Annotated in this window: 57 protein-coding genes (1 of these 57 only partly in view); 14 read left to right on the forward strand and 43 right to left on the reverse strand. The window is 69.9% G+C overall.

Annotated features, from left to right (window positions below):
• The 18 genes from Q0Q23_RS07015 to Q0Q23_RS07100 all read right to left on the reverse strand — a co-directional run.
• On the reverse strand, positions 1-470 hold a 470-nt coding region (locus Q0Q23_RS07015; RefSeq protein WP_295121407.1), incomplete at its 3' end, for a DivIVA domain-containing protein.
• Positions 471-651: 181 nt separating this feature from the next.
• The gene (locus Q0Q23_RS07020) at positions 652-948 is read right to left on the reverse strand and encodes a YggT family protein (protein ID WP_179605620.1); all 297 of its coding nucleotides are present in this window, start codon (positions 946-948) and stop codon (positions 652-654) included.
• Positions 949-1,023: 75 nt separating this feature from the next.
• On the reverse strand, positions 1,024-1,539 hold the full coding sequence (sepF, locus tag Q0Q23_RS07025) for a cell division protein SepF (RefSeq protein WP_295121410.1): 516 nt from the start codon (positions 1,537-1,539) through the stop codon (positions 1,024-1,026).
• 69 nt (positions 1,540-1,608) lie between these two features.
• Positions 1,609-2,310: a YggS family pyridoxal phosphate-dependent enzyme gene (locus Q0Q23_RS07030; protein WP_295121412.1), complete on the reverse strand. Its 702-nt coding sequence runs from the start codon at positions 2,308-2,310 to the stop codon at positions 1,609-1,611.
• Entirely contained in the window at positions 2,276-3,451 is a 1,176-nt protein-coding gene (gene ftsZ / locus Q0Q23_RS07035; protein WP_295121414.1) for a cell division protein FtsZ, read from the reverse strand. Before ftsZ ends, Q0Q23_RS07030 begins: the two co-directional genes overlap by 35 nt.
• Positions 3,452-3,593: 142 nt before the next feature.
• The gene (locus tag Q0Q23_RS07040; RefSeq protein ID WP_295121416.1) at positions 3,594-4,652 is read right to left on the reverse strand and encodes an FtsQ-type POTRA domain-containing protein; all 1,059 of its coding nucleotides are present in this window, start codon (positions 4,650-4,652) and stop codon (positions 3,594-3,596) included.
• A 6-nt stretch (positions 4,653-4,658) separates the two neighbouring features.
• Positions 4,659-6,071, reverse strand: coding sequence for a UDP-N-acetylmuramate--L-alanine ligase (gene murC / locus Q0Q23_RS07045; protein WP_295121418.1), 1,413 nt, complete (start codon positions 6,069-6,071; stop codon positions 4,659-4,661).
• An 85-nt stretch (positions 6,072-6,156) separates the two neighbouring features.
• Positions 6,157-7,227 (reverse strand): glycosyltransferase, encoded by a 1,071-nt coding sequence (locus Q0Q23_RS07050; protein ID WP_295121420.1) that lies wholly within the window; start codon positions 7,225-7,227, stop codon positions 6,157-6,159.
• Complete coding sequence (gene ftsW / locus Q0Q23_RS07055) at positions 7,224-8,474, reverse strand: putative lipid II flippase FtsW (protein WP_295121422.1); 1,251 nt, start codon at positions 8,472-8,474, stop codon at positions 7,224-7,226. The genes Q0Q23_RS07050 and ftsW overlap by 4 nt, the downstream gene beginning before the upstream one ends.
• Positions 8,437-9,981, reverse strand: a complete 1,545-nt coding sequence (gene murD, locus Q0Q23_RS07060; RefSeq protein WP_295121424.1) for a UDP-N-acetylmuramoyl-L-alanine--D-glutamate ligase — start codon at positions 9,979-9,981, stop codon at positions 8,437-8,439. The genes ftsW and murD overlap by 38 nt, the downstream gene beginning before the upstream one ends.
• On the reverse strand, positions 9,978-11,090 hold the full coding sequence (gene mraY / locus Q0Q23_RS07065; RefSeq protein ID WP_295121426.1) for a phospho-N-acetylmuramoyl-pentapeptide-transferase: 1,113 nt from the start codon (positions 11,088-11,090) through the stop codon (positions 9,978-9,980). The genes murD and mraY overlap by 4 nt, the downstream gene beginning before the upstream one ends.
• Positions 11,087-12,556 carry a UDP-N-acetylmuramoyl-tripeptide--D-alanyl-D-alanine ligase gene (murF, locus tag Q0Q23_RS07070; RefSeq protein WP_295121566.1) on the reverse strand — a complete coding sequence of 490 codons (1,470 nt, stop codon included), beginning with the start codon at positions 12,554-12,556 and terminating at the stop codon, positions 11,087-11,089. The genes mraY and murF overlap by 4 nt, the downstream gene beginning before the upstream one ends.
• Positions 12,556-14,100: a Mur ligase family protein gene (locus Q0Q23_RS07075; RefSeq protein WP_295121428.1), complete on the reverse strand. Its 1,545-nt coding sequence runs from the start codon at positions 14,098-14,100 to the stop codon at positions 12,556-12,558. Before Q0Q23_RS07075 ends, murF begins: the two co-directional genes overlap by 1 nt.
• 45 nt (positions 14,101-14,145) lie before the next feature.
• Positions 14,146-15,888, reverse strand: a complete 1,743-nt coding sequence (locus Q0Q23_RS07080; RefSeq protein WP_295121430.1) for a penicillin-binding protein 2 — start codon at positions 15,886-15,888, stop codon at positions 14,146-14,148.
• A 28-nt stretch (positions 15,889-15,916) separates the two neighbouring features.
• Positions 15,917-16,606, reverse strand: coding sequence for a hypothetical protein (locus tag Q0Q23_RS07085; protein WP_295121432.1), 690 nt, complete (start codon positions 16,604-16,606; stop codon positions 15,917-15,919).
• On the reverse strand, positions 16,603-17,553 hold the full coding sequence (rsmH, locus tag Q0Q23_RS07090; RefSeq protein WP_295121434.1) for a 16S rRNA (cytosine(1402)-N(4))-methyltransferase RsmH: 951 nt from the start codon (positions 17,551-17,553) through the stop codon (positions 16,603-16,605). Before rsmH ends, Q0Q23_RS07085 begins: the two co-directional genes overlap by 4 nt.
• Before the next feature lie 107 nt (positions 17,554-17,660).
• Positions 17,661-18,092: a division/cell wall cluster transcriptional repressor MraZ gene (gene mraZ / locus Q0Q23_RS07095; RefSeq protein ID WP_055916780.1), complete on the reverse strand. Its 432-nt coding sequence runs from the start codon at positions 18,090-18,092 to the stop codon at positions 17,661-17,663.
• A gap of 251 nt (positions 18,093-18,343) precedes the next feature.
• Positions 18,344-18,727, reverse strand: coding sequence for a DUF3040 domain-containing protein (locus Q0Q23_RS07100; protein ID WP_295121436.1), 384 nt, complete (start codon positions 18,725-18,727; stop codon positions 18,344-18,346).
• A 78-nt stretch (positions 18,728-18,805) separates the two neighbouring features.
• Between Q0Q23_RS07100 and Q0Q23_RS07105 the strand changes: the two genes are divergently transcribed.
• Complete coding sequence (locus tag Q0Q23_RS07105; protein ID WP_295121438.1) at positions 18,806-19,924, forward strand: polyprenyl synthetase family protein; 1,119 nt, start codon at positions 18,806-18,808, stop codon at positions 19,922-19,924.
• A 58-nt stretch (positions 19,925-19,982) separates the two neighbouring features.
• On the opposite strand, the gene Q0Q23_RS07110 is transcribed toward Q0Q23_RS07105, so the two are convergent.
• The gene (locus Q0Q23_RS07110) at positions 19,983-20,324 is read right to left on the reverse strand and encodes an Rv2175c family DNA-binding protein (RefSeq protein ID WP_295121440.1); all 342 of its coding nucleotides are present in this window, start codon (positions 20,322-20,324) and stop codon (positions 19,983-19,985) included.
• Between the two features lie 152 nt (positions 20,325-20,476).
• On the opposite strand from Q0Q23_RS07110, the gene Q0Q23_RS07115 reads away from it, so the two are divergent.
• Together Q0Q23_RS07115 and pknB are read left to right on the forward strand one after the other, a co-directional pair.
• Complete coding sequence (locus Q0Q23_RS07115; protein ID WP_295121443.1) at positions 20,477-21,658, forward strand: LysM peptidoglycan-binding domain-containing protein; 1,182 nt, start codon at positions 20,477-20,479, stop codon at positions 21,656-21,658.
• Between the two features lie 85 nt (positions 21,659-21,743).
• Positions 21,744-23,648, forward strand: coding sequence for a Stk1 family PASTA domain-containing Ser/Thr kinase (gene pknB / locus Q0Q23_RS07120; RefSeq protein WP_295121445.1), 1,905 nt, complete (start codon positions 21,744-21,746; stop codon positions 23,646-23,648).
• A gap of 136 nt (positions 23,649-23,784) precedes the next feature.
• On the opposite strand, the gene Q0Q23_RS07125 is transcribed toward pknB, so the two are convergent.
• The 3 genes from Q0Q23_RS07125 to Q0Q23_RS07135 all read right to left on the reverse strand — a co-directional run bounded on the left by Q0Q23_RS07125 (position 23,785) and on the right by Q0Q23_RS07135 (position 26,960).
• A complete protein-coding gene (locus Q0Q23_RS07125) occupies positions 23,785-25,113 on the reverse strand; it encodes a class II 3-deoxy-7-phosphoheptulonate synthase (RefSeq protein WP_295121571.1) in 1,329 nt (442 codons plus the stop codon).
• A gap of 136 nt (positions 25,114-25,249) precedes the next feature.
• A complete protein-coding gene (locus Q0Q23_RS07130) occupies positions 25,250-25,936 on the reverse strand; it encodes a 1-acyl-sn-glycerol-3-phosphate acyltransferase (RefSeq protein WP_295121447.1) in 687 nt (228 codons plus the stop codon).
• Between the two features lie 76 nt (positions 25,937-26,012).
• A complete protein-coding gene (locus Q0Q23_RS07135; RefSeq protein ID WP_295121449.1) occupies positions 26,013-26,960 on the reverse strand; it encodes an ROK family glucokinase in 948 nt (315 codons plus the stop codon).
• A gap of 164 nt (positions 26,961-27,124) precedes the next feature.
• Between Q0Q23_RS07135 and Q0Q23_RS07140 the strand changes: the two genes are divergently transcribed.
• Positions 27,125-28,945 (forward strand): long-chain fatty acid--CoA ligase, encoded by a 1,821-nt coding sequence (locus Q0Q23_RS07140; protein WP_295121451.1) that lies wholly within the window; start codon positions 27,125-27,127, stop codon positions 28,943-28,945.
• Here the strand turns inward: Q0Q23_RS07140 and Q0Q23_RS07145 are convergent.
• The 5 genes from Q0Q23_RS07145 to Q0Q23_RS07165 all read right to left on the reverse strand — a co-directional run bounded on the left by Q0Q23_RS07145 (position 28,942) and on the right by Q0Q23_RS07165 (position 36,141).
• Positions 28,942-29,406 carry a hypothetical protein gene (locus Q0Q23_RS07145; RefSeq protein WP_295121453.1) on the reverse strand — a complete coding sequence of 155 codons (465 nt, stop codon included), beginning with the start codon at positions 29,404-29,406 and terminating at the stop codon, positions 28,942-28,944. The genes Q0Q23_RS07140 and Q0Q23_RS07145 overlap by 4 nt on opposite strands.
• Positions 29,407-29,941: 535 nt before the next feature.
• Positions 29,942-30,790 (reverse strand): NAD(P)-dependent oxidoreductase, encoded by an 849-nt coding sequence (locus Q0Q23_RS07150; protein WP_295121455.1) that lies wholly within the window; start codon positions 30,788-30,790, stop codon positions 29,942-29,944.
• 21 nt (positions 30,791-30,811) lie between these two features.
• A complete protein-coding gene (def, locus tag Q0Q23_RS07155) occupies positions 30,812-31,303 on the reverse strand; it encodes a peptide deformylase (protein ID WP_295121457.1) in 492 nt (163 codons plus the stop codon).
• A gap of 49 nt (positions 31,304-31,352) precedes the next feature.
• Positions 31,353-32,678, reverse strand: coding sequence for a MinD/ParA family protein (locus Q0Q23_RS07160; protein WP_295121459.1), 1,326 nt, complete (start codon positions 32,676-32,678; stop codon positions 31,353-31,355).
• A gap of 58 nt (positions 32,679-32,736) precedes the next feature.
• The gene (locus Q0Q23_RS07165; protein WP_295121461.1) at positions 32,737-36,141 is read right to left on the reverse strand and encodes a pyruvate carboxylase; all 3,405 of its coding nucleotides are present in this window, start codon (positions 36,139-36,141) and stop codon (positions 32,737-32,739) included.
• A gap of 79 nt (positions 36,142-36,220) precedes the next feature.
• Here Q0Q23_RS07165 and Q0Q23_RS07170 point away from each other — a divergent pair, with 79 nt between their 5' ends.
• Entirely contained in the window at positions 36,221-37,030 is an 810-nt protein-coding gene (locus Q0Q23_RS07170; RefSeq protein WP_295121463.1) for a ParA family protein, read from the forward strand.
• 133 nt (positions 37,031-37,163) lie between these two features.
• Here Q0Q23_RS07170 and Q0Q23_RS07175 read toward each other — a convergent pair whose 3' ends face one another.
• The 4 genes from Q0Q23_RS07175 to Q0Q23_RS07190 all read right to left on the reverse strand — a co-directional run bounded on the left by Q0Q23_RS07175 (position 37,164) and on the right by Q0Q23_RS07190 (position 39,693).
• Complete coding sequence (locus Q0Q23_RS07175; protein WP_295121465.1) at positions 37,164-37,715, reverse strand: MerR family transcriptional regulator; 552 nt, start codon at positions 37,713-37,715, stop codon at positions 37,164-37,166.
• 121 nt (positions 37,716-37,836) lie between these two features.
• Positions 37,837-38,538, reverse strand: a complete 702-nt coding sequence (locus Q0Q23_RS07180; RefSeq protein WP_295121468.1) for a MerR family transcriptional regulator — start codon at positions 38,536-38,538, stop codon at positions 37,837-37,839.
• An 11-nt stretch (positions 38,539-38,549) separates the two neighbouring features.
• The gene (locus Q0Q23_RS07185) at positions 38,550-38,999 is read right to left on the reverse strand and encodes an FHA domain-containing protein (RefSeq protein WP_295121573.1); all 450 of its coding nucleotides are present in this window, start codon (positions 38,997-38,999) and stop codon (positions 38,550-38,552) included.
• 64 nt (positions 39,000-39,063) lie between these two features.
• Positions 39,064-39,693, reverse strand: coding sequence for a CDP-alcohol phosphatidyltransferase family protein (locus Q0Q23_RS07190; RefSeq protein ID WP_295121470.1), 630 nt, complete (start codon positions 39,691-39,693; stop codon positions 39,064-39,066).
• Between the two features lie 91 nt (positions 39,694-39,784).
• Here Q0Q23_RS07190 and Q0Q23_RS07195 point away from each other — a divergent pair, with 91 nt between their 5' ends.
• Positions 39,785-40,618 (forward strand): DUF1295 domain-containing protein, encoded by an 834-nt coding sequence (locus tag Q0Q23_RS07195; protein ID WP_363316242.1) that lies wholly within the window; start codon positions 39,785-39,787, stop codon positions 40,616-40,618.
• Here the strand turns inward: Q0Q23_RS07195 and Q0Q23_RS07200 are convergent.
• Positions 40,602-41,099 (reverse strand): hypothetical protein, encoded by a 498-nt coding sequence (locus Q0Q23_RS07200; protein ID WP_295121474.1) that lies wholly within the window; start codon positions 41,097-41,099, stop codon positions 40,602-40,604. The genes Q0Q23_RS07195 and Q0Q23_RS07200 overlap by 17 nt on opposite strands.
• 72 nt (positions 41,100-41,171) lie before the next feature.
• Here Q0Q23_RS07200 and Q0Q23_RS07205 point away from each other — a divergent pair, with 72 nt between their 5' ends.
• Genes Q0Q23_RS07205 through Q0Q23_RS07215 form a run of 3 tightly spaced genes read left to right on the forward strand, consistent with a single transcriptional unit; the run spans position 41,172 to position 42,828 of the window.
• Positions 41,172-41,660, forward strand: a complete 489-nt coding sequence (locus tag Q0Q23_RS07205) for a hypothetical protein (protein ID WP_295121476.1) — start codon at positions 41,172-41,174, stop codon at positions 41,658-41,660.
• Positions 41,657-42,019: an RNA-binding S4 domain-containing protein gene (locus tag Q0Q23_RS07210; protein ID WP_295121478.1), complete on the forward strand. Its 363-nt coding sequence runs from the start codon at positions 41,657-41,659 to the stop codon at positions 42,017-42,019. The genes Q0Q23_RS07205 and Q0Q23_RS07210 overlap by 4 nt, the downstream gene beginning before the upstream one ends.
• The gene (locus Q0Q23_RS07215; RefSeq protein WP_295121480.1) at positions 42,019-42,828 is read left to right on the forward strand and encodes a DUF72 domain-containing protein; all 810 of its coding nucleotides are present in this window, start codon (positions 42,019-42,021) and stop codon (positions 42,826-42,828) included. Before Q0Q23_RS07210 ends, Q0Q23_RS07215 begins: the two co-directional genes overlap by 1 nt.
• A gap of 21 nt (positions 42,829-42,849) precedes the next feature.
• Here the strand turns inward: Q0Q23_RS07215 and Q0Q23_RS07220 are convergent, their stop codons facing one another.
• On the reverse strand, positions 42,850-43,239 hold the full coding sequence (locus tag Q0Q23_RS07220) for a VOC family protein (protein WP_295121482.1): 390 nt from the start codon (positions 43,237-43,239) through the stop codon (positions 42,850-42,852).
• Between the two features lie 33 nt (positions 43,240-43,272).
• The gene (locus tag Q0Q23_RS07225; RefSeq protein ID WP_295121484.1) at positions 43,273-44,217 is read right to left on the reverse strand and encodes a DnaJ domain-containing protein; all 945 of its coding nucleotides are present in this window, start codon (positions 44,215-44,217) and stop codon (positions 43,273-43,275) included.
• A gap of 135 nt (positions 44,218-44,352) precedes the next feature.
• On the opposite strand from Q0Q23_RS07225, the gene Q0Q23_RS07230 reads away from it, so the two are divergent.
• Positions 44,353-44,748, forward strand: coding sequence for a glyoxalase superfamily protein (locus tag Q0Q23_RS07230; protein ID WP_295121486.1), 396 nt, complete (start codon positions 44,353-44,355; stop codon positions 44,746-44,748).
• A 25-nt stretch (positions 44,749-44,773) separates the two neighbouring features.
• On the opposite strand, the gene Q0Q23_RS07235 is transcribed toward Q0Q23_RS07230, so the two are convergent.
• The 6 genes from Q0Q23_RS07235 to Q0Q23_RS07260 are packed head-to-tail and all read right to left on the reverse strand — an operon-like array spanning position 44,774 to position 49,940.
• The gene (locus tag Q0Q23_RS07235) at positions 44,774-45,652 is read right to left on the reverse strand and encodes a prenyltransferase (protein WP_295121489.1); all 879 of its coding nucleotides are present in this window, start codon (positions 45,650-45,652) and stop codon (positions 44,774-44,776) included.
• Entirely contained in the window at positions 45,649-45,966 is a 318-nt protein-coding gene (locus Q0Q23_RS07240; protein WP_295121491.1) for a lycopene cyclase domain-containing protein, read from the reverse strand. Before Q0Q23_RS07240 ends, Q0Q23_RS07235 begins: the two co-directional genes overlap by 4 nt.
• Positions 45,963-46,331, reverse strand: coding sequence for a lycopene cyclase domain-containing protein (locus Q0Q23_RS07245; protein WP_295121493.1), 369 nt, complete (start codon positions 46,329-46,331; stop codon positions 45,963-45,965). Before Q0Q23_RS07245 ends, Q0Q23_RS07240 begins: the two co-directional genes overlap by 4 nt.
• The gene (gene crtI, locus Q0Q23_RS07250; RefSeq protein WP_295121495.1) at positions 46,328-47,935 is read right to left on the reverse strand and encodes a phytoene desaturase family protein; all 1,608 of its coding nucleotides are present in this window, start codon (positions 47,933-47,935) and stop codon (positions 46,328-46,330) included. Before crtI ends, Q0Q23_RS07245 begins: the two co-directional genes overlap by 4 nt.
• A complete protein-coding gene (locus Q0Q23_RS07255) occupies positions 47,932-48,834 on the reverse strand; it encodes a squalene/phytoene synthase family protein (protein WP_295121497.1) in 903 nt (300 codons plus the stop codon). The genes crtI and Q0Q23_RS07255 overlap by 4 nt, the downstream gene beginning before the upstream one ends.
• Positions 48,831-49,940, reverse strand: a complete 1,110-nt coding sequence (locus Q0Q23_RS07260) for a polyprenyl synthetase family protein (protein ID WP_295121498.1) — start codon at positions 49,938-49,940, stop codon at positions 48,831-48,833. The genes Q0Q23_RS07255 and Q0Q23_RS07260 overlap by 4 nt, the downstream gene beginning before the upstream one ends.
• Before the next feature lie 73 nt (positions 49,941-50,013).
• On the opposite strand from Q0Q23_RS07260, the gene Q0Q23_RS07265 reads away from it, so the two are divergent.
• Positions 50,014-50,571 (forward strand): MarR family winged helix-turn-helix transcriptional regulator, encoded by a 558-nt coding sequence (locus Q0Q23_RS07265; RefSeq protein ID WP_295121500.1) that lies wholly within the window; start codon positions 50,014-50,016, stop codon positions 50,569-50,571.
• Here the strand turns inward: Q0Q23_RS07265 and Q0Q23_RS07270 are convergent.
• The gene (locus Q0Q23_RS07270; RefSeq protein WP_295121574.1) at positions 50,552-52,042 is read right to left on the reverse strand and encodes an SDR family oxidoreductase; all 1,491 of its coding nucleotides are present in this window, start codon (positions 52,040-52,042) and stop codon (positions 50,552-50,554) included. The genes Q0Q23_RS07265 and Q0Q23_RS07270 overlap by 20 nt on opposite strands.
• Positions 52,043-52,113: 71 nt before the next feature.
• Here Q0Q23_RS07270 and Q0Q23_RS07275 point away from each other — a divergent pair, with 71 nt between their 5' ends.
• Both Q0Q23_RS07275 and Q0Q23_RS07280 read left to right on the forward strand, forming a co-directional pair.
• Positions 52,114-52,455: an ATP-dependent DNA ligase gene (locus Q0Q23_RS07275; protein WP_295121502.1), complete on the forward strand. Its 342-nt coding sequence runs from the start codon at positions 52,114-52,116 to the stop codon at positions 52,453-52,455.
• Positions 52,456-52,566: 111 nt separating this feature from the next.
• A complete protein-coding gene (locus tag Q0Q23_RS07280; protein WP_295121504.1) occupies positions 52,567-52,752 on the forward strand; it encodes a hypothetical protein in 186 nt (61 codons plus the stop codon).
• Positions 52,753-52,782: 30 nt separating this feature from the next.
• On the opposite strand, the gene Q0Q23_RS07285 is transcribed toward Q0Q23_RS07280, so the two are convergent.
• Positions 52,783-53,694, reverse strand: a complete 912-nt coding sequence (locus Q0Q23_RS07285) for a sigma-70 family RNA polymerase sigma factor (RefSeq protein ID WP_295121506.1) — start codon at positions 53,692-53,694, stop codon at positions 52,783-52,785.
• 231 nt (positions 53,695-53,925) lie between these two features.
• On the opposite strand from Q0Q23_RS07285, the gene Q0Q23_RS07290 reads away from it, so the two are divergent.
• On the forward strand, positions 53,926-55,377 hold the full coding sequence (locus Q0Q23_RS07290; protein WP_295121576.1) for an MFS transporter: 1,452 nt from the start codon (positions 53,926-53,928) through the stop codon (positions 55,375-55,377).
• Here Q0Q23_RS07290 and Q0Q23_RS07295 read toward each other — a convergent pair.
• Positions 55,363-55,767, reverse strand: the 3' portion of a protein-coding gene (locus Q0Q23_RS07295; RefSeq protein WP_295121508.1) for a DNA topoisomerase IB. Its footprint extends 564 nt past the window's final position; the window shows 405 of its 969 coding nt (coding positions 565-969); its start codon lies beyond the right edge, outside the window — the gene reads right to left on this strand; the stop codon is at positions 55,363-55,365. The two genes, Q0Q23_RS07290 and Q0Q23_RS07295, sit on opposite strands and share 15 nt — an antisense overlap.

Here is a 55,767-nt window from a genome sequence, read left to right on the forward strand (position 1 = left end):
CCCTCGCGCACGTGCTCCTCGTGGAGACGGCGCGCGAGCTGGAGGAGGTTGTTGGTCGCGTTCGGGTCGTTCGCGTCGGTCGCTCCGGCGACGAACCCGGCAGCGGCTCCGCCCGCAGCGGCCGCGGGCGCCGCGGCAGCCTGCTGGCGCGCAGCCTCCGCCTCGCGCTGTGCGGCGGCGAGGCGCTGCTTGAGGTCCTCGTTCTCCTGCTGGAGGCGCTGCGCTTCGCCGTTGTCGGCGGCCGGGGCCGCCGAGGCCGCGGGGGCGGCGCCGCCGCTGCGCTGCAGTTCTGCGATGCGCGAGTCGGCCGCGACGAGGCGCTGCTTGAGCTCCTCGTTCTCCTGATTCAGCCGACGCAGTTCGACGACGACCTCGTCGAGGAAGTCGTCGACCTCGTCCTGGTCGTAGCCCTCACGGAACTTCGTCGGTTGGAACCGCTTGTTGACTACATCTTCCGGAGTCAGCGCCATGGCAAGCCACCTTAGATCATGAAAAAGACGAACATTGAGTGCGTTCAGCCAACGCTAGCAAAGTGCACTGCGAGAGCGCACTCCGCCGCACCCGTGATGCATTGGCCCCGACCACACTACAACGGGTGCACGTCCGGTCCCGACACCGACGCTCGGCCGCGATCACGGCGAATCTTCGGGTTCAGGTGAAACTCAGGGTCACGTACAAGCCGATGATCACGACGAGCATGGTGAGGCTCCAGCCGAAGTCGATGGCCACCGGGCCCATCGAGAGCGGCGGGATGATCCGCCGGAAGAAGCGGATCGGCGGGTCGGTGACCACATACGTGGACTCGGCCAGCACCAGCCCGAAGCCGCGGGGCCGCCATTGCCGCGCGAACGTACGCACCAGGTCGAGGACGAATCGTGCCCAGAGCACGAAGAAGTAGATCAGGAGGACGTAGTAAAGGACGTTCGCGATGATCGAGACGACAAGCACGTCTCCAGTATGAACGACCGAGAATGCACGAAAGCGCACCGTCCGGACGGACAGTGCGCTTTCGGGCGGAGGCGGTCAGGCCTGCGCGAAGAAGGAGGCGTCGACGTCGGCGTCCTGGCCGCCGTGCTCACCCGAGACCACGACGTGGGAGGGGGACAGCAGAAACACCTTGGGAGTCACCCGCTCGATCTTGCCGTACAGCCCCTGGGAGAGGCCGCTCGCGAAGTCGATCAGGCGGCGGGCGTCGCTCTCGCTCATCTGCGAGAGGTTGATGATCACCGGGATGCCTTCGCGGAAGGATTCGGCGATCGCCTGCGCATCGCGGTACTGACGGGGGTGGACTGTGAGGATCTCGTTCATTTCCTGTACCGAAACATTCCGTGCGGTGGACGATTTGCGCAGCGGCGTGACCGGAGCGCGTCCGGCCACGGGGGCGACCGGAGCGGGGTGCGGAACGGGCTGGACCGGCGCGGGCGAGGGAGCCTCGCGACGCGGCTGGTGCTGCGCCTGCTCCTGAGGCTGCTCGTCGAACTCGAGCTCCTCGTCGGCGAGGCCCAGGTAGACCATCGTCTTCTTCAGCGGGTTGGCCATGCGCTTCCTCCGTGTAGACCGGTGCGCCGACGCCTCGCACGCACGTTATGAACCTTCTCCCTTTCGAGATTAACGAAGGGTCGGCCGATTCCCGGTAATGGCGGTGCCGATCCGAAGGTGTGTCGCGCCCGCGGCGATGGCCTCGCGGTAGTCCTGGGACATCCCTGCCGAAATGGCGCTCGCCCCGGGGGCGATGCGCTGGACGCGCTCGCTCGCCCGGCGCACGCGCTCGAACGCGCGGGCGGGCTCCTCGTCGAGCGGCGCGACCGCCATGACGCCGAGCAGCCGCAGCCCCGGCGTCTCGAGGACCCGCTCGACCAGCGGCTCGAGGTCGCGGTCGGCGACCCCGCCCCGTGCCGGGTCGTCCGTGAGGTTGAGCTGCACGAAGGCGTCGATCTCCGCCTCGTCGGAGGCGAGCGCATCGACGAGCGAAGACCGATCGAGCGAGTGGATCACCCGCGCGTAGCGACGAACCTGCCGCGCCTTCTTGCTCTGCAGCTGGCCGACGAAGTGCCAGCGCAGGTTGAGGTCGGCGAGCTCCGCCGCCTTCTCCTGGGCTTCCTGGTGACGGTTCTCCCCCACATCCTCGACGCCGAGCGCGGCCAGCTCGCGCACGAGGGACGCGGGATGGAACTTCGTCACGACGATCGTCGTCAGCTCCTCCGGCGCGCGCCCGGCGGCCCTGGCGGCATCGGCGATGCCGCCACGGACCGCGGCCAGGCGCTCGGCGAGCGGGCTACTTGAGGAAGTCGGGGATGTCGAGGTCGTCATTCTCGTCGTCGAACGCCGGGTCCTTCTGGGCCGTCTCGGTGACCGGGGTCTCACCGGTCGCGTGCCACTGCGTGGCGGGCGCGTCGACCTCGCCTGCCTCCACCGTCGCCGAGGAAGCCGCTGCCGCCTCGTCCGACCCGGTCTCGACGAACGTCGAGCGACGCGTGTCGGCCACCGCCTGCACCGACTTCGGCTCCCCGCCGTCGAAGCCCGCCGCGATGACCGTGACGCGCACCTCGTCGCCGAGGGTGTCGTCGATGACCGCACCGAAGATGATGTTGGCTTCCGGGTGCACGGCCTCCTGAACCAGACGGGCGGCGTCGTTGATCTCGAAGATGCCGAGGTTCGAGCCGCCCTGGATGGAGAGCAGCACCCCGTGGGCGCCGTCGATGGAGGCCTCGAGCAGAGGCGAGGCCACCGCCAGCTCCGCGGCCTTGATGGCACGGTCGGCGCCGCGAGACGAGCCGATGCCCATGAGCGCGGAGCCGGCGCCCTGCATCACGGACTTGACGTCGGCGAAGTCGAGGTTGATCAGGCCGGGGGTCGTGATGAGGTCGGTGATGCCCTGCACACCGGCGAGGAGCACCTGGTCGGCGGTGGAGAACGCCTCCAGCATGCTGATGCCGCGGTCGCTGATCTCCAGCAGCCGGTCGTTCGGGACCACGATGAGGGTGTCGACCTCTTCTTTGAGGCGCTGGACGCCGGACTCGGCCTGCTGCTGGCGGCGCTTGCCCTCGAACGAGAACGGCTTGGTGACCACACCGATGGTCAGGGCGCCGATCGATTTGGCGATGCGTGCCACGACCGGCGCGCCGCCCGTGCCGGTGCCGCCGCCCTCCCCCGCGGTGACGAAGACCATGTCGGCGCCGGCGAGCGCTTCTTCGATCTCCTCGGCGTGGTCTTCCGCCGCGCGGCGGCCGACCTCGGGGTCTGCTCCCGCGCCGAGTCCGCGCGTGATCTCACGGCCCACGTCGAGCTTCACGTCGGCGTCGCTCATGAGCAGCGCCTGCGCGTCCGTGTTGATGGCGATGAACTCGACGCCGCGCAGGCCGAGCTCGATCATGCGGTTGACGGCGTTGACGCCGCCGCCGCCGATGCCGACGACCTTGATCACGGCGAGGTAGTTCTGGTTTGCTGTCACTTCCGGCCTCCACGGGAACCTTCAACCTCTAGTCGAGGCTTAAAGTTATGCTGAGTATGCAATTCTCGATTCGACGGTAGAGGCGCATGGCTCCCAGCCGCCGCAGCTTCCAGGCGTGTCGGCAAAGTGGCCTCCAACCCGGTCATCCCGTCGTCACGCTGTGGGGCGACGAGACGTCGTAACGGTGTGCGTCCGGAGCGCCCTTGAGCAGAGCCGCGAGGTCGGCGGCCTTCAGCGCCGAGTCCTCCGCGCTCCCCCAGACGACCGTCGCCGTGCGGCCGCGCAGCGTGAACGACACGTCGTCCTTGGTCTTCGCCGAGATGGTGTCGATCTGTGCGCGCACGTCGGAGGGCAGCGACGCCAACACGGCGGCCGCCGCGGCGAACCCGGAGTCCGCGTTCGCGTCCGCCGCCGCACCGGTGGCCGAGATGAGCGGGAAGTCGGCCGGCCGCGCGGCGCTCGAGGAGATCGGCACCTTGGCCTCGTCGACCAGCACGAACGCCGAACCCTGCTGCACGACCCCGATCGGCTGGCGCTCGACGATGCGCACCACCAGCGTGTCGGGCGGATGACTCTCGAGCGTGTAACTGCGGATCAGCGGGAAGCCCGCGAGGTCGCTGGAGATCTCGGCCTGATCGAGCAGGACGAGCGGCGTGCCCACCTGGTCTCCGAGCTTCTTCGCGATCGTGGCGGCATCGAGGCGGGAGGCTCCCACGACCTCCACGTGGCGCAGGGCGAGCAGCGGCGAGAGCCCGACCGCCACGACCCCGAGCACCAGGGCGACGACCACGCCGGCGGCACTCAGCCAGATCATCCTGCGGTGCCGCGAACGCTTCGTGAACCGGCGCACCTCGCCGCGTTCGACGCGCTTGCGCTCGGCGCGGGCCGCTCGCAGCGCGCGCGAGATCTCGCGGTTGCTCGGCACACGGCCGACCGCCGGGTCGGCCGACGCTCGCGGCCGCGTCCACGGCCTGCGTGTCGCGATGCGCTCCGGCGTGTCGACTCCACCGGGCGCCTCGGCCGTCGTCGTCCCCGACGCAGCGGGCCCCTGGCCTCCCACGATCGGGATGGGCTCGGTGACCGTTCCGACGGCTGCCGGGCGTTCTCCGACAGCACCGCGCTCGGGCGTTGCCGGCGCCGGTTCGTCCGGCGCACCGGCCCGAGGCGCGGCGGACCGGTCGAAACCCTGGGGACGCTTCACCTGCCGTTACTCCCGAACGCGGCGGAGCGACTCGAGCAGCTGTGGCACGATGCGGTACACATCGCCGCAGCCGAGCGTGATGACGAAATCTCCTTCGCGAGCGATCGTCGCCGTGTGGTCCGCGGCCGCCTGCCAGTCGGCGATGAAGGCGACGTGCTCGGGATGCTCGAAGCGGTCGGCGACGAGGGCGCCGGTCACTCCGGGCTCCGGGTCCTCGCGCGCGCCGTACACATCCAGCACGACGGTCTCGTCGGCGTAGGTCTCGAGCGTCTCGGCGAACTCCCGCGCGAAGAGCCGGGTGCGGCTGTAGAGGTGCGGCTGGTGCACGGCGATGATGCGGCCCTCGCCCACGACCGTCCGCGCGGCGGCAAGGGCCGCGGCGACCTCGGTCGGGTGGTGCGCATAGTCGTCGTAGACGCTCACGCCGCCCACGGTGCCGTGCAGCTCGAACCGGCGCTCGGTGCCCCCGAACTCCGCGATGGCCGACAGGGTCGCCTCGGGGTCGAAGCCCAGACCGGTGAGGACCGCGAACGCGCCGGCCGCGTTGATGGCGTTGTGGCGGCCGGGCACGCGCAGCCGGGCGGTGTACTCCCGGCCGCGGAAGCTGAGGGCGAACGCGACGGGGCCGTCCGTGACGATCGAGTGGACGCGCACGTCCGCGCCGTCGGCCTCGCCGAACGTGACGACGCGCTTGTCGGGTGCGACCTCCTGCAGCCGGCGGTGGACGTGTGTCGCGCCGGCGTCGTCCGACGACACGACGACGAACTCGTCCGCCTCTCGGGCGAATGTCACGAAAGCGTCTTCGAACGCCTCCAGCGAGCCGTAGTGATCGAGGTGGTCCGGGTCGACGTTGGTGATCAGGGCGACGGCCGTGTCGTAGAGCAGGAAGGAGCCGTCGGATTCGTCGGCCTCCACGACGAACAGCTCGCCGCTGCCCGCCTGCGAGCTCTTGCCCAGGGAGGCGATGACGCCGCCGTTGACGAAGCTCGGGTCTTCGCCGAGACCGAGCAGACCGGTGATGATCATGCCCGTCGACGTGGTCTTGCCGTGGGCGCCGGCGACCGCGACGAGCCGCTTGCGGTTGATCAGCCACGCGAGAGCCTGCGACCGGTGCAGCACCGGGATGCCCTTCTCGAGCGCCAGCCGATACTCCGGGTTGTCCTGCCAGAGCGCACCGGTCACCACCAAGGTGTCGGCGTCGCCCACGTTCGCGGCGTCGTGGCCGATCGCGATCGTGGCGCCCAGGGCGCGCAGCGCATCGACGTTCGCCGAATGCCGGACGTCCGATCCGGTCACCCGGTGGCCCGACTCGAGGAACAGCCGCGCGATGCCGCTCATGCCCGACCCGCCGATCCCCACGAAATGCAGGCTGCCCAGGTCGTCGGGAATGGTGGCGTCGAGGTCGGGTTTGATCGTCACAGGTGCTGCTTTCGGTCCGCGATTCGGGTTGAACAGAGTACAGGCTACGCGGCCAACCTCGGTATTCGGCCCAGGGCACTCCGGATCAGCCCAGGGCACTCCGGATCAGCGCGACCATCCGGTCCGAGCCGTCGCGGACGCCGGTGCTCGCTGCGCGGCGCCCCATCTCCTCGACCGCGGGACGCTCGGCCAGCAGCGGAAGCAGGCGGGCGTCGACCCACGACGGGAGGAACACGGCGTCGTCGACCAGGATGCCGCCTCCCGCCTCGACCACGCCCGCCGCGTTGAAGCGCTGCTCGCCGTTTCCGATCGGGAACGGCACGTACACCGCGGGGATGCCGAGAGCGGCGAACTCGCACACGGTCGCGGCGCCCGCCCGGGCGACCGCGAAGTCGGTGAGGGCGAAGGCGAGGTCCATGCGGTCGCAGTAGTCCAGGAGCCGATAGTGCTCGATGCCGGGGTCGGTCAGCTCCCCTCGACCGCCCTGGATGTGCAGCACCTGCCAGCCGGCCGCGGTCACCTCCTCCGCGCGATCGGCGATCGTCTGATTGAGGCGCCGGGCGCCGAGCGATCCACCCGTGACGAGGAGCGTGGGCCGGTCTGCCGCGAAGCCGAACTCCGCGAGGGCCTCCGGGCGCGCGGCGGCGCGATCGAGCTCCTCGATCTCCGGGCGCAACGGCATCCCCACGAAGCGCGCGTGCGGAAGCCGGGTCCCCTCGAACGCCACCCCGACCCACGGCGTCGAGCGCGCACCGAGGCGGTTCGCGAGTCCCGGCCGCGCGTTCGCCTCGTGCAGGGCGTACGGCACCTTCGCGCTCCGCGCCGCCGAGTACGCGGGTGCCGCGGCGTATCCGCCGAAACCGACGACGATGTCGATGCCGCGGTCGCGGATGAGGTGCGTCACCGAGCGCACCGCGTGCCGGTACTGGCCGGGGAAGCGCAGGGCGGCGCCGTTCGGGCGGCGCGGGAACGGCAGCTTCGCGATCGTCGCGAGCTCGTAGCCGCGCGCCGGCACCAATCGGGCCTCCAGGCCCTCCTTCGTGCCCAGCACGACGACCTCCGCCCCGGGGTCGTCGCGGCGCAACCGGTCGGCGACCGCGAGCAGCGGGTTGACGTGGCCGGCGGTCCCCCCGCCGGCCAGCAGATAGCGGCTCACGCCGTGGCGCCCGTGCCGGCAGCGGAACCTTTGACACGACGGGCGTCTCGGGCGTTCTGGCGGGCGAATGACAACACGATGCCGATTGCGATCATGGAACTGATCATCGCAGTACCTCCCGCAGAGATCAGTGGGAGCGGAACTCCGAGCACCGGGATGACGCCCAGCACGACGGAGATGTTGACGAACGCCTGGAAGATCAGCCACACCATGATCGCGGCCGTCGTGACCCGCGGGAACGTGTCGGTGGACGAGTGGATGATCCGCAGGAAGACGATCGCGAGCAGGACGAACAGCAGGAGGACCACGATCGCGCCGATCAGGCCGAGCTCCTCCCCGATGATCGCGAAGATGAAGTCGGTGTCGGCGGCGGGCAGCCACGACCACTTCGAGTGGGAGTTTCCGAGCCCCACCCCGAAGACGCCTCCGGAGGCCAGCGCGTAGAAGCCGTTGTCGATCTGCCAGTTGACATCGGGGTTGGCGGCGCTGGTGCCGCCGAACAGCGCGGCGATGCGTCCCATTCTGCTCGCGCTCGACATGGCCACGAACACGGCGACCACCGCAACTCCGGCCAGCCCGGCGACGAGGTAGCGCAGCCGGACGCCCGCGAAGAACAGTCCGCCGAGCACGAACGCCGCCATCACGACGGTCGTGCCGAGGTCGCCGCCGAGCACCACCAGGCCGATGGCGCCGCCCGCGATCGGCAGGACCGGCAGGGCGACGTGACGCCAATCGTCGAGCAGGTCCTGCTTGCGGGCCAGCACGACCCCGAGCCAGACCACGAGCGCCAGCTTGATGGCCTCCGACGGCTGACCGACGAAGCCGCCGATCCGGATCCAGTTGCGGTTGCCGCCGATCTCCACGCCGAGCGGTGTCAGCAGCACCAGCAGCTGCAGGAAGCACGCCGCCCCGAGGATGAACCAGATCGATCGCTTCCAGAACCGCAGCGGGATGCGCGAGACCAGGAACATCAGCGGGAGGCCGACCAGCGTGTACGCGCCCTGCGACCAGAACCGGGAGAAGAAGTTGTCGGTGTCGTTGTGCGACTCGACGGACGACGAGGAGAGCACCATCACGAGCCCGAACACCACCATGAACAGGGTGATGCCGAGCAGGAGATAGTAGTCGGCCGACTCGCTGTTCATGGCGCGGCCCAGCGATATCCGCGCCGCAAGGGGGCCGCGGAGCTCGCGCTCGGAGTCGGACCCGTCAGGCGCCGGACGGAGTCGAGGCGGAGTCGTCGTCATCCGCCTCACCTCCAAAAAACTCGTTGACGGCCGCCTGGAAGAGGCGCCCGCGTTCTGCATAGTCGGCGAACTGGTCCATCGACGCCGCCGCCGGTGCGAGCAGCACGGTGTCGCCCTCGCGGGCGAGACCGCCGGCCAGCCGCACCGCCGTCGGCATGACCCCTTCAGTCTCGTCGGCGTCCACCTCCAGCACCGGGAGCCCGGGGGCGTGTCGCTCGAATGCCGCGAGCAGCTCGGCCCGGTCGACCCCGATCAGCACGGCACCGCGCAGCCGCCCGGCGTGGGCGGCGACGAGCTGTCCGACGTCGACGCCCTTGAGGAGGCCGCCGACGACCCACACGACGGACGTGTACGCACGCAACGAGGCGTCCGCCGCGTGCGGGTTGGTCGCCTTGGAGTCGTCGACCCAGCTGACGCCCGCCTCCACCCGCACCAGCTCGATCCGGTGGGCATCGAGTCGGAATGCGGTGAGCACGTCCCGGATGACCTGCGGCTCCACGCCGTACGACCGGGCGAGCGCGCTGGCGGCGAGGATGTTCGCGACGACGTGCGGCGCGGCGAGGCCCGCCTCCGCCAGCTCGTCGAGCGTGGTCAGCTCGATGGCGCTGTTGCGCCGGTCTTCGAGGAAGGCGCGGTCGCACAGGATGCCGTCGACGATGCCGAAATCGCTCGGCCCGGGCACGTCGAGACCGAACCCGATCGCGCGGGCCCCCTCGACCACGTCGGCTTCCTCGACCATGCGCAGCGTGGTGCTGTCTGCGCGGTTGTACACGCATGCGACCTGGGTGTTCTCGTAGACCTTGGCCTTGGCCGCGATGTAGGCCTCGAGCGAGCCGTGCCAGTCGAGGTGGTCGTCCGCGATGTTGAGGCACGCAGCGGAGTACGGCGAGAGCTCGCCTCCGCGATTGCGGTTCACCCAGTGCAGCTGGTAGCTCGAGAGCTCGACGACCAGGACGTCGAAGCCCTGAGGATCGCGGATGGCGTCGAGCACGGGCACGCCGATGTTGCCGCACGGGGCGACGCGCGAGCCGCCGGCGAGCAGCATCGTGGCCGTCAGCTGCACGGTGGTGGTCTTGCCGTTCGTGCCGGTCACGCAGATCCAGTCGGCCGGGCTGCCGTCGGGGCCGGTGACCTTGTCGCGCAGGCGCCACGCGAGCTCGATATCGCCCCAGACCGTGACACCCTGCGATGCCGCCCAGAGGAGCAGCGGGTGGTCCCAGTGGAAGCCCGGGGAGACCACGACGAGCTCCGGCTCGAACTCGACCAGCCTCTCGGGCGGAGCGCTCAGGTCGGCCTGCTCGAGCAGTTCCGCGCCGATGACCTCCAAGAGCATGGCGCGCTCCTGGTCCGCTCGCGCGGCGACGACGAGCACGTCGGCACCGAGCTCGGCCAGTGTGTCCGCGACCGAGAAGCCGGTCACGCCGAGGCCGAACACGGCGACGCGCAGGCCTCGCCAGTCGTGGTGCCAGCTGGTGAGAGCCGCCAGGCGCTCGTCGGACGACGTCACGTCGCCAGCCATTCGAGGTAGAAGGAGCCGACACCCGCGGCCACGAGCAGGCCGCCGATGATCCAGAAGCGCACGACGACCGTGATCTCGGCCCACCCCTTCAGCTCGAAGTGATGGTGGATCGGACTCATCAGGAAGATGCGTCTGCCGTGGGTGATCTTGAAGTACGCACGCTGCACGATGACCGACCCGGCCTCGATCACGAACAGGCCGCCGATGAGCACGAGCAGGAGCTCGGTGCGGCTGAGGATCGCCAGGGCCGCCACCGCGCCGCCGAGGGCGAGCGAGCCGGTGTCGCCGAGGAAGATCTGCGCGGGCGAGGTGTTCCACCAGAGGAAGCCCACCACGGCGCCGACGATCGCCGTCGCGACGATCGCGAGGTCGAACGGATCGCGCACGTCGTAGCACTTGGCGATGTTCTCGGGGTTCAGCGTCGGGCTGGCGCACGACTGGATGGACTGCCAGAACCCGATGATGATGTAGGCGCCGATCGCCAGGATGCTCGCGCCGGAGGCGAGCCCGTCGAGGCCGTCGGTGACGTTCACGCCGTTGGAGGTGGCCGCCACGATGAAGTTGATCCAGATCAGGTACAGCCCGTAGCCGACGAGGACGCCGATCACACCGAACTTGGTGATCGACCCGAAGTCGATGGGCAGGTCGCGGATGAACGAGACGCTCATCGTCGCCGGCGTGTACCCGCGTCCGTCGGGGAAGCGGATGGCGAGGAACGCCCAGACCGTCGCGACCACGACCTGACCGGCGACCTTGGCCCATCCGGTGAGCCCGAGGCTGCGCTCGCGGCGGGTCTTGAGGAAGTCGTCCACGAACCCGACGACACCGAGACCGACCATGAGGAAGAGCACGAGCAGCGCCGAGACGCTCGTCTCGTCGCCGGTGAGCAGAAGCGCCGTGAAGTAGCCGAACAGGGTCCCCAGGATGACGACGATGCCGCCCATGGTGGCGGTCCCCCGCTTGGCGTGGTGGCTCTGCGGGCCGTCGTCACGGATGAACTGGCCCCACTGGAGGCGCTTGAAGAGCCGGATGAACAGCGGCGTGAGGAACAGCGTGAACGCCATCGACAGCGCACCGGAGGTCAGAAGGGCTCTCACGAGAAGAATTCTCCCAGTCGATCGCCGAGGAACCGCAGCCCCGCGGAGTTGGACGACTTGACGAGCACGGTGTCGCCGGCGCGCAGCGTCGAGGACAGGTGGCCGAACGCCTCGTCCTGGGTCTCGAAGAACAGCGACTCGCCGTCCCACGACCCCTCGTTGATGGCGGTGATGTGCATGCGCCGGGCGGCAGGGCCGACGATCACGAGCTGGTCGATCCCGAGACGGACGGCGAGCAGGCCGATCCGGTCGTGCTCCTCGCCCGAGAACTCGCCCAGCTCGCTCATCTCGCCCAGGACGGCGACGGTCCGCTCCCCCGGCTCGGCGATCTGCGCCAGCGTCTTGATGGCCGCGGCCATCGAGTCGGGGCTGGCGTTGTACGCGTCGTTGATGATGGTGACGCCGCGTGCGCCGCCCAGGACCTCCATGCGCCACCGCTCGGCGCGCTGCACCGTCTGCAGGGCTCCCACGATGGTGTCGATGTCGACGCCCAGCGTGTGCGCCGCGGCCGCAGCGGCCAACGCGTTCATCACGTGGTGCTCGCCGAGGACCTGGAACTGCACAGTCCGGCTCTCGCCCGCGCGCCCAGCGCCACCGGCGTCGCCCATGCCGTCGAGCGCGGGAAGGTGCAGCGTGAACGCCGTGCCGCGCGCAGTGGACCGCACGTCGGTGGCGCGCACCGCCGCCCGGTCGTCGAGGCCGAACCACAACACCCGCGCCGCGGTCTTGTCGGCCATCGACGCGACCCGTGGGTCGTCGAGGTTCAACACCGCGACATCGGACTCGAGCAGATCGCTGACCATTTCGGTCTTGGCCGCGAGCGTCTTCTCGATACCGCCGAACTCGCCGGCGTGCGCGAGGCCCACCTTGAGGACGATCCCGATGTCGGGACGGGCCATGCGCACCAGGCGCGCGATCTCGCCGATGCCGCTCGCGCCCATCTCGGCGACCAGGTACTGGGTCTCCTCGGTCACCTCGAGCATGGTCACCGGCGCGCCCACCTCGTTGTTGAACGAGGCGCGCGGCGCGATGGTCGGGCCGAGCTGTTCGAGGATGGCGCGCAGCAGGTTCTTGGTCGTCGTCTTGCCGTTGGAACCGGTGACGCCGACGATCTTGAGGGTGCCGAGTGCCCGGACGCGCGCGATCACCTCGGTCGCCAGATCGCCGAGGGCGACGACGGTGTCGGGAACCAGGAGCTGGGCCACCGGCAGGTCGAGCGCGTGATCGACGACCAGGAGGGCCGCGCCCGCCTCGACCGCCTGCGGGGCGAAGAGGTGGCCGTCTGTCACCTCCCCGGGCTTTGCGAAGAAGATCGCGCCGGGCACGACCTCCCGCGAATCGGTGGTGGAGAGGCCGTCCACGACGGTCTCGGGCGTGGCGGCCGTGCCGTCCGGGAGCACGGCTCCGTCGAGCAGCAGCGTGCCGCGGGTCGCGTCGGCGATCTCGGCCAGCGTGAGCGCGATCATCAGAGCCACCCGGCCTCTCGGAGGGCCAGGCGCGCGTCGTCACGTGCCGAGTACGGCAGGCGCCGGCCGGCGACCTCTTGGTAGTCCTCGTGCCCGGGGCCGGCGTACAGCACGACGTCGCCCTCGCCGGCGAGCGAGAGCGCCGCGCGGAAGGCGGCGCGCGGATCGGCCACCTCAGAGAGCTCGGCGTCCGGCACGGCGGCGCGCGCGCCGTCGAGGAGGGCGGCGCGGATGGCCGCGGGGTCCTCCGAGCGCGGGTGGAAGTCGGTGATGACCACCGCGTCGGCGCCGCGTGCGGCGATCGCGCCCATCTCGGCGCGCTTCGTGGTGTCACGGTCGCCGTCCGCCCCGAAGACCATGACGATGCGGCCCTCGGTCACGCGCCGGAGCGCGTCGAGCAACGACCGGAAGGCGTCGGGCGTGTGCCCGTAGTCGATGAAGACGACGGGCCCGTGGTCGCCGGAGATCCGCTCGGTGCGGCCGGGCACGTAGGCGTCGATCCCGCCGTCGCGGTCGAGGGCCGCGCCGATGGCGTCGAGGTCGTAACCGGACTCCACGAGCATCACGATCGCGAGCGCCGCGTTGGCGGCGTTGTAGGCGCCGAGGAGCGGAACCTTGGTCTCGAGCCGGCGGCCGTCCGGGCCGGCGAGCTCGAAGACGGTCTCGGCGAGGGTCTCCTGCACGACCGTGAGCGTCCAGTCGGCGTCGACGCCCGGCACGCTCGCGAGCGTCGTGACCGGGATGCGCGACTGCTCGACGAGGGCGCGGCCCCAGTCGGAGTCGACCGTGACGACACCGCGACGCGCGCGGTCGGGCTGGAACAGCTCCAGCTTGGCCGCGAAGTAGTCGTCCATCGCCGCGTAGTCGTCCAGGTGGTCATGGCTGAGGTTGGTGAAGCCGACGACGTCGAACTCGATGCCGTCGACGCGATGGCGGGTCAGAGCCTGCGCGGACACCTCCAAGGCGACGGCGCGCACACCCTCCTCGCGCATACGGGCGAGCAACGCGTGCAACTCGCTGGCCTCCGGAGTGGTCAGCTTGCTCGTGATCGCCTGCTCGCCGATGCGGCGCTCCGCGGTCGACGACAGCCCGGCGACGACGCCGAGCTGGCCGAGGATCGCATACAGCAGGTACACGACGGTGGTCTTGCCGTTGGTGCCGGTGACGCCGAACAGCGTCGCCGCGTTCTCGTCGGTGCGGTAGATCCAGGCGGCGACGGCACCGAGGGCCGCCCGCGGGTCGGACGTGACGATCACGGGCAGTCCCGAACCGGCGGCGAGTCGCGCGCCGGCCTCGTCGGTGAGGACCGCGACGGCCCCGGCCTCGGCCGCGGCGGCTGCGAAGCTCGCGCCGTGCGCGTTCTTGCCGGGCACGCCGACGTAGAGATCGCCCGGCTCGACCGCCGAGCTCGCCAGGGCGGCGCCGGTGACCTCGACCGCATCGAGGTCACCTCGCACGTCCAGCCCGAACTCCGCGACCAGCTGGGCGAGCGGGCGGGCGACGGGATGCTCGGGGCGCAGAGAGGAGGGCGCCGGTCCTGTCACGGGGCTCACTTTCAGTAGACGGGTAGTGCTCAGTAGGCCGCGTTCTTAGAAATACGGCGGGTAGTCGGCCGGGCTCGACGTCGAGGGCTTCACCCGGTAGCTCTTCAGCACCTGACTCATGATCGTGTGGAACAGCGGAGCGGCGGCTGCCGACGAAGTAATGGTAGTCGGGAACCCGAGGTTGACCGAAACGACGTACTGCGGATCGTCCACCGGGGCGACGCCCATGACCGACACGTAGTACGACGGGAGGTACCCGCCCTTGCCGTCCGGCTGCTGGGCCGTACCGGTCTTCGCCGCGACGTTGTAGCCCGGGATCTGCAGCTGCTTCCAGAGCTCGCCCTTGGTGGTCACCGACTCCAGCATCTGGAGGGTCGTGTCGGCCGCAGCAGCCGAGACGACCTTCACGGGCGCAGGCTTCGGGACGTCGGTGAGCGTGCCGTCCGCCTGCTTGCAGCCCTCGACCATCGTGAGCGGGATGCGGGTGCCGCCGTTCGCGAGCGTCTGATAGGCGCTGATCATCTGCAACTGGGTCGCCGCGACGCCCTGCCCGAACATGGTCGCGTACTTGGTCTGGTCGTCCCACGTGCTCACCGGGTTCAGAATGCCCGACGAATCGTTCGGGTACGGGAGGCCGGTCTTCTCGCCGATTCCGAACTTCTTCATGTAGTCGTAGCGCGTCTGATCGCTGAGCGCTCTCCCGAGCTGTGACATCCCCGTGTTCGACGACTCCATCAGCACCCCCGTGAGGGTCAGCCGCTCGGGCGCGTGATAGCCCGCGTCGTGGAGGTCGGCGCCGTTGCCCGACTTCCATTCGTACGGCGCGATCACCTGGCTCGCCGGCGTCGCCTTGCCCTGGTCGAGCAGCATCGCGGCCGTGAGCGCTTTGAACGTCGACCCGGGCTCGCGCGGGTCGGTCAGGGGCTGCAGGCGCCAGAACGACGGATCGGTCGCGTCGATGTTGTTCGGGTCCAGCGCGGGCCACTGCGCGATGGCCTTGATCTTGCCGGTCTTCGCCTCTGCCACGGTGACGTAGCCGAACTTCGACCCGGTGGCGGCGACCTGCTGAGCGAGTGTCTGCTCGGCGAACCATTGCAGGTCGCTGTCGATGGTGAGCTCGAGCGTGCCTCCGTCTTTGGCCTTGCGCTGCACCACGGTGCTGCCCGGGATGGCGACGCCGTCGGCGCCGCGCTGGTAGGTCTCGAGGCCGTTCTGACCGGCGAGACAGCCGTTCTCGCTCTTCTCCAGGCCGCCGTTGCCGGCCTGCGACACGTAGCCGATCAGGTTGCCGGCCACGGCCCCGTTCGGATAGCTCCGGGCCTGCGTCTTGCTGAAGGTGAGCCACGGGTACGGGAGCTTGTCGAGCTTGTCGAACACCGTCACGTCCATGCCCGACTTGATCAGCACGTACTGCGACTTGGGATTCTCCTTGAGCGCCGCGTCGAACAGCGCGACGACCGCATCGCCGCCCTGTCCGGTGATGGCGCCGATCTTCGCCGCGGCCTCCACCATCTTGTCGCGACCGCCGGCGATCGCGTCGGACGGGGACGCCTGCGCCGTGTAGGTGTAGATGGTGGTGGCCAGCACCGTGCCGCTCGCGTCGACGATGTCGCCGCGGTTGCCGTAGAGGACCGTCGAGTCCTCTTTGGCGTTCACCGACGCCCGCTGCAGGTCGTCGGCGCGCACCACCTGGATGTCGACGAGCTTGCCGCCGAGGATGGCGACGAACCCGGCCACGGCGAGAACGGTCAGCGCCGTGCGTCGCCGCAGCATCTTCCTGTTGAGCATGGAGAGCCCGTCCCGTCCGCTGTCCGACTCAGTGCGTCACCGGTGTCGGCAACGCTCCCTGCAACGGTACGGACGGCTTCGCGGGAGTCGTGGATGCCGCTCCCGCGCTTGCGGAACTCCCAGCTTGGGCGGTCGCCCCCTGCCCGCCGGCCGTCCCGGGCCCGGCGACCAGCGGGACGCCGGCGAGCTGCGCGTTCGGGACGAGGTTGCCCTGACCTCCGGTCACGGTGCCGGCGGCGCCGTTCGCCGCGACCGGCGCGCCGAGGACCGCGCCGTCGGAGAGCCGGAGGTAGGCCGGGTTGCTGTTGCTGACCATGCCGAGGGCGTTCGCATTGGCGGCGAGGTTCTGCGGGGAGGTCAGCCGGTTGAGGTCTTCCGACGCGGCCTGGTAACTGCGCTGGAGTTCGGTCTGCCTGCTCTGCAGGGAGCTCAGCTGATAGGCCCCCTGCGAGACCCCGATGCTCAGGAGCAGCTGGGCCACCACGATGACCAGCAGCGCCGACACCGCGGTGATCGCGTACAGCGTGCGGGGCCGGGCCCGGCGCTGGCTGCGGGTGGCGACGACCTCGAGGTGCGTACGACGCTCGCGTTCGGGCCGCTGCGGCCTGTCGAGCGCCGGCTCCTCCAGCCGGGGCGCAGTCGCGGCCGTGGAGGCCGGGACGTGCCAGGCCAGGGTCGGACGTCGACGGACCCCCGCTCCCATCGGGTTGCTGCTCACGAGCCCCTCCTCACTCGTTCGGCCGCGCGCAAGCGCACGGGTGTCGCCCTCGGATTGCGGGCCTTCTCGTCGTCGTCGGCCAGTTCCGCTCCGCGGATCAGCAGCTTCAGCTCCGGCCGGTGCTCCGGCAGTTCGACGGGCAACCCCGCCGGCGCGCTCGAACGCGACCGGCGCTGGAGCTCGCGCTTGACGATGCGGTCCTCCAGCGACTGGTACGACTCCACGACGATGCGGCCGCCCACCTCCAGCGCGTCGATCGCCGCCGGGATCGCACGCTCCAGCACGGCGAGCTCCTGATTCACTTCGATGCGCAGCGCCTGGAACACGCGCTTGGCCGGGTGCCCCTGCCGTTGCACTGCGGCCGGCGTCGCCTTCTGGAGGATCTCCACCAGCCGTCCCGAGCGCACGATCGGGGCGACCTCCCGCTCCTCGACGATGCGACGCGCATAGCGGGCGGCCAGCTTCTCTTCGCCGTAGTCGCGGAAGATACGGCGCAGGTCGGCCTCGGAGTACGTCGCGAGCACCACCTCGGCGGTCAGTTCGCTCGTGCCGTCCATGCGCATGTCGAGCGGCGCGTCCTTCGAGTACGAGAAGCCCCGCTCCACCCGGTCGAGCTGCAGGGACGACACGCCGAGATCGAACAGGACACCGTCGACACGGTCGATTCCGAGCCCGTCCAGTGCCTCGCGGATCCCGTCGTACACGGTGTGGACCAGATGGACCCGGTCGCCGAACCGCTCCAGCCGGGCGCCGGCGATCGCCAGCGCGTCAGGGTCGCGGTCGAGGCCGACGAGCACAGCGTCCGGGTAGCGCTCCAGGACGCCGGCCGAGTGGCCTCCCATCCCGAGGGTGGCGTCGACGAAGACCGCCCCCGGCCTGGTCAGCGCGGGCCCGAGGAGCTCGATGCAGCGCTCCAGCAGAACGGGGGTGTGGATGTCGTCCGTCATGTCCGCACCCGGGAGGATCGTGCCCCTGGAGCCGGATCCCCATCCATTCCGACCTGCCACCGGGGAAGTGGTGTCAGGGCGTATGGCTGGGAGTCCGATGCCAGGCGCTAGAACAGTCCCGGGATCACCTCCTCCTCCGTGTTCGCGAATGCCGCCTCCTGCTCGGCGAGGTAGGTCTCCCACGCCTCCGCGTCCCAGATCTCGGCGCGGCTGCCCGCCCCGATCACGACGAGGTCTCGGTCGAGTCCGGCGTACGACCGCAACGGGGTGGGGATGGTGACCCGGTTCTGCTTGTCCGGAACCTCTGCGCTCGCCCCCGAGAGGAACACGCGCAGGTAGTCCCTGGCCTGCTTGCTGGTCACCGGCGCCTGCCGGATCTTCTCGTGGAGGGACTCGAACTCCCGCTGCGAGAAGACGTAGACGCAGTGCTCCTGACCGCGGGTCAGCACCAGGCCCGAGGCGAGCTCATCCCGGAATTTGGCCGGCAGGATGATGCGCCCCTTCTCGTCCAGTTTCGGGGCATAGGTGCCGAGGAACATCGGTCCCACCCCCCACTCTCCCGGCCACGGTTGCGGTGTGCCTCCACTTTACTCCACTCTCATCCACAATTTCAGCGCAATTCGCCGAATTGCCCCGTTTAGGGGTGATAGATACCTGAGAAGACGCGGGATACACCGGTGGAGGAAAATGGAGGACCTGCGCGGTCACGGGGAGCGCCTAACGCACAAAAAAGGGCCGATCCGAAGATCGGCCCTGAAGAAGGGGTGCGCCGGGGAGCGCGGTGGAGGGGCTAGCCCTGCCCGTCCTGCCGCTTGTCCCAGCGGTCGTTCATGCGGTCCATGAAACCGGGCTGGCCGCGCGACGGTTTGCCGGACGTGCCGGAGGCCGCGGCGGCGTCCGGATCGATCGCCACCCGCTTGCCCGGGGCGATCGCCAGCAACACGCCGGCGAACATCACCACGAAGCCCAGGATGCCGATGATCGGCAACTGCACGAAGACCCCCGTCACCAGGACGGCGATGCCGACGACGGCGACGAGAACGCCGAGGACGATCGAGCGATACGCGGGTCGCGCCCGCTTGCCCCCGACCTTGGCGACGAAGTCTGCGTCGTTCTGATAGAGACTGCGTTCCATCTCTTCGAGGAGGCGCTGCTCATGTTCTGAAAGCGGCATCCGGATCCCCCTCTTTCTTGCGGGTTCTAGGCGTTGTGTGGCCGATTGTAGCCGCACCACTCTGACTAGGCTATACGTGTGTCCGAAAGCATCCGATTCGTCGACCTCATCCAGTCAAGAATCGATGGATTCTTCGATGCGCGTGCATCCATTCTCGTCTCCATCGCCGATGAACTCGCCCCGATCGCGGCTTTTTCGAGGGATTTTCTCAGCGGCGGCAAGCGCTTCCGCGCCCTCTTCTGCTTCTGGGGCTGGCAGGCGGTGCGCAGCATGGGCGACGAGGCCGACAACGGCCCGGTGACGGCGGGCGGTCCCCTGGACGCGGTCGTGTCCGTCGCGTCGGCGCTCGAGCTCTTCCACGCCGCCGCCCTGGTGCACGACGACCTCATCGACAACTCGGACACCCGCCGCGGCAAACCATCGGCTCACCGCCGCTTCGAGCACCTCCACGAAGAGGAGGGGTGGCAGGGCTCCGGCGCCTCGTTCGGCACGGGGGCGGCGACGCTGCTGGGCGACTACCTCCTCATACTGAGCGACGAGCTGTTCGACGAGGGGCTCACCCAGACGGTGAGCGCGTCGGCCCGGCGCTCGGCGCGCGCCGAGTTCAACCGGATGCGCCTGGATGTCACCGCGGGCCAGTACCTCGACATCTTCGAGGAGATCGGGTGGGCGGGGCGCCCCGACGCCGATCAGCTCGCCCGCGCCGAGCGCGTCATCGTGTACAAGTCGGCCAAATACTCCATCGAGTCGCCTCTGCTGATCGGCGCCAGCCTCGCGGGCGCGACCGTCGGGCAGCTGGACGCGCTCCGCCGGTTCGGCCTACCGCTCGGCATCGCGTACCAGCTCCGCGACGATCTCCTCGGCGTCTTCGGCGACGCCGAGGTCACCGGCAAGCCCAGCGGCGACGACCTGCGCGAGGGAAAGCGAACGGTCCTGATCGCCCTGACCCGGGAGGCCGTGCCGGCCGGTGCGCGCGCTACGCTCGACGAACTGCTCGGGGACCCGGACCTGACACCCCAGCAGATCGAGACGCTCCAGATGACGATCCGCCAGTCCGGGGCCGTCGAGAAGGTGGAGCGAATGATCGCCGACAACGTCGCGCTCGCGATCGAAGCCCTCGACGGCGCACCGCTGGGCGCGGGGGCACGAGCCCAGCTCCGCGACCTCGCGGTGACGGTCACCCGGCGCTCGTACTGACGGGCGGCAGCGGTCCGGCCAGAAAGGGCGCGACGGGAGCGGATGTGACGCGAACCGGTCAGGCCAGCGCCTGAGCGACCCTCCGCACCTCGGCCTTGCGACCGGCGCGCAGCGCCTCGATCGGCGTGGCGCCGAGGCTCTCGTCTTCGGCGAGGAGCCAATCGACCGCCTCCTCGTCGTCGAATCCGTTGTCCGCCAGCACGATGAGCGTGCCCCGCAGCTCGCTGAGGGGCTCACCGTCGCGCAAGAAGACGGCCGGGACTTTGAGGACGCCGTCGACGCGCTTCGCCGCGAGATGACGGTCCTCGATGAGCCGGCGCACCCGGCTGACGCCGAGTCCCAGCTGCTCCACAAGGTCGGGGATGGTGAGCCACTCGGTGGCCTGGACCTGCTCGTTCACAAGGACAAGCGTGCCACGACCGCGCGTCGAGCACGAGCGCGACCGAATGTTACGGTCATGTTAACTGTTGTCACACCCGCCTCATTGGTTGACTCCTTACTCAAGGTGTGCCAGCGTGGGAAACGGCTTTGTCACTCACGAAAGGCTCGACCATGTCTGCGATCGAGAGCACGAAGCGCCGGCGCGGCCCGCGCGGCCGCACGCACGGCATGCTGGGCACGGTCCCGATCGCCCTGGCCGGCTCGATCGCCGTCACCCTCAACCTGCTCACCCCCGCTCACGCCACGGGCCCCCTCGAGAGCGAACGCGCTCCCGAGAAGAGCGACGCCACCGGCCCCAACGGCATGACCAGGGGGTCCGGCACGACCAGCGGGGCCGGCACGACCAGCGGGGCCGACACGATCCGCGCTGCGTTCGGGGAGGCCCCGGACACGACGTCCTCGTCGGCGACCGCGACCGCGGCGGTTCCGGCGACCTACCGCGTGCAGACCGGGGACACCGTGTCCACGATCGCCGCCCGCTTCGGCCTCTCGACCGCAGGGGTGCTCGCACGGAACGGCCTCAGCTGGAAGAGCCTGATCTTCCCCGGCCAGGTGCTCGCCCTCGGCGGCGCGGCGGCATCGGCGCCGGTCGCGGCCCCGCAGCCCGCTCCCGCTCCCGCTCCGTCCCCCGGTCCGGCCGGGACGTCGTACACGGTCGTCCGCGGCGACACCATCAGCGGGATCGCCGCCCGGTTCGGTCTGCGCACGGCGGCGGTGCTCAGCGCGAACGGGCTCAGCGGTGCGAGCGTCATCTACCCCGGCCAGCGCATCGCCATCCCGGGCGTCGCCAGCGCTGCGGCCACCACCCCGAGACCGGTCGCGGCGCCCGCCCCGGTCGTCAGTGCTCCCGCCCCGGCCCCGCAGATCCAGCCGGGACAGGTGGTGGCCCTCACCGAGGAGATGCGCGCGAATGCCTCCCTCATCGTCCGGATCGGGCGGCAGGAGGGCGTACCCGCCCAGGGCATCGTGGTGGCCCTGGCCGCGGCTGCCCAGGAGTCCGGGCTGCGGAACGTCCGCTACGGCGACCGCGACTCGCTCGGGCTCTTCCAGCAGCGGCCGAGCACCGGCTGGGGCACGCCCGACCAGGTGCTGGATCCGACCCGCGCGACGCTCGCGTTCTATGGCGGCGCGAACAACCCGAACACGGGCAGGACCCGGGGACTCCTCGACATCCCGAACTGGTCGGCGATGAGCGTCACCCAGGCCGCCCAGGCCGTCCAGCTCTCGGCCTTCCCCGACGCGTACGCCAAGTGGGAGACCTCCGCACGCGCATGGCTCGCGCAACTCGGGTGAGCCGAAGATCACAGCCGGGTCACGGCCCCGCAGAACACCGGTGTTTTGCAGGGTTCACGCACCCGCCGTTCCCTAGACTCGATCCGTGACCACGAGCCAGACCGACCCGATGATCGGCCGTCTCATCGACGGCCGCTATCAGGTGCGCTCGCGAATCGCCCGCGGCGGCATGGCGACCGTCTACCTCGCGACCGATCTGCGCCTCGAGCGCCGGGTCGCGATCAAGGTCATGCACGGTCACCTCGCCGACGACAACACCTTCAAGAGCCGCTTCGTGCAAGAGGCCCGCTCGGCGGCCCGGCTGGCTCACCCGAACGTCGTCAACGTCTTCGACCAGGGCCAGGACTCCGACATGGCGTACCTCGTCATGGAGTACCTCCCGGGCATCACCCTGCGCGACCTGCTCAAGGATTACGGCAAGCTCACCCCCGAGCAGACGATCGACATCATGGAGGCCGTGCTCAGCGGGCTGGCGGCTGCGCACAAGGCCGGCATCGTCCACCGCGACCTCAAGCCCGAGAACGTGCTGCTCGCCGACGACGGCCGTATCAAGATCGGCGACTTCGGTCTCGCACGCGCGGCCAGCGCGAACACCGCGACGGGTCAGGCCCTCCTCGGCACGATCGCCTACCTCTCCCCCGAGCTCGTCACCCGCGGCGTCGCCGACGCCCGCAGCGACATCTACGCGCTCGGCATCATGATGTACGAGATGCTGACCGGGGCGCAGCCGTTCCACGGCGAGCAGCCCATGCAGATCGCATACCAGCACGCCAATGACCCGGTTCCCGCGCCCAGCAGCGTGAACCCGGCCGTTCCGCCGGAACTGGACGAGCTCGTCCTGTGGGCCACAGAGAAGGACCCCGACCGCCGACCCACCGATGCACGCGAGATGCTCGACCGCCTGATCGAGGCGGAGAAGTCGATCCGTGGCGACGCGGTGCTCCAACCGACCATGGTGCTCCCGCCCGCTTTCGCCGCGGACGAGGGCGACACCCAGATCATCAACCCGGCCATCCGCCAGCAGGTCGCCTCGAGCACGCCCACGGCCACCGACACCCTGACCAGGGCAGCCCGTCGTCGGCGCAGCAAAGGCTGGTGGCTGTTCGCCCTCGTGCTGGTGCTTGCTGCGGTCGCGGGCGGCACGGGCTGGTACTTCGGCTCGGGTCCGGGTTCGCTCGTCACCGTACCGAATGTGGTCTCGCAGACGCCGGCGGCGGCGACAACAGCGCTCACGAACCTCGGCTTCAAGACGGCACAGGCTCAGGAGTACAGCGTCAGCGTCCCCGCCGGCCAGGTGTCGAGCACCGATCCGAAAGCGGGAGCCGCAGCGGGCCGCGGAAGCACCGTCACCCTGCGGATCTCGCAGGGCCCGAAGCCCGTCACCATCCCGGCGCTCGCCGGTCAGAGCCTGGACGCCGCCAAGTCGGCGATCACGGGCGTGGGCGCGAAAGTCGGGACGACCGTCCAGCAGTTCGACGGCAAGGTGCCCGCCAACACTGTGATCTCGGCCACCCGCGCCTCCGACGGCTCCGACATCTCCGCGGGCGGCGGCTACTTCGAGGCCGCAGCAGTCAACCTCGTGGTCTCGGTCGGTCCTGTTCCCGACGTCGCGGGCCTGTCCGTGAGCGCTGCGCAGGCCGCGCTGCAGAAGGTCGGCCTCGACGCGACGGCGGGACCGCAGAGCTACAGCGACACCGTCGACAAGGGCGACGTGATCTCGGCGCAGCCTCAGCACGACGGGGCGGTGAAGCCCGGCGACACGCTGGCGCTCGAGGTCTCCAAGGGCCCGGAGCCGGTGCCGGTGCCGGACGTCGTCGGCCAGACCTGGGACAAGGCCAAGAAGGCTCTGACCGACGCGGGCTTCCAGCTCAAGTACAGCGCAGCCGCCGACCTCCTCCCCGGAGCCTTCGTGGTCTCCAAGGTCTCGCCCGCCGCCGGCATACAGGCGCCCAAGGGCTCCACCGTCACGGTCAACTTCGCCGGCTTCTGACGCCTCACCCTGCTCCCAGACTGCCGACTGCTCTCAGACTGCCGACTGCTCTCAGACTGCCGAAGGGCACGTCGTGTTCGCTTCTCGCGCGGAAAAGCGACAACGACGTGCCCTTCGGAGGGTCGTCTCGCACGGGTCAGCCCTGGCTGAGCTCCTCAGCCACGAGGAACGCCAGTTCGAGCGACTGCATGTGGTTCAGGCGCGGGTCGCACAGCGACTCGTAGCGTGTCGCCAGCGTCTCCTCGTCGATGTGCTCCGAGCCGCCGAGGCACTCGGTGACGTCGTCGCCGGTGAGCTCCACGTGGATGCCGCCCGGGTGCGTGCCCGCCGCACGGTGCGCCTCGAAGAAGCCCTTGACCTCGTCCACGACGTCGTCGAAACGGCGCGTCTTGTAGCCATTCGGCGTCGTCAGCCCGTTGCCGTGCATCGGGTCGGTCACCCACAGCGGGTTGGCGTCCGAGCGCTTGACGGCCTCCAGCAGCGGAGGCAGGGCGTCGCGGATCGTGCCCGCGCCCATGCGCGTGATGAACGTGAGCCGGCCGGGCTCGCGCTCGGGGTCGAGCGCGTCGATCAGGCGGCGCATGTCGTCGGGCGTCGTCGACGGGCCGAGCTTGACGCCGATCGGGTTGCGGACGCGCGACAGGAAGTCGACGTGAGCGCCGTCGAGGTCGCGGGTGCGCTCCCCGATCCAGACGAAGTGCGCGGAGGTGTTGTACGGCGTCCCCGTGCGCGAGTCGATGCGGGTCATCGGACGCTCGTAGTCCATGAGCAGCGCCTCGTGGCTGGAGTAGAACTCCACGCGGGTGAGTTCGTCGAAGTCCGCTCCCGCGGCCTCCATGAACTTGATGGCCCGATCGATCTCGCGCGCGAGACCCTCATAGCGCTGGTTGGCCGGGTTGGCCGCGAAGCCCCTGTTCCAGCTGTGCACCTCGCGCAGGTCGGCGAAGCCACCCTGGGTGAACGCGCGGATCAGGTTCAGGGTGGAGGCCGCGGTGTGGTAACCCTGGACGAGCCGGCGCGGGTCCGCGGTGCGCGACTCCGGGGTGAAGTCGTAGCCGTTGACGATGTCGCCTCGGTAGGCCGGCAGCGTCACGCCGCCGCGCGTCTCGGTGTCGCTCGAGCGCGGCTTGGCGAACTGGCCCGCCATGCGGCCCATCTTGATGACCGGCACCGACGCGCCGTACGTGAGCACGACCGCCATCTGCAGCACCGTCTTGACGCGGTTGCGGATCTGGTCTGCGGTCGCGCCGGCGAAAGTCTCGGCGCAGTCGCCGCCCTGGAGCAGGAAGGCGTTGCCCTGTGCGGCTCGGGCGAGCCGGGACCGCAGCTGGTCGACCTCACCGGCGAACACCAGCGGAGGCAGCGCGGCGATCTCGGCCGACGCTGCGGCAGCCGCCTCCGGGTCGGGCCACGTGGGCTGCTGCTTGATCGGAAGCGTGCGCCAATACTCCAGGCCCTCGATCACGGAGTCGTCAGCTTTCACGACGGGATCTGTGGTCTGCAGCACTGTTCTGTTCCGCTCGGTCGGGTGGAAATGGGGATAACCGAGCCTATCGCGCCCGACGGGGGTCGTGCGCAGCGCGAACGGATTGTGACGCCGGTCAGGCGAGCGCCGCGCGCTTCTCCTTCACCGTGCTGGCGTACACGTCCACGTACTCCTGCGCACCGAGCGCGTGCAGTGCGTACATGATCTCGTCGGTGACCGAGCGCAGGATGAAGCGGTCGCCCTCCATGCCTTCGAAGCGCGAGAAGTCGAGCGGCTCACCGATGATGATGCCGATGCGGCCGATGCGGGGCAGGCGCTTGCCGATCGGCATGATCTCCGCCGTGTCCACCATGGCGACGGGGACGACAGGCACCCCCGCCTCCAGGATCATCCGGGCGACGCCGGTGCGCCCACGGTACAGCTTGCCGTCCGGGCTGCGAGTGCCCTCCGGGTAGATCCCGAGGATCTCGCCGCGCGCCAGCACGGCCAGGCCGGTGTTGAGGGACGCCTCGGACGCCTTGCCGCCCGATCGGTCGATCGGCAGCTGCCCCGTGGCGTTCATGAACGCCTTGGTCGCCCAGCCCTTCAGTCCGCGCCGCGTGAAGTAGTCGCTCTTGGCGAGGAACGAGACGTGCCGGTCGACGACGAGCGGCAAGAAGATCGAGTCGATGAACGAGAGGTGGTTGCTCGCCAGGATCACGGCGCCGTCCGCCGGCACGTTCTCGATCCCCACGACCCAGGGGCGGAAGATTCCGCGCAGGATCGGACCCGCGATCAGGTTCTTCATCAGCCAGTAGAACATCGAACGAAAGCCTACTGCCCCGCGCGTCGCGACGGGAGGTGCGGCGCGACGGCGCACCGACCGTCGGCGCGCTCCCTCAGAGCGAGGCGTGCAGGCGGGCGAGGTCCGCCGCGCCGACCACGCCCGCGTCGTTCACGAGCTCGGCGATCTTGAACTCGGGCTCGGGGTGGAAGCCCCGCGCGGGCAGGTTCTCGAGGTAGGCCAGCCGGATCGGCTCCAGCAGCAGCTCGCCCGCCTGCGCCACACCGCCGCCGAAGACGAAGAGCTGCGGGTCCAGGATCGCACCGAGGCTCGCGCAGGCCTGGCCGAGCCAGTCGCCGAGCTGCCGGAGGGCGGCGAGCGCCCCCGGGTCGCCCGCCATGATGAGCGCGGAGATGTCCGAACCGGTCAGCGAGCCGTTGCGGCTGCGCACGTCGGCGAGCACCTGGCCGATTCCTCCCGCGTCGGCCAGCTCGTTCGCCATGCGCTGCAGCGCGCGCCCGGAGCCGTACTGCTCGATACAGCCGTGCGCACCGCAGCCGCAGGGCAGGCCGCCCGGAACGACGCGCATGTGGCCGATCTCGGCCCCGGCGCCGAAACCTCCACGGAACAGCCGGTCGTTGCTCACGATGGCGCCGCCGACCCCGGTGCCGATGGTCAGGATGACCATGTCGCTCACCAGGCGCCCGGCCCCGTAGCGGAACTCGGCCCAACCGGCTGCGTTCGCGTCGTTCTCGATGATGACCGGGAGGTCGATCCGCTTCTCGAGCTTCTCGCGGAACGGCTCGTGCCTCCAGTTGATGTTGGGGGCGTAGTAGACGATCGACTGCGCGGCGTCGATGAACCCGGCCGCGGCCACACCGGCCCCCGCGATCTCCTCCGGACCGTCGGAGAGGCGTTCGATCATCGCGACGACGGCGTTCTCGATCTCCGCCGGACGGCTGGCGTCAGTGGGCACGCGGTCTTCGCGCACGATGGTGCCGAACTCGTCGACGACCGCCCCGGCGATCTTGGTCCCGCCGATGTCGATTCCGATGGCGTGCACGGGCGAGCCCCTTCCGGGTAGGCGCTTCTCAGGCGGTGGGTGGGAGGCGCGGGACGAGCCGGTCGGAGGAGACTCTCTGCCGCACCATCTAGAGTGTAATCAACCACTGCGAGCCGAAGCCATTCGGCCCGATGACCCGCCCGCCCGGTATCGAGGGAGCTACCGTGAACCAGTTCGAAATCCCCGCACTCGTCCCCGCCGACCCGGAGGCCAACGCGACGGACCTGCTCGTGCAGCGGGTCGCAGCCTCTCCGGACGCCGCGCTGTTCAGCCGGCCGGACGGCGACGGCTGGAGGGACGTGACGGCCGCTGAGTTCCTCCGCCAGGTCATCGCTCTGGCGAAGGGCCTCGTCGCCGCGGGCATCCAGCCCGGCGACAAGATCGGCCTGATGTGCAAGACCCGGTACGAATGGACGCTGATCGATTTCGCGACCTGGTTCGCGGGCGCGGTGCTCGTGCCGATCTACGAGACCTCCTCCCCCGCTCAGGTGCAGTGGAACATGTCCGACTCCGGCGCGATCGCCGTGATCCTCGAAGATGCGGAGATGTTCTCGCGGTTCGACGAGGTGCACCCCGACCTCCCCCTCATCCAGAACGTGTGGCAGCTCCACCTCGGCGATCTCGAGAAGCTCGCCAACGCGGGCGCCGACGTGCCCGACGACGAGATCGAACGGCGCAGGAACCTCGCGCGCGGCGAGGACATCGGCACCCTGATCTACACCTCCGGCTCCACGGGACGCCCCAAGGGCTGCGTGATCACCCACTCCAACTTCGTGGAGCTGTCGCGGAACGCGACCGAGGCCCTCGACGAAGTCCTGCAGGGCGCCTCCACGCTGCTGTTCATCACGACGGCGCACGTGTTCGCGCGTTTCATCGCCGTGCTGTGCGTCAACGCCGGGGTGAAGGTGGGCCACCAAGCCGACACCAAGCAGCTGCTCCCCGCGCTCGCGAGCTTCAAGCCGACCTTCCTGCTCGCGGTGCCGCGCGTGTTCGAGAAGGTCTACAACTCCGCCGAGCAGAAGGCCGAGGCCGGCGGCCGCGGCAAGATCTTCCGAGCAGCGGCCGACGTCGCCGTCGAGCACTCGAAGGCCGTTGAGGCCGGATCGGTGCCCTTCGGCCTCAAGCTCAAGTTCGCCCTGTACGACCGGCTGGTGTTCTCCAAGCTGCGCGCGGCCATGGGCGGCCGCGTGAAGTACGCGGTCTCGGGCTCCGCCCCGCTCGGCTCGCACCTCGGCCACTTCTTCCACAGCCTCGGCATCAAGATCCTGGAGGGCTACGGCCTCACCGAGACCACGGCGCCCGCGACGGTCAACCGACCGGACATGTTCAAGATCGGCACCGTCGGTCCGGTCCTCCCCGGCGTCGCCGTGCGCCTCGTCGAGGACGGCGAGATCGAGGTCAAGGGCGTCAACGTCTTCAAGGAGTACTGGAAGAATCCCGAGGCGACGGCCGCCGCCTTCGACGACGGCTGGTTCCGCACCGGCGACCTGGGCAGCCTGGACGACGACGGCTACCTGACGATCACGGGGCGCAAGAAGGAGATCATCGTCACCGCCGGCGGCAAGAACGTCTCGCCCGCTGTGCTGGAGGACCCGATCCGCGCGAACCCGCTCGTCGGGCAGGTGATCGTGGTCGGTGACCAGAAGCCGTTCATCGCCGCGCTGGTCACACTCGACACCGAGATGCTGCCGACCTGGCTCGCGAACAACGGCGAGGACAAGGACATGACCCTCGCGGAGGCCTCCGTCAACCCGGCGGTGAACGCCGAGATCCAGCGCGCGATCGACGCCGCCAACCAGGGCGTGTCGCGCGCGGAGAGCATCCGCAAGTTCGTCATCCTGGCCACCGAGCTCACCGAGGCGAGCGGACACCTCACGCCCAAGCTCAGCATCAAGCGCAACGTCATCCTCTCCGACTTCGCCGACGTCATCGACGGCGTCTACAGCGGCAACCCCAGCACCCAGGGCATCTCCCTCGCCCACTAACCCCGACATTCGTCACGAATGTCGACTTTCGTGCCACGAATGTCGACATTCGTGACGAATCTTCGAAGGCGCTCGTAGAAGGCCGCGCGATCCTGGAAGAGGTCGCGAGCGGTGACCCGTACGACGTGCCATCCCTCGGCTTCCAGGAGGTCTCGACGCTCGATGTCGGTGTGCCACTGACGTTGGTCGACACGGTGCCCGTCGCCCTCGTACTCGAACGCCAGGCGCCGGTGCGGGATGCTCAGGTCCGGGTGCAGCACCAGCCTCCCCTGTCGCACCGTCACCGGATGATTGACGTCGAGACCGGTGAAGCCGTACTCCTCCAACAGCAACCGGAGCAGGGACTCGGGACGCGAATCAGCGCCCTGACGTATCCGCGGAAGTGCCCACACCCGCTTACGGGATCCCTTCGTGCGGTGCAACGCGCCGGCCGCGCCCATGAGGTCCTGGAGGCCCGCCACGGCCTCTCGCCTGCGAGAGCCGACGAGGTGATCACCCGCAGCGACCAGGTCTTCACGGTCGAGAACCCCCGACAACTGACACCACACGTTCGCCGGCGAACAGACGGGTAGGCCATCGATGACTCGACCGTCGATGCTCCCGAGGCTGTGCCCGCGCACGCCGCGACCGCGGGGCGGTGTGCGCGGGAATTCTACGGAGACGTGCAAGGGTCCTTCCGCCAGCCGCGCGGGGAGCGGTATGCCGAGAAGCGCGGCACCGGTCTGGTGGCTGAAGTACGCGCCATCGGACATGAGCGGAAGGTAGGCCAAGCACAAGTCCCGCAAACCTTGCGGCACAGTCGGCAGGTGCACGGAGTGAAACGGACTGTGAGATGGAATTCGCATCCCCTCATCGTGGCGAGGTGCACACTCGCAGCGTCGCGTGCCGCCGCATCTGTGGACAACGCGCCCCAGCCCCGCACTGTGCGGACGCGCGATTCGTCACGAATGTCGACATTCGTGGCACGAAAGTCGACATTCGTGACGAATGTCGCGGTTAGAGTTCGTCGCGCCAGGAGTGGGTGGGGGCGTAGCCCAGGATGCGGCGGGCCTTGTCGATCGAGAGGAGGGTGTCGTTGTTGTCGAGGTCGTCGCGCTTCAGCGGGACGCCGGGGAAGACCTCGGCGATCAACTCGGCGTTGGGACGACTCATCACGGTGTCGGCCGCGGCGATGATGAACCGGTCGAAGCCGGTGGTGTCCCACTCCAGTGCCCGCATGATCGCCTGGGCGCCGTCGCGGGCGTCGATGTAGCCCCACAGGTTCCACTTGCGCGCGCGTGCATCCGCGTCGTACGACGGGAAGGCCGCATAGTCCGACGGCTCCATCACGTTCGAGAACCGCAGCGCGACGATCTTCAGCGCCGGGTCCCAGCGCACCAGTTCGATCGCCATCTGCTCCTCGAGGTGCTTGACCAGGGAGTACGTCGACTCCGGACGCGCCGGGTAGTCCTCGTCGACCGGGATGTACGGCGGCGGCACGTCGAACGGGAGGCCGAGCACGGTCTCGCTCGACGCGTACACGACGTTGCGGATGCCGGCGCGACGCGCGGCCTGGAACACGTTGTAGGTGACCCGGATGTTGTTGTGGAACGTCGCGACGTCACTCAGGATGCCGGGCGCCGGGATCGCCGCCAGGTGCACGATCGCGTCGAAGCCGTCGTGGAGGTCGTTGACGCCGAGGATGGCGTCCAGCGTCTGGCCGAAATCGGTGAGGTCGACCCGGACGAAGCCGGCGCCGCGCTCTCCCGTCGCATCCAGATTGACGACGGTGTGGCCCGCCGCACGTAGTTCACGCACGACGGTGCGTCCGAGCTTTCCCGATCCTCCGGTGACTGCGATGTCCATGGGATCGAGTCTAGACGGACGCTAGAACCAGTCGCTCTCGCGCACCTGACGCATCGCTTCGCGCCGGGTCTCCTTGTCGAGGCGGTCGAGGTACAACCGGCCGTCGAGGTGGTCGGTCTCGTGCTGGAGCGCCTGGGCCATGACCCCGGTGCCCGACAGCTCGATCTCGTTGCCCTCGAGGTCGATGCCGCGCACCCGCGCGAACGGGTAGCGGGCGGTCTTGAACCACAGGCCGGGCACCGACAGGCAGCCTTCGTCGACGAGTTCGGGCTCGCCCGACACCTCCACCAGCTCGGGGTTGATGATGTAGCCGATCTCGCCGTCCACGTTGTAGCTGAACGCCCGCAGGCCGACCCCGATCTGCGGGGCGGCGACGCCGGCGCGGCCGGGCGGCACGACGCTGTCGATCAGGTCCTCGACGAGGCCCCTGACGCCGTCGTCGATCTCGCGGACCGGTTCGGACGGAGTCTTGAGGACGGGGTCGCCGAACAGGCGGATCTGGCGTTCGGTCACGGGGATCTCCTCGGGCGCGCGCAGGGCGCGATCACTGCGGACGGGTGGTTCAGGCGCGCTCGGCCGGCAGGCCCTCGACCACGAGTGCGGCGAGGGCGCGAGCCGAGAGCTTGGTCAGCGGCTTGAGGTCCTTCCAGGACACCACCGAGCCGGCGGCCAGCTGCGGGTCGTACGGGATGCGGACGATCTCGCGCACCCGCGAACGGAAGTGCGACTCGATCTCCTCGAGCTTGACCAGGTTCGTGGCGTGGGTGGCGGTATTGAGGGCGACCACCGCATTCCGTACGAGGTCCGTGTAGCCGTTGGCCTCGAGCCAGGTGAGCGTCTCGGAGGCGAGACGCGCCTCGTCGACGCTGCCGCCGGACACGATCACCAGCGAGTCGGCCCGCTGGAGCGTCGCGCGCATCACCGAGTGGACGATGCCCGTTCCGCAGTCGGTCAGCACGATGGAGTAGAACCGGGCCGACAGATCCGCGACGACGTTGTAATCGTTCTCGTCGAAAGCCTCCGACAGCAGCGGATCGGTGTCGGATGCCAGGATGTCGAGCCGGGTCTCGTCGCGTGAGACGAGCGCTGAGAAGTCGGTGAAGCCGCCGATGCTCGCCGCCTTGTGGACGACGTCGCGCACGGTCGCCCTGGTCTGCTTGGGGACGCGCTCCGAGAGCGTACCGCGGTCGGGGTTGGCATCGATCGCGATGATGCGGTCTTCGCGCGCATCGGCCAGCGCCATCCCGAGCAGGGTGGTGACGGTCGTCTTGCCGACCCCGCCTTTGCGCGTCAGCACGGGGACGAATCGCGTGCCGCCCTCGAACTGCTTCTGGATGCGGTGGTCGAGCTCCTTGCGCGCACGCACCTTCGCGGAGTCGCCGAGGTTCACCGTGCGGAACGTGACGTTGTACACGAACCGCTGCCACGGGCCCTCCGGCCCCGGCCGCGTCTTGCGGTTGACCTCCAGCAAGCGGTCGGCGGTCAGCATGGCGGCCGGCTCGGGCTGCGGCGAGTGCTCGCCGCGCAGCCGGTCCCGACGCGACTGGCCGAACGCCTCGGCGTGCCCTTCGGCGCCGGGCGGCGGAACAGAACCGCTCGCGGCCGGGTCCGACTCCGTCGACGTCGGAGAAGCCGCGAGCCGCGATGCGACGATGGCGACGGACGTGGTCGTCGGGTCGGTCGGCGACTCCACGAAGCCCGGATTCACGGGGACGTCGTCGATCGCGACCGCGGCCTCGTCCTCCGGGATCTCTTGGGGCGGGGACGGCGGCAGGTCGACGGCGATGCTCAGCGTCGTGTCGACCTCGAGCGGCGACGGTCGGAAGCTGGGCTTCTCGTTCGCCGCCTCGAGGTCGCCGCGTTGCGGCTCCTCCGGCTTGTCGGCCACGGTGGTCACTCCTTCTGCCGCTCGACGCGAGACGACTGCGACAGTTTATCGGGCGGGGTCAGGCCGGTGTGATGACGACCAGGAGGTCGCCCGCGTCCACCTGCTGGGTCTTCGGGATCGCGAGGCGCTCGATGGTTCCGGCGACGGGGGCGGTGATGGCCGCCTCCATCTTCATCGCCTCGATCGACGCGACCGACTGCCCGGCCGCCACGACATCGCCCGGCACGACGTGGAGGGTGACCACGCCCGAGAACGGAGCGGCGACCTGGCCCGGCTTGGCCGTATCGGCCTTCTCGGCCGCCTTGGCCTCCACGACGATGCTGCGGTCGCGCACGAACACCGGGCGCAGCTGACCGTTCAGCGTGGTCATGACGGTGCGCATGCCCTTCTCGTCCGCCTCGCCGATGGCTTCCAGGCCGATGTAGAGCCGTACGCCCTTGCTGAACTCGATGACGTGCTCCTCGCCGGCGCCGAGGCCGTAGAGGTAGTCGACCGAGTCGACGACCGAGAGGTCGCCGAACAGCTCGCGCATCTGCTCGTAGATGCGGGTCGGAGCGGGGAACAGCAGGCGGTTGAGCGCCGCCCGGCGTGCGGTGCTGGAGCCCTCCAGCGCTTCGGCGTCGGCAGGCGAAATGTCTTCGACACCGACCTTGACGGTCTTGCCCGCCAGCACCTTCGTCCGGAACGGCTCCGGCCAGCCGCCGGGCAGCTCGCCCAGCTCGCCCGCCATGAACCCGACCACGGAGTCGGGGATGTCGTAGTTCTGCGGGTTCTCGGCGAAGTCGTCCGGGTCGGCGTGCACGGCCGCGAGATGGAGCGCGAGGTCGCCGACGACCTTGGACGACGGTGTGACCTTGGGGATGCGGCCCAGGATCCGGTTGGCGGCGGCGTACATGTCCTCCACCAGCTCGAAGTCCTCCGCGAGTCCCAGCGCCTTGGCCTGCTGCCGCAGGTTGGACAGCTGGCCGCCCGGGATCTCGTGCTTGTACACGCGGCCCGTGGGGCCGGGCAGGCCCGACTCGAACGGCCGATAGACCTGGCGCACAGCCTCCCAGTAGGGCTCGAGGTCTTCGACGGCCGACAGGGAGATGCCGGTGTCGCGCTCGGTGTGCGCGAGTGCGGCGACGAGCGCGGAGGCACTCGGCTGGCTGGTCGTGCCCGCCATCGGCGCGCTGGCCACGTCGACCGCGTCGGCACCGGCGCGCGAGGCCGCGAGCAGGGTCGCGAGCTGGCCGCCCGGGGTGTCGTGGGTGTGCACGTGCACCGGGAGGTCGAAGCGCTCGCGGAACGCCGCGACCAGCTTCTCCGCGGCGGCGGGACGCAGCAGTCCGGCCATGTCTTTGATCGCGAGGATGTGAGCGCCCGATTCCACGATCTGCTCAGCCAGGCGGAGGTAGTAGTCGAGCGTGTAGAGGTCTTCCGCCGGGTCGAGCAGGTCGGCGGTGTAGCAGACGGCGACCTCCGCCACGCCGGTACCGGTCGCGAGCACCGACTCGATCGCGGGTCGCATCTGCGAGACGTCGTTGAGGGCGTCGAAGATGCGGAAGATGTCGACGCCGGTGCTGGCCGCCTCGCGCACGAAGGCGTCGGTCACCTGCGTCGGATAGGGCGTGTAGCCCACCGTGTTGCGGCCGCGCAGAAGCATCTGGATGTTGATGTTGGGAAGCGCCTCGCGCAGGGCGGCGAGCCGCTCCCACGGGTCCTCGCCGAGGAAGCGCAGCGCGACGTCGTAGGTCGCACCTCCCCACGCCTCGACCGAGAGCAGCTCGGGGGTCAGCCGTGCGACGTACGGGGCGACCGCGAGCAGGTCCTTGGTGCGGACACGCGTCGCCAGCAGCGACTGGTGCGCGTCACGGAAGGTGGTCTCGGTGACCGCGAGCGCGGTCTGGGCGCGCAGCGCGTCGGCGAAGCCCTTCGGCCCGAGTTCGAGCAGCCGCTGCCGCGAGCCGGAGGGCGCAGGCACGTTCAGGTCGACGCGCGGGAGCTTCTCGACGGGGTTCGCGACCTCCGGCCGGGGTCCATTGGGCTGGTTGACCGTGACGTCGGCGAGCCAGTTGAGCACCTTGGTGCCGCGGTCCTTGGACGTGCGGCCCTTGAACAGCCCGGGACGTTCCTCGATGAAGGAGGTGGAGACGTTGCCCGCGATGAAGTCCGGGTCCTCCATGACCGCCTGCAGGAACGGGATGTTCGTGGCGACGCCGCGCACGCGGAACTCGGCCAGCGCGCGCCGGGCCCGCAGCACGGCGGCCGGGAAATCACGCCCGCGCGTGATGAGCTTGGCGAGCATCGAGTCGAAGTGCGGGCTGATCTGCGCACCCGGGTTGATCGTGCCGCCGTCGAGGCGGATTCCGGCGCCGCCCGGCGACCGGTACGTGGTGATCTTGCCGGTGTCGGGGCGGAAGTTCGCCGTCGGGTCCTCGGTGGTGATGCGGCACTGGAGGGCGGCGCCGCGCATCTGGATGCTGTCCTGGCCGAGCCCGAGGTCGGCGAGCGTCTCGCCGGCGGCGATGCGGATCTGCGACTGCACCAGGTCGACGTCGGTGATCTCCTCCGTGACCGTGTGCTCGACCTGGATGCGCGGGTTCATCTCGATGAACACGTGCTGGCCGGCGCGCTCGCCCGCGGTGTCGAGGAGGAACTCGACGGTGCCGGCGTTCTCGTAGCCGATGGACTTGGCGAAGGCGATGGCGTCGCGGTAGAGCGACTGCCGGATCTCCTCCGAGAGGTTCGGGGCCGGTGCGATCTCGACGACCTTCTGGTGGCGGCGCTGCACCGAACAGTCGCGCTCGAACAGGTGGATGGTGTCGCCCGTGCCGTCGGCGAGGATCTGCACCTCGATGTGGCGCGGGCGCAGCACGGCCTGCTCCAGGAACATGGTCGGGTCGCCGAACGCGCTGTCGGCCTCGCGCATGGCCTCTTCGAGCGATGCGCGCAGCTCCTCCTTGCGGGCGACCCGGCGCATGCCGCGGCCGCCGCCGCCGGCGACCGCCTTGGCGAAGATCGGGAAGCCGATCTCGTCGGCGCCCGCGAGCAGCTCTTCGATGTCGCGCGACGGCGGGGTCGACTTGAGCACGGGGACCCCCGCGGCGATCGCGTGCTCCTTGGCCGTCACCTTGTTGCCGGCCATCTCGAGCACCTCGGCACGCGGGCCGATGAACGCGATGCCCGCGGCGCGCGCGGCGTCGGCGAGCTCGGGATTCTCGGAGAGGAAGCCGTAGCCCGGGTAGATCGCGTCGGCGCCGGATTCTTTGGCGACGCGGATGATCTCCTGCACGTCGAGGTAGGCGCGCACCGGGTGCCCCGGTTCGCCGATCTGGTAAGCCTCGTCCGCCTTCAGCCGGTGCATCGAGTTGCGGTCTTCGTAGGGGAAGACCGCAACCGTGGCGGCGCCCAGCTCATAGGCGGCGCGAAAGGCTCTGATGGCGATTTCACCGCGGTTGGCAACGAGGATCTTACGGAACATGGGAACCTTTCGAGCAGGGGTCGGCACCACACAGCAAACGGTTAGGTACTCCAAGACTAGTGAAGGTAACGTGGCTGTCGTGCACGTACTCAGCGTTAGTTCCCTCAAGGGCGGTGTCGGAAAGACCACGGTGACGCTCGGTCTGGCCTCGGCGGCGTTCGCGAAGGGGCTCCGGACGCTCGTCGTCGACCTCGATCCACAGTCCGATGTCTCGACCGGCATGGACATCCAGGTCGCCGGCCACCTCAATGTCGCCGACGTGCTCGCCTCCCCCAAAGAGAAGATCGTCCGCGCGGCGATCGCGCCTTCGGGGTGGACCAAGGGCCGCGCCGGCAAGGTCGACGTCATGATCGGGAGCCCGTCCGCCATCAACTTCGACGGTCCGCACCCGAGCATCCGCGACATCTGGAAGCTCGAGGAGGCCCTGGCCAACGTCGAGCACGACTACGAGCTGGTCCTGATCGACTGCGCCCCGTCGCTCAACGCGCTCACCCGCACGGCCTGGGCGGCGAGCGACCGCGTCGCCGTGGTGACCGAGCCCGGGCTCTTCTCGGTGGCTGCGGCCGACCGCGCACTGCGTGCGATCGAGGAGATCCGCCGCGGACTGTCACCGCGCCTCCAGCCGCTCGGCATCATCGTGAACCGGGCGCGCGTGCAGTCGCTCGAGCACCAGTTCCGCATCAAGGAGCTGCGCGACATGTTCGGCCCGCTCGTGCTCGCACCGCAGCTGCCGGAGCGCACATCGCTGCAGCAGGCGCAGGGCGCCGCGAAGCCGCTGCACGTCTGGCCGGGTGAAAGTGCGCAGGAGATGGCGCACAACTTCGACCTCCTGCTCGAGCGGGTCCTCCGCACCGCCAAGATCGGCGAGTACGCGGTCGCCGGCTCCTGAGCACGATCGCGACGACGCTCGAATTCTGCGAGAAACCGTCGAGTACACGGAGATTCCGCGGACTCGACGGTTGAGGTCTATGCCGATTGAGTTCTGTGCCGATTGAGGTCTGAGCCGGTTGAGAACGGGTCGCTCAGGAGGCCCTGGACTTGGCGGCTCGGCGCGCAGCGAGCTCGTCGAGATCGTCGCCCTGGGTGTCGAGCTCGACGAGGGAGGACTCCACCTCGCGCAGCACCTTGCCGACCGCGATGCCGAAAACGCCCTGACCGCGGCTGACGAGGTCGATGACCTCGTCGTTGGAGGTGCACAGGTAGACGCTCGCGCCGTCGCTCATGAGCGTGGTCTGGGCGAGGTCGTTCACACCCGCTTCGCGCAGCTGGTTGACCGCAGTACGGATCTGCTGCAGCGAGATTCCGGTGTCGAGAAGGCGCTTGACGAGCTTGAGGACGAGGATGTCGCGGAAGCCGTAAAGACGTTGCGAACCGGAGCCGGCAGCGCCGCGCACCGTGGGCTCGACGAGACCGGTGCGCGCCCAGTAGTCCAGCTGGCGATACGAGATGCCGGCGGCACGCGCCGCGACAGCACCGCGGTAGCCGTTGGCGTCGTCCATCTCGGGCAGGCCGTCGGTGAACAGCAGGCCCAGGTCGTACCGGGCGGCGCCGCTGTCACGACTCAGTTCGCTCATGGTGCTTGCCTCTCGCCCTGGGCTATGGATCAGCGGCTCGGGATGAGCCGCTTCATCAACGGTACCCATCCCCCGGTCGCCGGGCAACGACATCCGGCAATCGTCGTCGGCGTGTCGGAGCTCAGGGACGCAGACGCTCGAGCGCGGACCGGATGATACTGCCCCGCACCACGTCGAGCTGGCCGGCGATCTCGCGCGCCAGCTCGGCGGTCTGCGGGCGTGAGGTGACGTCGTTGCGTCGCGCGAGCGGCACGAGAGCCGTCTCGATCAGTCCGATCTCGCGCTCCGCCGCCGCGCGGAATCCGCGGAGGTGCCGCGGCCCGATCCCGGTTCGGGAGAGCTCGGCCAGGGCGCGCAGCACGGTCAGCGCCTCCTCGCCATAGACATCGGCCGGCACGATGAGCGACGCGCTCACGGCCTCCTGAAGCAGTTCAGAGCTCGCTCCGGCCTCGCGCAGCAGCTCATCGCGCTGGAACCGTCGCCCGGCCGGCAGCATCGACGCCGCGGCCCCGACCGAGGATGCGCCGGGAATGGGCGGGTCGCCACCCGCATCCACCTCGGCGAGATACTTCTTGATGACCTTGAGCGGCAGGTAGTGGTCGCGCTGCATCGCGAGCACGGTGTGCAGCCGCTCGACATCGGCCGGCGAGAACTTGCGATACCCCGCCGCCGTGCGCGAGGGGGTGATCAGCCCGCGCTCCTCGAGGAACCGCAGCTTGGACGACGACAGATCCGGGAACTCCGGAGTGAGCCGTGCGAGGACCTGGCCGATCGAGAGCAGTGCGGGCGAGGCGGCCTGGGCTCTCGCTGCTTGCCGCGCCACGGAGGGCGGCCCTAACCGTTCGCCGCTGCGGCGAGGTCTTGGCGCGAGGCGTAGAACGTGAGGCGGAACTTGCCGATCTGGACCTCGGACGAGTCGCTGAGCAGTGCGCTCTCGATGCGCACGCCGTCGTAGTAGGTGCCGTTGAGCGACCCCAGGTCGCGCACCTCGAAGGCCGTGCCGCGCCGCGTGAACTCGGCGTGCCGACGCGAGACCGTCACATCGTCGAGGAAGATGTCGGCGTTCGGGTGGCGTCCGGCGCTCGTCACATCGGCGTCGAGCAGGAATCGCGCACCCGTGTTCGGCCCGCGCCGCACGATCAGCAGAGCCGAGCCGGACGGCAGGGCGGCGATCGCCTCCTGCTCCTCCGGGCTGACCTCTCCGTCGACCGGGAACATCTTGGAGACGAACTCCTCGCCGAAGCGCGCGGTCGTGTCCTCGTTCCCCGTCGCAGAATTGCGCAGGGGGTTCGCGGCGTCGCGACCGTCGTCGTCCCCGGCCGGGAATCGTTCAGCGGGATAGTTCTCGTCAGGCACCGTCAACCTCCTCGTGATCAAGCCTATCGGAATGTTGCCCGCTGTCATCGGCCGGAAGGCGGATGACCCGGGCGGTCTCGCGAATGTAGACGATTCCGGCCCACCAATAGAGGAACGCTCCCCACAGAGCGAAGGCCCAGCCCAGCGGCAACGAGTAGGGCGCGAGCGGGTCGAACGCCTCGCCCAGCATGAGCAGGGGAAGCGCCCAGAACAGGCAGAACGTGGCGACCTTGCCCAGGTGGTGCACCGGGAGCGGGCCGAAGCCGTGATTCGCGAGGATGACGCCGAGCACCGCCAGCATGACGTCGCGCGCGACGATGACCGCCACCAACCACCAGGGGATGACCTCCCGCCAGGCGAGGCCGACGAGTGCGGCGAAGATGTACAGGCGGTCGGCCGCCGGGTCGAGGAGCTGGCCGAGACGCGAGACCTGGTGCAGTTTCCTGGCGAGCCAGCCGTCGAGGAAGTCCGTGATGCTCGAGACGATGAGCACGCCGAGCGCGAGCGCGTCCTCCCCCACGATCACGAGCCACAGGAACACCGGCACGAGCGCGAGCCGGAAGAAGCTGAGAGCGTTCGGGACCGTCCACACGCGCGAGCTCACCGTGCCGACACCATCCACGTTTCCACTCTAGTGACCGCCTGGGATGCTCCGCGCGGGGGCGGCGCTCCGCGCGGGCAGCCGCGTCGCGGAGGACCCGCGCGCCTAGGATGTGGGCGTGGAGCCCTTCATCGTCTGTCTCTGGATCCTCGCCGGCGTGTGCGCGATCACCTGGGTGCTGTCCCTGATCACCGGTGAGCACTCCTGGGTCGACCGCATCTGGTCGGTCGTGCCGGTCGCCTACGTCTGGGTCTTCGCGGGCGCCGCCGGGCTCCAGGACGCGCGCCTCGACCTGATGGCCGGCCTCGTCACACTGTGGGGCGCACGCCTCACCTTCAACTTCGCGCGCAAGGGCGGCTACGCGCCGGGCGGGGAGGACTACCGCTGGGAGGTGCTGCGCGGGCGGATGAGCCGCGGCGCGTTCGCGGTGTTCAACCTGTTCTTCATCGTGATCTATCAGAACGTGCTGTTGCTGCTGATCACCCTGCCGGCCTGGACCGCCTACCTGCACCCGACGCCGCTGAACCCGCTCGACCTCGTCTGCACCGTGCTCTTCCTGCTCTTCCTCGCGGGCGAGACGATCGCCGACCAGCAGCAGTGGGACTTCCACCAGTGGAAGAAGCGGGAGATCACCGCGGGGAGGCAGCCGAGCCCGCGCTTCCTGCAGACCGGCCTGTTCCGGTTCTCGCGGCATCCGAACTTCTTCTTCGAACAGGCCCAGTGGTGGGTCGTCTTCCTCTTCGGTTGCGCCGCCGCGGGCTCGATCCTGCAGTGGGCGGTCATCGGCCCGCTGCTGCTGACCGGGCTCTTCGTCGGCTCGACGGTGTTCACCGAGAGCATCTCGCGTTCGCGCTACCCCGAGTACGCGGACTACCAGCGGCGCACGTCGCCCGTCGTGCCGTGGTTCCCTCGGCGCGGAGACGAGACGGTCACGGCGCGGTCGTGACCGCGCGCGCCGGGCGCGGGAAGGCCTCACGCATGTGGTCGGAGTCGAGGTAGCCGGCCACGCCGATCAGGATGAGGCTGAACACGATCTGCTCCGTGACCATCCAGAGCGGGTACAGCCCGGGGATGGCGGCGATCACGAGGGTGACGACCGGGAAGATCTTCGAAAAGAGCCGCAGGCGCGAGTACGCCCAGTAGTAGCCCTTCCTGGCGCGCCAGGCGAAGTAGAACAGCGTCACGGTCATGCCGAGCACGACCACGGACCGCATCCAGACCGCGAACGGCACCGAAACGCCGTCGAACGTCAAGACGACGGCGACGACCACCGCGGTCGTGCCGATCAGGAGTTCGGCGACCAGCAGCCACGCGATGACCACGAACGCACGCCGTGTCCGCGGGTGGTCGCGCCCCTCCTCTGGAACGGTGTAACCGGCGTGGCGTCCGCCCGCGATCCGGTCGAGCCGTCGGAGCAGGGATTCCATGCATTCACCGTAACGCGACGCGGCTGGGAGATGCTTCCACCTTTCGATGGATCGTGCGCGTACGGTGGAGTCATGTCCTGCATCCGCTTCAACACCCCCGCCCAGCGTCAGGCCATGCGCGACCACCGACCGGCGATGCTCACCGCGGAGGAGGCCGCCGCGCTGCACCCGGCGCCGGAGTTCACGGAGAGCAAGCTGCGGAGGCTCCGGCTGCTCGCGGCCGACCCGAACCCCAAGATCCGGGAGGCCGTGGCGTCCGGCTACAACACCCCGGAGGACCTCTTCGCCGCGCTCGCGAACGACCCGGACGAGGGCGTGCGCGGGTGCGTGGCCAAGAACGAGGCGACGCCGTGCGACATCCTGCGCTCGCTCGCGGACGACCGCTCCGAGACGGTCCGCGGCTGGGTCGCCGTCAACTACTCCGTTCCGGCGGACGTGATGGCGAAGCTGGCGAAGGACCGCAGCCGCACGGTGCGCAGCCTCGTGAAGTGGAAGGCGCAGCTGGCCGACGAGGAGGGCGCGGCGCAGCGGTCGCCGGCCGAGCCGGCGCTCCGCCCATGACGGGCGTCCGCGTCGACGCCTGGGCCTGGGCCGTGCGCCTCTACAAGACCCGGTCGGCGGCGTCGGACGCGTGCAAGGCCGGCCACCTCAAGGTCAACGGCGACCGGGCGAAGCCCTCGCAGCAGGTGAAGGTCGGCGACGAGGTGCGCGCCTACGTGGGCGGATCCGAGAAGATCTACATCGCACGCAGACTCATCGTGAAGCGCGTCGGGGCCGCGATCGCCGCCGAGTGCTTCGAGGACCGCACTCCGCCGCCGCCTCCGAAGACCGAAGCGCCCTCCGACATCACGCGCGAGCGCGGGGCGGGTCGGCCCACCAAACGCGACCGCCGTCTGCTCGACCAGCTCAGGGGCCGCTGATGGCGGTGGCGCGGGTCGGCATCTCCGGCTGGACGTACGCGCCCTGGCGCGGCGTGTTCTATCCGAAGGGACTGCCGCATCGCGCCGAGCTGGAGTACGCGTCGTCCACGCTCGACTCGATCGAGATCAACGGCAGTTTCTATGCACTGCAGAAGCCCTCCAGCTATCGCACGTGGGCGCAGAGCACTCCGGACAGCTTCGTGTTCGCGGTCAAGGGCGGCCGGTACATCACCCACATCCTGCGGCTGCGGAACGCCCGGGCGGCGCTGGCGAACTTCTTCGCCTCCGGCGTCCTCGCACTCGGCCCCAAGCTCGGTCCGTTCCTCTGGCAGCTGCCACCGACGCTGCCCCTCGACCCGGAGGCCCTGGACGGGTTCCTGACGATGCTCCCTGCGACCGCGACGGCCGCACGGGCGCTGGCGGCCGAGACGACGCTCGAGGAGGACCGCACCGACCTGACGTCCGGCGGCGAGCGTCCGCTGCGTCACGCGGTGGAGGCGCGGCATCCGAGCTTCGCCGATCCCGAGTTCGCACGGATCGCGCGCGCGCACGGCGTCGCCGTCGTGCTCGCCGACACCGCGGGCCGGTACCCGGTGATCCGCGAGGTCACGGCCGACTTCGTCTACGTGCGCCTCCACGGCGACGAAGAGCTCTACGCGAGCGGGTACACCGACGAGGCGCTCGACCGCTGGGCCGCCGAGCTGCAGGGGCGGCTCGATTCCGGCCTGGACGTCTACGCCTACTTCGACAACGACATGAAGGTGCGCGCACCGTACGACGCGATGGCGCTCCGCGAACGGCTGCGCTGACCGCCGGCCCTTCGGCGGAGGTCAGTCCTGCAGCACCGACATCACGTTGCCGGCCGGGTCGCGGAACCACGCGATGTCCGGTCCGCGATTCACCGCTTTGCCGCGCGCGATGCCTTTCTCGTCGGTCGGGAAGGTGTCGTCGTCGTAGATCTTCGTCACGACTCCCTTGGCGTTGAGTTCGTCGACGGCGGCGTCGATGTCCGCCACGACGAGGTTGAGGATGGTGAAGCTCGCAGGCCGGTGATCCGGCTTCGGGTAGACGAACACGTGACTGCCGGCGGGGAGGGCGATGTCGAGGTTGCCCATCGGGCCGTCCGTCACGTCGAGGCCGAGCGCGTCACGATAGAAGGCGCGCGCTGCGTCGATGTCGTTCACGCTGAATCCGCTGAAGATCTCGAGAGTGTTGACCATGGCGTCCACTCTGCTCCGGCAGGAGCCGGGCGTCTAGACGAAGCGGACGGCCTCCTGCAGCCGGGGCCGCAGCTCGAAGGCGCGGTCGACGCTCTCGCGGCCGGCGGCGTTCGCGCCGTCGCGCAGCACTGTGGGCAGCAGCGAGCGCCGCACGACCAGCGATCCCGCGAGGCGGCCGCGCTGGACGATGTCGAAGGGGACGGCGAGCGCGTCGTCGGGGACCACGACGATGAGGCCGGTGAACCGGACGCCGGCCTGGCGGCCGAAGCTCTTGGCCGCGGCGTGCAGCTCTCGGAAGGGCTCCTCGTCGCGGCCGATGCCTGAACCCGTGAGTTCACCCTTCGCGAGCTTGACCTCGCCGCCCCAGTCGGCCGAGCGCACGGCGAACAGCCCGGCGGGGCCGAGCACGATGTGGTCGAGCTTGGCGTCGGTCGCCGGGTGGACCGCCACGTCGTTCCAGATGGTGAAACCGATGCCGAGTCCGGAGACCGCCCGCGCGGTGGCTTCCTCGGCGAGCGCCTCCGCCAGCAGCATCCGGATCTCCCGCGGCGCGGAGCGGACCAGCGCGGGGTCGTACGGGTCGGCGTCGGAGCCGCGTCCCATCCACTCGCGCATGAGTGTGAGGAAGCGCTCGCGCGCGCGACCGCCGGGGTGGCCGTAGCTGCGCGCCCGCACGGTGGCCCCGCGCGACGACGTGCGCGTGGGGTGCACGGTCGCGCTGAACCCCGCTCCCCCGGATTCGCCCGCCACCGCATCGACCACGAGACTCTCGCCGCGGTCGTAGCGTGCGCGGTCATCCGGATCGCCGACCAGCTCCCAGGCGGTCTGCACCGCCTGGAACGCGGCGGCGGTCCCCCCGGTGTCGGGGTGCGTGGCCCGGGCGAGCCGACGGTAGGCGCGGCGCAGTTCCTCCTGGCTGACGGTCGCACTGACGCCGAGGACCTCGTAGGGACTCGGTGCGGCGGGACTGTCGCTCATGGGTCACGACATTAGCGGGTGGATCCGCGAATTCCCTTGAATTTCGTCGAGGGCGGATCCGATTGAGGACGGAATGTGACCGCTATCCCTCCTACGCTGGAATCACCGGAACGGAAAACCGAAAGGGCAGCAATCATGACCATCAGCGACTGGCGCATCGAGCTCATCGTCCTCCCCGTCACCGACGTCGACCGCGCGAAGGCGTTCTACGTCGACGCGCTCGGCTGGAACGCCGACTTCGACCACCGCGTCTCCCCCACGCTGCGCTTCGTGCAGGTGACGCCTCCCGGGTCGGCCTGCTCCATCGCTTTCGGGGAGGGCCTGACCGACATGGTCCCCGGCACGATGAAGGGTCTGCAGATCGTCATCCCGGACGCCGACGAAGCGCTGGCCCATCTGCGCGAGAACGGCGTCGACGCGGTGGGCGTCGACGAGCAGTCCTGGGGTCGGTTCGTCTACTACAGCGACCCGGACGGCAACGGCTGGAGCCTGCAGGAGCTGCCGGCGCGGTCCGCCGAGGCGGGCGCGTGACCGGGTCGGCTCAGCCCGACTCGGCTCAGCTCAACGCGTAGGCGATCAGCAGGAGGGTGACGACGAACCCGCACGCGTAGTTGATCCAGAGGAAGCGCCGCCAGCCCCGGTTGGCGGCGCTCGCGCGTTCGTCGGGAAGCGACCAGAACGGCGCGGCGGCCAGGAGGTACGGCACGGCCAGGAGCGCTGCCAGCGGGCCGGGCCACGCCGTCCCGAGCATCGCCAGCCCGGCCGCCGCCCAGGCGGCCATCGCGAAACGCGTCGTGCGCGCGGCGCCGAGCACGGTGGCGACGGAGGCGATGCCCGCCTCGCGGTCCGGGACGATGTCCTGCACCGCGCCGAACGCGTGACTGCCCACACCCCACAGGAAGAACGCGAGCAGCAGCAACAACAGACCGGGCGTGAAGACGGCTCCGGCCAGCACGAGACCGTAGACCGCGGGGCTTACGAAGTGGACGCTCGAGGTGGCCGAGTCCAGGAACGGCACCTCCTTGAAGCGGAGTCCCTTGACCGAGTACGCCAGGAGCGCGAAGAGGCTGACGGCCAGCACGAGCCACGACGCGGGAGACCCGACGATCACCAGGAACACCAGGAACGGCAGGTTGGTCACCGCGGCCGCGATGAGCGTTCTCCGGTGCACTCGGCGGTCGAGCAGGGCGCCCTCTGCTCCCCCCTTGCGCGGGTTGCGGAGGTCGGACTCGTAGTCGAAGACGTCGTTGATGCCGTAGAGCGCGAGGTTGTACGGAACGAGGAAGTAGAGCGTCCCGATCACGAGGACGGCGTCGACGCGTCCGACCGTGAGCAGGTAGGCGGCGGCGAACGGGAAAGCGGTGTTGATCCAGCTGAGCGGCCGGGAGGCGACGAACAGCTGGCGCAGAAGCGAAGGCTCGACGGTCGTGGTCATGCCGGCCTCCGCCGGAGCAGGATCCAGAGGCCGCCGACGAGCACCAGGCCGGCGACCGGATAGGCGAGATCCTCCACCGGTACCAGGCCGATGCGTGCGCCCGTCAGCGTGTGCGGAGCGTACGTCATCAGACCCGCGGCGATCATCGCGTTGTCGAAGACGATCGTGAGCCCGACCAGGACCGCGCCCGTCACCACAGCCGGCGCCCACCAGCGACGCAGCAGGCGCCTGCGGTCGGGCGCGCGCACGAGGGCGACGGCGAGGACGGCGCCGGCGAGACCGAGGAAGACGAGGTCGATGAGGAGATAGGTCATCGGCGCCTCCCGTCGTGGCCGACGAGCTCGCTCGGCTCGCGGCGGCGCGCCGTCACCCGGTCGAGGACGGCGCGGCCGCCGAACAGCAGGATGAGCGTGAGGTAGCACAGGAAGGCCAGGAACACCGGCTCCTCGAGCGGGAGCTCGGGGGCGAGCTCGATGCCGGTCATGAAGGGAGACCTCCCGCGCGCGAAGACACCGGCGACGATGCCCACGGCGTCCCAGGCGAGGAAGAAGGCCAGCGCGACGACCAGCACGACCGCAGCGCGGCGGGCATCTCGCCAGAAGACCAGCCGGAACCGGCTGTCCAGCAGCACCAGCGCACCGGAGGCCGCCAGCAGGCAGACGAGGTAGGCGAGACTCACCGGACCCGCTCCGCACGGGCGACGGGTGCCGGCGGCTCGGCCAGCCGCTCGGCCGAGACGTCGCCGCGCAGACGCTTGACGACGAGCTCGGCGCTGATCAGGCACATGGGCAGCCCGATGCCGGGGATGGTGGACGACCCGGCGTAGAGCAGGCCGTCGACACGGCGCGAGGCGTTGCCCGGCCGGAAGAAGGCGCTCTGCCGCAGCGTGTGCGCCAGGCCGAGGGCGCCCCCGCGCCAGGCATTGTAGTGCTGGGCGAAGTCGTCGGGTCCGACCGTGCGACGTACCACGACGCGGTCGGCGAGGTCGGGGATGCCCGCCCAGGCGGCGATCTGGCCGATCGCGGCGTCGGCGGTGCGCTCGACGACGCGGTCGCCCGCGCCGTCCACACCGCCCGCGCCGATCGACACGTCGGCCGCCACCGGGACGAGGACGAAGAGGTTCTCGTGACCGGCCGGTGCGACGTTCGGATCGGTCGCACTCGGCATGCAGACGTAGAGCGAGGCCGGATCGGGGACTCCGGGGTGCGAGCCGAACACTCTCGCGAAGCCGGACTCCCAGTCGGACGTGAAGAACAGGTTGTGGTGCGCGAGCTGCGGCAGTCCGCCGCGGACGCCCAGCATGGCGAGCACGGCGCCGGGGCCGGGATCGCGGCGGCGCCAGGCGCGCTCCGGGTGAGTGCGCAGCGCGGGCGGCAGCAGCTCTGTCTCGGTGTGGTGCAGGTCGGCCGCGGAGACGACGAGGTCGGCCTCCGTCACCTGCCTGCGGCCCCCGGCGTCCACCCATTCGACGCCGGAGACCCGCGGCCTCCGTCCGGCGCCGGTCTGAATGGCGACGGCACGCGCCCCGGTCACCAGGTTCGCCCCCGCGCCCTCGGCGAGCGCCGCGATGCGCGCGATCAGCTCGGCGAACCCGCCCATCGGGTAACGCACGCCGTCGTCGAGGTCGAGGTGGCTCATCAGGTGGTACATGCTCGGCGCGCGTCCCGGGGACGTGCCGAGGAAGACAGCGGGATAGCCCAGGAGCTGACGCAACCGGGTGTCCTCCACGAAGCCCGCCGCATACCGGTCGAGCGGTTCGAGGAGCAGCCGGGCGAGCCGCCCGAGCCGACGGAGCACGGCCCCGTTCAGGAGCGGCCGCGGCGATGCGTAGGTCGCGTACAGGAAGCGGTCGACGGCGAGGCGATACGTCTCGGACGCGCCCGCCAGATACCGGTCGAGGGCGGCGCCCGCCCCGGGCTCCACGCTCTCGAACAGCGCACGATTCGCCGCGCCGTCGGCCCGCACATCGAGCGTCGTCGCGCTTCCCTCCGCGAACAGCCGGTATCCCGGGTCCAGGGTCACCAGGTCGAGTTGCTCGGCGGCGCTGGTTCCGAGGAGCCGGAAGAAGTGGTCGAAGACCTCCGGCATCAGATACCAGGAGGGGCCGGTGTCGAATCGGAAACCGCCGGCCTCCCACACCCCGGCGCGCCCGCCGAGGACATCCTGTTGCTCGAGGACGGTCACGTGATGGCCGTCGTGAGCCAGCAGGGCGGCGGTGGCCAGGCCGGAGATGCCGCCGCCGATGACGACGGCGCGGCGCGGCGCGGGCGCACGGTCCGTCATCGCAGCGCCCCCGCCGCCGCGCGGAGAAGCACGGCCAGCTTGGTGCGGGTGGGCACACTCACCCGATGGGCGATCAGGTCGGACGCCGGCGTGATGCGGATGCGGTCGCTCAGCTCGGCGAACAGGCCGTGGGCGGCCGTGATCGCGCGGCGGCAGTTGTCCGGCAGCTCCGGGATGACATCCGCGGCCGCGCCCAGGTCGCAGTCGATGTCGACCACCAGGGCGAGCTTCTGCCGCTCGGTCAGCTGCGTGGGGTCGATGCCGGGGAAGTAGCTGCGGCCGAGTTCGGCGTAGTCGACGGCGAGGTCGCGCAGGAAGTTGATCTTCTGGAACGCGGAGCCGAGCCGCCGCGCACCCGCCTCCAGGCGTCGTCTCGTCGGCTCGGGCACCGGGCTGTCGTGGAGGAACACGGCGAGGCACATCAGGCCGACGACTTCCGCCGACCCGTAGATGTAGGCGCTCAGCTCGTCGGCGCTGAAGTCGACGGGGTCGAGGTCGCGACGCATCGACGCGAAGAACGGACGCGTCAGTTCCGGCCCGAAGCCCGCCGCGCGGGCGGTGCGCGCGAAGGCGTGGACCACGACGTTGGCGCTGTATCCGGTGCGCATCGCACGCTCGGTGTCGTCCTCGAGCGCGTCGAGGACCGCCGCGATCTCGTCGGGGGCGAGCCCGGCCTCGGCCGCCGCTCCGTCCACGATCTCGTCCGCCACCCGGACCAGGGCGTAGATGTCTTCCACCCCCGGGCGGACCGAGGGCGCCAGCAGGCGCGTCGCCATCCCGAACGACGTCGAGTACTCGTGGATGATCGTCGCGGCGCTGCGATGGGCGGCCTCTCCGTAGAGCGTGAGGTCGGTCGGCGGGGTCGAGGCTCCCGCGGGCGCCGGTGCGGTGCGGGTCATGACGCGCGCCCGATGCATCCGCGAGCGAGCCGGGCGAGGGTCGCGGCCAGCTCGGCGGGGACCAGCGGCGAGTCGAGCGAGGCGATCGCAGTGGCGACCTGTTCGGCGAGCAGTCGCTCGACGAACGCCCGGGCGCCGCATCGCTCCAGCGTCGCGGCGGCCTGCGCCGCCTCGGCTGCCGTCAGGTCCGGCCGCCCCAGAACAGCTTCGATGCCGGGCCAGTCGCCCGTGCCGCGCGCGAAGGCGATGAGGGAGGTCTGCTTGCCCTGTCGGAGGTCGCTGCTGGCGCTCTTGCCGGTCACGTCCTCTTCGCCGAACACGCCGAGAAGGTCGTCGCCCAGCTGGAACGCCGTGCCCACGAGTCGCCCGAAGTCCGCCAGGAGGCCGACGAGTTCGTCTCCCGCCCCGGCGAGCGCGGCACCCGCCGCGAGCGGAGCGGCCACGGTGTAGACCGCGGTCTTCTCCTCGGTCATGGCGAGGACGTCGTCGATGCCGCCGTCGGACAGCGCGGTGGCGAGGCCGACGTCGGCCAGCTCGCCGGCCGCCGTCACGAACACCGCCCGGTCGAGCAGGTCGAGGATCAGCGAGCGAGCCGGCTCCGGCGCCGACAGGCGCGCGACGCGCTGGGCTGCGGCATGGAGCAGGAGGTCGCCCGCCAGGATCGCCGCGGACTGGCCCCAGAGCAGAGCATGGGGCGCCGTGGCACCGCGGGCGAGCGCGTCGGCGCTGAACTCCCCCGCCACGTTCGGACGACCGCGGCGCACCGTGTCGCCGTCGATCACATCATCGTGGAAGAGGAACGCGGTGTGCAGGAGCTCGAACGCCAGGGCGGTCTGGACCGCGTCGGAGCGCCGGCCGGCTCCGCCGAGCCCGTGGTAGGCGGTCAGGACGAGCCGCGGACGCAGTCGCTTGCCGCCGTGAGCGGACTCCGCCACGCTCTGCCAGAGCCGGCGGTACGCCCCTCCGTGCGCGGCCGCCTCGTCCTCGCGCCCGGCGAGGAAGGCCGAGAACTCGTGCTCGACGAGCAGCAGGTCCGCTTCGACCGCGTCGGCGATCGTCTCCGTCGGGCTGCTGACGTCCGCGACTTCCGGATGGAGCTGGGTCATCAGACCCTCCCTTACCTAGCCAGGTTAGAAAATAACCTAGCACGCTTCTTACATCCGGCAATAGGATGTCCGCATGAGTTCCAAGGACGAGGCGCGTCGCATCTCGGGGGCGCTGATCGACCCGCGCGTCATCGATCCGCGGCAGGAGCTCGTGCGCCACGACAACCTCACCGATGACGAACTCCAGCAGATCATCGGCGTCCTCGATGCCGTGCGGCATTGGCGTGAGGCGGAGCAGCGGCTGAACCTCGAGTCCCGCACCGCCCTCCAACTCAACGAGACCGACATGAAGGCACTCCGCTATGTCATCGCGTCGATGAATGCGGACGTCGCGGTGACCGCGGGCGCACTCAGCGAACACCTCCACGTGTCGACCGCCTCGGTCACCAAGCTGCTGGACCGGCTGGAGCGCGCCGGGCACATCGTCCGGCGCCCGCACCCGACCGACCGGAGGGCCGTGACCGTCGGGATCACCCCCGAGACGCACCAGCAGGTGCGCCGCACCATGGGGATGCAGCACGCCCGCCGTTTCGAGGTGGCGCGCAGTCTGACAACCGATGAGCGGAAGGTCGTCACCCGGTTCCTCGACGACCTCACCGCGACGACGCTGGTCAGCGCTCCTCCGGAGTGACCCCGGCGCGGCGCCGCGACGCGGCACGCTCGGCCTCCAGGACGATCCGATTCGCCATGCCCTCGAAGATCACCCCGTGGAACGGCAGCACCGCCAGCCAGTACAACCGCCCGGGCAGACCGTGCGGGAAGAACACGGCCCGCTGCCGGTAGCGGCTGCCGCCGTCCACCGGCCGGACGCCGAGTTCGAGCCATGCGCGACCCGGCACGCGCATCTCGGCGCGCAGCCGTACCTCGGAGCCGCGCTCGAGATGCTCCACTCGCCACCAGTCGAGGGCGTCCCCGGTCTGGAGCCGGTCGGCGTGACGGCGTCCCCGGCGCAGCCCGACGCCGCCCACCAGCTTGTCGGCCCAGCCGCGCAGCGCCCACGCGAGCGGGAACGAGTACCAGCCGCGCTCCCCGCCGATCCCCTCGATCACCCGCCAGACGTCGTCCGCGCCGGCCCGGCTCGTCCGTTCCCGGACGTCGGTGTAGACCGTGTGCCCCGACCAGTCCGGATCGCTGGGCAGGGGGTCGCTGGGGGCGCCCGACACGGAGGCGTCCCTCCAGCTCGTCTCGACGGCGCCGTCACGGAGCCGCGCGAGCGCGAGCCGGACAGCGGCCCGGTAGCCGGTGAGGCCGCCCTCCGGCGGCGGGATCAGCGCATCGATGTCGCTCTCGCGCGCCACGCAGTCGTATTGCAGCGATTCGATGATGGGCACGGCGAGCGCGCGCGGGATCGGCGTGACGAGGTTGACCCACTGCGACGCCAGCCACGGCGTGAACACCGGGAGCGCAGCGATCGGACGCTGCCGCAAGCCGGCCTCCAGCGCGTACCCGTTCATCATCTGCCCGTAGCGCAGGATGTCCGGGCCGCCGATGTCGAACGCGCGCGAGACCTCCGCGGGGAGGTCGAGCGCCCCGATCAGATAGTGCAGGACATCGCGCACGGCGATCGGCTGGATGCGGTTGCGCACCCAACGCGGGGCCGGCATGTACGGCAGCACATCGGTCAGCTGGCGGATCATCTCGAACGACGCGGATCCCGACCCGATGACGACGCCCGCCTGCAGGACGATCGTCGGCACGCCGGAGCCGAGCAGGATCCGACCGACCGCGACGCGCGAACGCAGATGACGCGAGAGCGGACCATCCGGGTGCAGAGCACCCAGATAGACGATCCTGCGCACGCCGGCGGCAGCCGAGGCGTCGGCGACGTTCTGCGCCGCCCGCGCCTCGTCGGCGTCGAAGTCTCCCGTCGCCCGCATGGAGTGCACCAGGTAGTAGACCGCGTCCATGCCGCTCACGGCCCGCTCCACCGCCGCCCGGTCGCCGAGGTCGCCTTCGACCACCTCCACGTCGTCGCGCCACGGCACATCCGTGAGCTTGACGGGCGAACGCACCAGCACGCGCACCCGGTGGCCGCGCTCCAGCAGGCGCGGCACCAGGCGACCTCCGATGTATCCGGTCGCACCGGTCACGAGTACACGCATCGCCGTCACACGCCCGAACATACCCCTCGCCGCGATACGTGCATCCCCGGGTGGTCCGGTACGGTTCTCGCATGGGCAAGCTTGTTTACGGCGGGACGACAGAGATCGGCTTCGAGGATCGCGTCCTCGCCCACCTGCAGATCGTCGTCGGCCTCAAGCTGCGCCGCAAGGAAGGCTTCTTCTTCTCCTGGCGCGACGAGCAGAGCGTCGGCGACGGCCGGAGCGCCATCTGGATCGACCCCGCCATCCCGTTGCTGTTCCGCTACAGCGGCGGCCGTCCGCCGAAGATCAACAAAGCGTGGCTCGAGCAACTCACCCTGTCCTCCAACAGCGCCCAGGGTCTGCAGCTGACCGAGGAGATCGGCGCTCTCGGCGCGGACGAGGTCAACGCGGACGCTCCCCCCGGCCGCTGAAAACCACGAACTCGCTGAGAGAAGCTCAGCGAACCTTGATCGGCAGCACGGCCCCCGCTTAGCCTGTGCGGGTCCCGGCATTGCCGCGACGTCGAACCAAGGGAGGCCCTCATGGCTCCAGCAGACGACGAACCCGTCGCCGCCCCGGTGGCGCCCGCAGAGGCTCCCGTCGCAGAGCCGGTCAGCGCACCGGCGGACGCCGAGGCGGGCGCGGACGAAGCCGCGCCCGGAGACCGGGCGGGCGATATCCCGTTCGAGCAGGCGGTCGCTGAACACGAGAACCCCGAGCTCGCCTGAGCCCGGGGTCCCCGTTCGTCCCGCGGTCGCTCAGCGGAGGTACTCGAGCAGCTCCGGGCTGCGCAGTCGCTTGAGGCTGCGCGTCTCCAGCTGGCGCACGCGCTCGCGGGTGATGCCGTACACCTCGCCGACCTCGTCGAGCGTCATCGGCTTATGACCGTCGAGGCCGAAGCGCATGCGCACGACCTTGGCATCGCGCGGCGGCAGGTCGCGCAGGCGCTCTTCCAGGTCACGGTGCCGGAACTCGACCTCCACCGACTCGGACGGCCCGGGAGCGTCGCCGTCCTCGATGAGGTCGCCGAGCTCCGCGCCCTCGTTCTCGCCGACGGGCACGGCCAGCGACACGGTCTCGGAGTCGCTCATCTGCAGCTTGTGGACCTCGGCCGGGGTCAGGTTGGCGGCCTCCGCCATCTCCTCCAGCGTCGGTGTGCGGCCGAGCTCTCCGCCGAGGTCGCGGCGGATGCGGTCGAGCTTGTCGATCTTCTCCACGGTGTGGACCGGGATGCGGATCAGGCGGGCGGTGTCGGCGATCCCACGCAGGATCGACTGCCGGATCCACCAGGTGGCGTACGTGGAGAACTTGTTGCCGGTGCGGTAGTCGAACTTCTCGACAGCGCGGACCAGGCCGAGGTTGCCCTCCTGGATCAGGTCCATGACGGCCAGGCCACGGCCCGCGTAACGCTTGGCGATGCTGACGACGAGGCGGAGGTTCGCCTCGATGAAGCGCTCGAACGCGCGCTTGCCGTCGTCGGCCAGGTATTGCAGTTCTCTCTTCTCGCGCGGGGTCAGTCCCGCACGGGTGGTCAGGCGTTCGCCGGCGAGCACGCCGACCTCGATCCGCTTGGCCAGGGCGACCTCCTCGTCGGCGGTCAGCAGGCGGGTCCGCCCGATCGAATTGAGGTAATCGCGTACCGGGTCATTTGTCACTTCGAGCGTCGTCATCGTGTCATCCCATCCCATCGTCCACAGAGTTCTTCTGCCTCGATCCGTGCTCAAGCGTAGGCAGGTCGACGACGCCCCCAACAAGGGGTTGACAGGCGCGAAATGCTTCGCTAGGCGTGTCGTTGCGGCCACGCAAATGTTCGGAAGTCAAGGCCCTGCTCTGCGCAGGGGACTGCTCGTACAGTTCGCGAGGTGAGCGCGTATTCATCGGATTCCCAGCAAGACACCGGATTGAAGACGATCCGGACGACCATCCCCGCTCGGCTCGACCGGCTCCCGTGGTCGCGCTTCCACTGGCTCGTCGTGATCGGTCTCGGCACCGTGTGGATCCTAGACGGCCTCGAGGTGACGATCGTCGGCGCCATCGCCGGCCGCCTGACCGAGCCGGACTCCGGACTCGGGCTCTCGACCGGCGAGGTGGGCCTGGCTGCCGCGATCTACGTGGCAGGAGCCTGCACCGGGTCGCTGGTGTTCGGGTACCTGACCGATCGCTTCGGCCGCAAGAAGCTCTTCATCGTCACGCTCGGCCTCTACCTGGTGGCGACCGTGCTCACGGCGTTCTCGTTCGCCCCGTGGATGTTCTTCCTGTTCCGGTTCTTCACCGGCGCCGGCATCGGCGGCGAGTACGCCGCCATCAACTCGGCGATCGACGAGCTCATCCCCGCACGCCGTCGCGGCGTCGTCGATCTCGCCATCAACGGCTCGTACTGGCTCGGCACCGCCTTCGGAGCAGTGCTGACCGTGTTCCTGCTCAACACCGCCCTCTTCCCCGCCGACATCGGCTGGCGCATCGCATTCGGGCTCGGCGCCGTGCTCGGCCTGGTCATCCTGCTCGTGCGCAGGAACGTGCCGGAGTCGCCGCGCTGGATGTTCATCCACGGCCGCGACGAGGCCGCCGATAAGGAAGTCGCCGACATCGAGCACGACATCGAGGAGGAGAAGGGTTCCGCGCTCGAGGCGGTGCCGGACGACAAGGCGATCGAGATCCGTCAGCGCCGCTCGACGGGCTTCGGCGAGATCATCCGGGTCGGGTTCAGGACGTATCCGAAGCGGTCGGTGCTCGGCCTGTCGCTCTTCATCGGCCAGGCCTTCCTCTACAACGCCGTGTTCTTCACGTTCTCGCTGGTGCTGACCAAGCTGCTCCACGTGCCCTCCGACGTGGCGCCGTGGGCGCTGCTGCCGATCGCGATCGGCAACTTCCTCGGCCCGTTCCTGCTCGGCCGGCTGTTCGACTCCGTCGGCCGGCGGTTCATGATCACGCTGTCGTACATCGGCTCCGGCGTCCTGCTGATCGGCACGGGCATCCTGTTCGACACCGGCGTCCTCGACGCGGTGTGGCTGACCGTGTGCTGGATGGTCGTGTTCTTCTTCGCCTCGGCGGGGGCGAGCGCGGCATACCTCACGGTGAGCGAGATCTTCCCCATGGAGACCCGGGCCATGGCGATCGCGTTCTTCTACGCCGTCGGCACGGCGGCGGGCGGGATCGTCGGGCCGATCCTGTTCGGCAACCTGATCGGCGGCGGCGTGCACGCGGTCGTCCTCGGCTACTACCTCGGCGCCGGTCTGATGATCGCCGCCGGACTCGTGGAGCTGTTCCTCGGCGTCGACGCGGAGAACAAGTCGCTGGAGGACATCGCCGCTCCGCTGTCGGCGGGCACGCCGGCGCAGTCAGCTCGCGAGTAGCTCCAGCAACGCCGGCTCCGGCACCCGGCCGCCGGAGAGGTCGATGACCTCGCCCTGGCGGTAGCGGTCGAAGATCCGCGGGTCGATGTAGCTGTTCCGCGCGATGGCCGGCGTGTTGCCCAGGGCGTCCGCCGCCTCGTTCACAGCGGCGGAGATGCGCTTCCTGCGCTGGGAGTCCGAACCGCCGACACCCAGTTCGGCGAGCGCCTGCGCAGCGACGATCGTGCCGTGCAGGGTCCGGAAGTCCTTCGCCGTGAACTCGCCGCGCGTCTGCCTCCGGATGTACTCGTTGAGCGAGGCGGGCCGGATCGTTTGCCAGGTGCCGTCCTTCCAGGAGAGCAGCCGGGAGCGCGGGCCGCGCAGAGCCTGGAGCTCGGTGAGCAGCTCGGC

It is taken from the genome of uncultured Leifsonia sp., assembly GCF_945957465.1.
In the GTDB taxonomy this organism is placed as follows: Bacteria; Actinomycetota; Actinomycetes; order Actinomycetales; family Microbacteriaceae; genus Leifsonia.

Excerpts from the sequence above, each read along its gene's own strand:
- Q0Q23_RS07235 (WP_295121489.1), bottom strand. The coding sequence starts at position 45,652 with ATGACCACGACCGTCGAGCCTTCGCTTCTGCGCCAGCTGTTCGTCGCC.
- Q0Q23_RS07230 (WP_295121486.1), top strand. The coding sequence starts at position 44,353 with ATGACCATCAGCGACTGGCGCATCGAGCTCATCGTCCTCCCCGTCACC.
- Q0Q23_RS07175 (WP_295121465.1), bottom strand. The coding sequence starts at position 37,715 with ATGAGCGAACTGAGTCGTGACAGCGGCGCCGCCCGGTACGACCTGGGC.
- rsmH (WP_295121434.1), bottom strand. The coding sequence starts at position 17,553 with ATGACGGACGACATCCACACCCCCGTTCTGCTGGAGCGCTGCATCGAG.
- crtI (WP_295121495.1), bottom strand. The coding sequence starts at position 47,935 with ATGACGGACCGTGCGCCCGCGCCGCGCCGCGCCGTCGTCATCGGCGGC.
- Q0Q23_RS07220 (WP_295121482.1), bottom strand. The coding sequence starts at position 43,239 with ATGGTCAACACTCTCGAGATCTTCAGCGGATTCAGCGTGAACGACATC.
- Q0Q23_RS07225 (WP_295121484.1), bottom strand. The coding sequence starts at position 44,217 with ATGAGCGACAGTCCCGCCGCACCGAGTCCCTACGAGGTCCTCGGCGTC.
- Q0Q23_RS07030 (WP_295121412.1), bottom strand. The coding sequence starts at position 2,310 with ATGACGACCTCGACATCCCCGACTTCCTCAAGTAGCCCGCTCGCCGAG.
- murF (WP_295121566.1), bottom strand. The coding sequence starts at position 12,556 with ATGATCGCGCTCACGCTGGCCGAGATCGCCGACGCGACCCGCGGCACG.
- Q0Q23_RS07080 (WP_295121430.1), bottom strand. The coding sequence starts at position 15,888 with ATGCTCAACAGGAAGATGCTGCGGCGACGCACGGCGCTGACCGTTCTC.
- Q0Q23_RS07265 (WP_295121500.1), top strand. The coding sequence starts at position 50,014 with ATGAGTTCCAAGGACGAGGCGCGTCGCATCTCGGGGGCGCTGATCGAC.
- Q0Q23_RS07100 (WP_295121436.1), bottom strand. The coding sequence starts at position 18,727 with ATGCCGCTTTCAGAACATGAGCAGCGCCTCCTCGAAGAGATGGAACGC.
- Q0Q23_RS07200 (WP_295121474.1), bottom strand. The coding sequence starts at position 41,099 with ATGGAATCCCTGCTCCGACGGCTCGACCGGATCGCGGGCGGACGCCAC.
- Q0Q23_RS07260 (WP_295121498.1), bottom strand. The coding sequence starts at position 49,940 with ATGACCCAGCTCCATCCGGAAGTCGCGGACGTCAGCAGCCCGACGGAG.
- Q0Q23_RS07130 (WP_295121447.1), bottom strand. The coding sequence starts at position 25,936 with ATGTTCTACTGGCTGATGAAGAACCTGATCGCGGGTCCGATCCTGCGC.
- Q0Q23_RS07270 (WP_295121574.1), bottom strand. The coding sequence starts at position 52,042 with ATGCGTGTACTCGTGACCGGTGCGACCGGATACATCGGAGGTCGCCTG.
- Q0Q23_RS07280 (WP_295121504.1), top strand. The coding sequence starts at position 52,567 with ATGGCTCCAGCAGACGACGAACCCGTCGCCGCCCCGGTGGCGCCCGCA.
- Q0Q23_RS07285 (WP_295121506.1), bottom strand. The coding sequence starts at position 53,694 with ATGACGACGCTCGAAGTGACAAATGACCCGGTACGCGATTACCTCAAT.
- Q0Q23_RS07150 (WP_295121455.1), bottom strand. The coding sequence starts at position 30,790 with ATGGACATCGCAGTCACCGGAGGATCGGGAAAGCTCGGACGCACCGTC.
- Q0Q23_RS07210 (WP_295121478.1), top strand. The coding sequence starts at position 41,657 with ATGACGGGCGTCCGCGTCGACGCCTGGGCCTGGGCCGTGCGCCTCTAC.
- Q0Q23_RS07240 (WP_295121491.1), bottom strand. The coding sequence starts at position 45,966 with ATGACCTATCTCCTCATCGACCTCGTCTTCCTCGGTCTCGCCGGCGCC.
- ftsW (WP_295121422.1), bottom strand. The coding sequence starts at position 8,474 with ATGACGACGACTCCGCCTCGACTCCGTCCGGCGCCTGACGGGTCCGAC.
- Q0Q23_RS07275 (WP_295121502.1), top strand. The coding sequence starts at position 52,114 with ATGGGCAAGCTTGTTTACGGCGGGACGACAGAGATCGGCTTCGAGGAT.
- Q0Q23_RS07165 (WP_295121461.1), bottom strand. The coding sequence starts at position 36,141 with ATGTTCCGTAAGATCCTCGTTGCCAACCGCGGTGAAATCGCCATCAGA.
- Q0Q23_RS07215 (WP_295121480.1), top strand. The coding sequence starts at position 42,019 with ATGGCGGTGGCGCGGGTCGGCATCTCCGGCTGGACGTACGCGCCCTGG.
- mraZ (WP_055916780.1), bottom strand. The coding sequence starts at position 18,092 with ATGTTCCTCGGCACCTATGCCCCGAAACTGGACGAGAAGGGGCGCATC.
- Q0Q23_RS07205 (WP_295121476.1), top strand. The coding sequence starts at position 41,172 with ATGTCCTGCATCCGCTTCAACACCCCCGCCCAGCGTCAGGCCATGCGC.
- Q0Q23_RS07255 (WP_295121497.1), bottom strand. The coding sequence starts at position 48,834 with ATGACCCGCACCGCACCGGCGCCCGCGGGAGCCTCGACCCCGCCGACC.
- Q0Q23_RS07115 (WP_295121443.1), top strand. The coding sequence starts at position 20,477 with ATGTCTGCGATCGAGAGCACGAAGCGCCGGCGCGGCCCGCGCGGCCGC.
- sepF (WP_295121410.1), bottom strand. The coding sequence starts at position 1,539 with ATGGCCAACCCGCTGAAGAAGACGATGGTCTACCTGGGCCTCGCCGAC.